Consider the following 57,671-nt stretch of genomic DNA (forward strand, 5'->3'; position numbering starts at 1 on the left):
TAGTTGCTGCGGGACTGCAGCGTACGATTCTCCAGATAGCGTTCCAGCACTCGCCCGAGCGGGCCGCGGTGGAAGCGCTCGGGCGAAGGGTTGACCGGTTTTCGGGTGATTCTGTCCGCTTTGCACATATCCCGTGATGGACCCTTGGTTTCTTATTGGATGGCCTTGCCAATATTGGCTCCAACCAGAGAGTGCCATGAATACAACAATAATCACCAACAGTCCGATACCGATCATCATCGCCATCCTGATTGGCTTCATCGTCCTCGAAATCGCCTGCTCCTGCTTCACTCAGCCTCGTGGACAGCGGCGTGACGCGATCATCGAAATCGTCGGTTCCAGCCTGCTGATGCTGGTCACCCTGCCGCTGGTCACCTTCCTCACCCACCTGTTGCTGGAACACTTCGCGCCGCAATTGAAGGACAGCCTCGCCGGCCTGCACTGGCTGCTCGGCCTCGGCCTGTTTCTGGTGCTGGACGACATGACCCAGTACTGGTGGCATCGGCTCAGCCACAAGGTGCCATTCCTCTATTCGCTGCACCGTGCGCACCACTCCGCGCCCTACATGAGCATCCGCATCGTCTACCGCAACAACAGCTTCTATTACCTGCTGATGCCCGGCCTGTGGTTCAGCGGCGTACTGATCCACATGGGGTTGGCCCAGGTGTATTTCGGCTACCTGATCGTCAAGATGCTGGTGATCTTCTCCGCCCACAGCAGCGTGCCCTGGGATGAAAAGCTCTATCGGATCCCGGTGCTGCGCCCGCTGATGTGGCTGCTGGAGCGGACCATTTCCACCCCCGCCACCCATTCGGCGCATCACGGCCTGAATGCCGATGATGGCGTCACCAACTACAAGGGCAACTTCGGCAACCTGCTGTTCTTCTGGGACGTGCTGTTCGGCTCGGCGAAAATCACCCGCCGGCGCCCGGAGCAATACGGCATCGAAGACATGAAGCCGGTGAGCTGGCAGGAGGAATTGTTCTGGCCCCTGGCGCGCACCAAGCGCCCTCAAACCCAAAACCAAACCCCATCCAACCAGGAGCTGGCCAAATGAGCCTGAACATCGTCCTCATCGCCGGCTCCAGCCAGGCCGATAGCCAATCTGCCAAGGTCGCCGGGTATCTCGGCGGGCGCCTGCAAGAGCTGGATATATGCGCCCGGCCCAAGGTGCTCGATCTTGGCACCGCGCCCCTGCCCTTGTGGCCCGCCGAAGACCACCACGGAATCTGGGCGGACCACAGTGCCCTGCTGCGTGAAGCCGACGCGCTGGTGGTGCTGACCCCGGAATGGCACGGCATGGCGTGCCCGGCCCTGAAGAACCTGTTCGTCCACGCCGGCTACAAGGAGCTGGGCCACAAGCCGGCCTTGCTGGTGGGCATCTCCTCCGGCCAGGGCGGCGCCTATCCGCTTTCCGAGTTGCGTGCGTCGAGCTACAAGAATTGCCGTATCTGTTATCTGCCCGAGCAGTTGATCGTGCGCCAGGTGGAGTCGGTGATGAATGGCTCCGACATTGCCGGTGCCGGGGACATGCGAATCCGGCGCCGGGCCGACTGGTCGCTGCAGGTACTGGCCGAATATGCCAGGGCGCTTCGCGGCTTGAATCAACGGATCAGCCTGGACAATCCCGAGTTCGCCAACGGTATGTAAGGGATCGACGCAATACCTGTGGGAGCGAGCCTGCTCGCGATGGTCGTCAACGATAATGAGGGCTGTCTGTATGCCAGCGGTGACTGGGCCTCCATCGCGAGCAGGCTCGCTCCCACAGGTTGATAACAACTAAGCGCTATTAAGTAATTTATATAGCGGATACAGAAGCTTTGCCGCCGGTCGCCAAACGCACCCTCAATAACCACAGCTTTATTAGGTGAACTAGTCTCTCTGCAAGTTCGGCTGGAGATTGTTCAATGTCATTGGCTGAAGAACAAAAAACACAGCGCCGCAAGGAAACCCTGCTGTTCCTGTTTCTTGTCGTCTGCCTGTTCCCCTTGCTGTCCGTGGCCATCGTCGGTGGCTACGGCTTCATCATCTGGTTTTTCCAATTGCTCTACGGCCCGCCCGGACCGCCTAACTGATCAACTTCGGTAAGCGCCTGATGGAGTCAGTCCATGGATGAAACCCTGCATATAGCCAGCCTTGTCGTACTTGCCCGCCCGGAGTTGTTCGAAGCGGTCAAAGCCAACTTGCGACTTCTCGATGGCGTGGAACTGCATCAGGAAAGTGCCGCCGGAAAACTGGTGGTCGTGCTTGAGACCACCGACGAAAACCAGATCCTGCAACGCATCGAACAGATCAACAACTTGCCCGGCGTACTCAATGCCGCGTTGATCTATCACCAAGTCCTCGACCACGCAGGGGAAACCCAATGAGCATGACCCGTCGGGAATTCGTCAAGGCCCAGGCCGCCGCCATTGCAGCCGCCGCTGCCGGCCTGCCGATCGCCACCTCCGCGAGCAACCTGATCACCGAAGCGGACATGGTCACCCTGGACTGGAACAAGGCGCCCTGCCGTTTCTGCGGTACCGGCTGCAGCGTGATGGTCGCCACCCGGGACAACAAGGTGGTCGCCACCCATGGCGATGTGAAGGCCGAGGTCAACCGTGGGCTGAACTGCGTGAAGGGTTATTTCCTGTCGAAGATCATGTACGGCGTCGACCGCCTGACCCAACCGCTGCTGCGCATGAAGGACGGCAAGTTCGACAAGCAGGGCGAGTTCCAGCCGGTGAGTTGGGACAAGGCCTTCGACATCATGGAAGAAAAATTCAAGCAGGCCCTGAAAAGCAAAGGCCCCGAGTCCATTGGCATGTTCGGCTCCGGGCAATGGACGGTGTGGGAAGGCTACGCCGCCAACAAGCTGATGAAAGCCGGATTTCGTAGCAACAATATCGACCCCAATGCGCGGCATTGCATGGCTTCGGCGGTGATGGGTTTCATGCGCACCTTCGGCATGGATGAACCGATGGGCTGCTACGACGATATCGAAGCCACGGACGCCTTTGTGCTCTGGGGCTCGAACATGGCCGAGATGCACCCGATTCTCTGGAGCCGCGTCACGGACCGGCGCCTGAGCCAACCCCATGTCAAAGTCGCGGTGCTGTCGACCTTCGAACACAGAAGCTTTGAACTGGCCGACATTCCCATGGTGTTCAAGCCGCAAACCGACCTGCTGATCCTCAACTACATCGCCAACCACATCATCGAAAGCGGCGCGGTGAACAAGGACTTCATCAGCAAGCACACGCGCTTCGCCAAGGGCGCCGACGACATCGGCTATGGCCTGCGCCCGGACGATCCACGGGAGAAACAGGCGAAGAATGCCGACAAGGCCAACACCTGGACCGACATGTCCTTCGAGGATTTCGCCGCGTTCGTCAAACCCTACACCCTGGAACGCACGGCAAAGGAAACCGGGGTCACGGCCGATCGCCTCAAGAGCCTGGCCGAGTTGTACGCCGATCCCAAGCGCAAGGTCGTGTCGTTCTGGACCATGGGCTTCAACCAGCACACCCGTGGGGTCTGGGCCAACAACCTGATCTACAACATCCATTTGCTCACCGGCAAAATCAGCGAGCCGGGCAACAGCCCCTTCTCGCTGACCGGCCAGCCCTCGGCCTGCGGCACCGCGCGGGAAGTCGGGACCTTTTCCCACCGGCTACCCGCCGACCTGGTGGTGACCAATCCCCAGCACCGCGCCCACGCGGAGCAGATCTGGAAGCTGCCCGCCGGCACCATCCAGGAGAAAGTCGGCTTCCATGCGGTGCAGCAGAGCCGCATGCTCAAGGACGGCGTGCTCAACGTCTACTGGACCATGGCCAGCAACAACATGCACGCAGGTCCCAACATCATGCAGGAGGTGTTGCCCGGCTGGCGCAACCCGCAAAACTTCGTGATCGTCTCGGACGTCTACCCCACCGTGTCTGCCCAGGCTGCGGACCTTATCCTCCCCACTGCCATGTGGGTGGAAAAGGAAGGCGCCTTCGGCAACGCCGAACGCCGCACACAGTTCTGGCATCAACTGGTGAGCGCGCCGGGTGAGGCCAGGTCGGATCTGTGGCAATTGCTGGAGTTCTCCAAGCGCTTCACCACCGATGAGGTGTGGCCTGCCGAGCTGTTGGCCAAGACCCCGGAATACAAAGGCAAGACGCTGTTTGATGTGCTGTACAAAAACGGCCAGGTCGATCAGTTTCCGGTCGCGCAAATCGAGTCCGGCTTCAAGAACGATGAAGCCAAGGCCTTTGGTTTCTATGTGCAGAAAGGCCTGTTCGAAGAGTACGCACAGTTCGGTCGCGGTCATGGTCATGACCTGGCCGGCTTCGACCGTTACCACAGCGAGCGCGGCCTGCGCTGGCCAGTGGTGGATGGCAAGGAAACCCGCTGGCGTTACCGCGAAGGGCTCGACCCCTACGTCGAGACCGGCAGCGATGTGCAGTTTTATGGCCAGCCGGACAAGAAGGCGATCATCTTCGCCCTGCCCTACGAACCACCGGCCGAAGCCCCGGACGCTGATTACCCGTTCTGGCTGAGCACGGGTCGGGTTCTGGAGCACTGGCACACCGGCAGCATGACCCAGCGGGTCGAGGAGCTGTACAAGGCCGTGCCCGACGCGCTGGTCTACATGCACCCCGAGGACGCCAAGGCCCTGAAGGCGCGGCGCGGCAGCGAGGTGAAACTGATCAGCCGGCGTGGCGAGATCCGCGCGCGCATCGAAACCCGCGGGCGCAACAAGCCACCGCGCGGCCTGGTGTTCGTGCCGTTCTTCGATGCCAACAAGCTGATCAACAAGGTCACGCTCGATGCCACCGATCCGATCTCCAAGCAGACCGACTACAAGAAATGCGCCATCCGCATCGAATTGATCAGCGCGGCTTGAGGAGAACCGTCATGCCCTTTCGAATCCTGCCGTTGGTGTTGCTCGCACTCATAGGGGTGGCGATCGCCGCCGAGGTCGATTACCCGCTCGATGCACCAGGCCCGGACGGTCGGCGCCCCGGCGGCACCATCACCCAGTCCCTGCCCGCCCCGCCACTGGCCGAAGATGAAAACAAGGACATCAAGCGCGAGCGCAACTACCCGGACCAACCGCCGACCATTCCCCACAGCATTCGCGGTTACCAGATCGACAAGAACGGCAACAAGTGCCTGTCCTGTCACAGCCGGGCCAACAGTGCGCGCACCCAGGCGACGATGATCAGCATCACCCACTACATGGACCGCGACGGCCAGGCGCTGGCGGCGGTTTCACCCCGTCGCTACTTCTGCAACCAGTGCCACGTGCCACAAAAAGACGTGCAGCCGCTGGTGGGCAACAGCTTCGAGACCATCGACAAAATCCTGCAAGACGACGCCAACAACGCGAAGAAGCCTTGAGGAGATGCCATGAAAGCACTGTTCGCCCTGCTCAAGGACTACTGGGGCATCCTGCGTCGTCCCAGCGTTTACTTCAGCCTGGGCTTCCTGACGCTGGGCGGTTTTATCGCCGGGATCATTTTCTGGGGTGGTTTCAATACCGCTCTGGAGCTGACCAACACCGAGAAGTTCTGCACCTCTTGCCATGAAATGCGCGACAACGTGTTCGTCGAATTGCAGGAAACCATTCACTACACCAACCGCTCCGGCGTGCGCGCCAGTTGCCCGGACTGCCACGTGCCCCATGAATGGACCCACAAGATCGCGCGCAAGATGCAAGCCTCGAAGGAAGTCTGGGGCAAGATTTTCGGCACCATCGACACCCGCGACAAATTCCTCACCCTGCGTCGTGAACTGGCGGAACACGAATGGGCCAGGCTCAAGGCCAACGACTCGCGCGAATGCCGCAACTGCCACAACTTCGAATTCATGGACTTCACCCGCCAAAGCAAACGCGCGGCGGCCATGCACTCGACGTCGCTGGCCAGCGGCGAGGCAACCTGCATCGACTGCCACAAGGGCATCGCCCACAAACTGCCGGACATGAGTGGGGTCAAGGGCTGGTAGTGCCACATTCCCTGTAGGAGCGAGCTTGCTCGCGATGGTTGCAAGAACGCCACGGGGTGTCAGATGCCCAGCGTCATCGTTGTCGACCATCGCGAGCGTGCTCGCTCCTACAGGGGATTTCGATTCGGCCTTCAGAATGTGTGAAACAGCATCAACCCACCCTCTGCATCCGGGCTCGCATCGGAAAACCCTTTGACCGCGTACAACTGGATTTTCCACTCGTGGTTGAGCCTGTGGGTGAGGAACAGCGTGAGTTCCTGAATCTGTGAGCCGGTGGAGACGACTTTCTCCCGCCAGTCATAGGAAGCGCCCGCCGATGTGCGTGGCGCGACGGGCATGGCGAAGCCGAGGGTGGCAAATATCGGGTCGTCGAAATTGGTATCGGCCGGGTCGCCGAACTTTTTCCAGCCCAGGGTTGCAAAGCCCGTCACCCGGCCAAAGGCCTTGGCGACATCGACCTGGGCGGTGTAGTCGGTTTTGCCGGTGCCCAGGCACTGGTCTTCATCGGCCGTGGGAAACTTGACCTTGCCGATCAGGTCCAGCAACAGCCCCCCTTCACTGCCATCGAGCAATGCATAGTCCGCGCTGGCGACGGTATCGCCCATGCCGCTTTCAACATCCCTGCACCCGCCGGGCAACGGGTCGCCATCGGGACCGACTTCGGGGTTGGTGATGCGCAGCCAGGGCACGGTGACCTTGTAAATCATGGGACCGGTTTCGTACTTTGCCACCACCGGGACGTACCAGATTTCCGAGGTGGTGCCCGTGCCATAGTCGCCGCTTGAATAGTCGACACCGATGGCTGTGCTGAAAGTATCGGCCAGGGCCGGTACGGCAAGACTTGCCAGCAGGCTGGCAAACAGGGGGAGCATGGGTCTCATCTTCACCTCAAAGTCCCGTTGAGAACCGTGATCGGACTTACCCAGCCTAGTTGCTTATTTCGAAGTTGTAGAAATGACTGTGCCGCTGATAGCTAGCGGCCTGATCGATCTGGATGGTCTACCTTTTCGGTTTTCTCGACTTTATCTACCCTTTCAGGCTTTTCGATCTTCTCCACTGTTTCCGGTCGTTCAACCTTCTCTACCCGCTCCGGGAGCTCTACTTTTTCCACCTTCTCGACCTTTTCCGGTCGCTCCACTTTCTCTACTTTTTCAACCTTTTCCGGTCGTTCGACTTTTTCCACTTTCTCAACTTTCTCGACCTTTTCCGGTCGCTCGACCTTCTCGACTTTCTCTACCTTTTCCGGCCGCTCAACTTTTTCGACCTTTTCTACCCTTTCGACTTTCTCTACTTTTTCGACCTTCTCAACTTTCTCTACTTTTTCAACCTTCTCTACTCTCTCGACCCTGTCGGACGGCCCGCTGTTGTCGACCTTTTCCGGTTGCTCGACTTTCTCAACGCGGTCGGACTTGCCGGACTTGTCTACCGATTCAGTCTTGTCTATCGCTTCAGACTTGCCGCTTTCGACACGGTCACGGTCGCCGTGGCCGCTGCCACTGTTGTCATCAAGGCTTTCAATGCGTGGCCTGGAATCACCACTACCGCTACTGCTACCGCGACCGCTGTTGCTATTGCTGCTGCCGGAGCGACCGGAGTCATCACTGCCCTGTTCATTGTCCTGCTCAGTGCGACGCTCCATGCGGCCCCGGCCCGAGTTATCGATGCGTTCGCCATTGAACTCGACGCGGGTTGCCCGAATTTCACGTGTACCGCTGAACACCCCGGTCACCCGGACCCGTTGGTCCACGTTCAAGGTGGAGGACCGCTCGCCGACAAACACGGTATCGCTGCCCAATGTCACGTTGAAGCCACCGACCACCACACGACGATCCTGCCGGCTCTGCACGAGGCCTTCGATCACAGCCTGGTGCACGCGGCCGGCAAACGGCAGGCTCGGATCGGGACGGCTTTGGGCGACCTCCAGCTGGCGACCGGACCACTGGCCACGCACCAGCACTTCCTGCGCCGGCGCCACGCGAGTGCCGAGTTTCAAGCCCTGGAGGGTGCCGGCGCGATCGACCGTGCCGATGGCACTGGCTTCCTTGAGGCCCGGCGCCCGTTCGATTCGGCTGGCCACCACTTCGCCGTGAGCGTCGCGCAGCCCGCTGACCCGGACCGGATCTCCCGGCCGCAGCCCTTCGGCCACCCTTGCTCCCGCAGCCAGACGCACCGGTTGCCCCATGACGCGCAGCGGCGCCTTGGCATTGGGCAGTGCCGTCAGCGGCCCTTCAAAGACGTTGAGGATCGAGATGCGCCCGGCTTGCAGGCCGCGCCTGGTAGGGAATGCTTCCACTGCAACGACCTGGCCGATCGCCAGATGCTCGCTGCTGGCGGCGACGCCGTTTTCGCTGACCGGTACGTCCTTGCCGAAGTGCACTTCCATGCCATTGACGCAGATCGACGCGAAGCCGGTGATGGTGCCGACGATACCGGTGCCGCCGGTGCCTCCCGGACTCCAGATCGGCGCGCCAGTGCCACCCACCCCACCATTTTCATGATGAATGATGGTGCCATCCACGCCCGCCGCCACCGCACCCGTACCGCCGGTGCCGCCAGGACGCTGCTGGGCGGGTGCGCCGGTGCCCCCCATGCCACTGGCGTCACTGCTCACGCCTGTACCGCCCATGCCACCGGCCTTTGCCCCGGTCCCACCGGTGCCGCCAGGGAACTGCAGGCTAGCTGCACCCGCCATGCCCACTTCATCGCGGCTTATACAAGCCGGTGCAGCGTCCACCCACGCCGAAGTCACCGGGTTCAACCCCAGACCCAGGACGAGAGTGACGGCACTGAAGCAGCGCTTGAGGGAAATCATGGGGCAGGATTCACCGACGAATTGGGATCGGTAGGCTCAGTGTAGAAATAAAGTCCGATAGTGATGCGCTGACGTTGCTCGTTACTTGGCAAATCCACGTTTTCCAGATCTGCGGCGAGCCGGCTGAAGCCGAGCAACGCTTGCATCCCCTCGCTTGCCACGGCTTCGCGCAGTTTGTCGACGCTGACGGGCGTCAGGGCATCATAGTGCACGCTACGTTCGAAGAGAGGCTCGCCTTCCCCGCTGAGGTTATGCACCGCGGCACTGGCATGGTCGTGCAGGTTGTGGCCCAGATACGCGGCCTTTTCATCGAAGCCCTTCTGCGGCACGAACGCCTGGGCCTCAAGGTGCACGCAGTCCTGTTCATCGAGCCGCACGATACCCAGGCGTAACCACTCGTCGAGCACGACCCGTGCGCGGATGTCCGTGCTGATCTTCGCCACCAGGGCATCGAAGGAGCAGTCGCCGCCTGCGCTGGCCAGTCGCGGCAATGGCAACGCATGGCCCGCGCGCTTGCAGAAAGGCTGGTTGTTGGTCCATGCATTGACCAACTGCGCGCCCAACGTAATGTTCTCCGGCAAGGTCGAGGCAGACGCGTCGCTATCGTCGCGCAGCCTCCGGACATCCTTGCGATGTACCCCTGTCAGCAGGCTGATGCGACTGTCGCTCGGGACTTTGTCGTCCAGGCGAAATTCCCGATCGGCCACATCGACGAACACCTCTTTGAGCAGGTCGGCGAACACCGTATAGGTGACGCCTTTGCGCAGCATCAAGCGCACCAGCGGGCGCATGACCCGCTGGAGGGCTCTTATCAGTGAGGGAGGGAGAGTGGGCGCTTGCATTCAGAGAGTTCCTGGACAGATAACCCCAGTATAACGACGCGGGAAAAAATCCCATATGAACAATTGCCCACTTTTTTGGGACGGTTATAAGTAGTCACTGCCCCGGTATCGACTCACATCCCATACAAAACCCATCCCCTGGGTCATGTATGAGATCTCATTTGTGCGCGTCAGCTCCTGCTGTTGTCGTCCCCGGCTTCGCCGCCGACGTGAACGCCGCGGTCATCACCCGGTTCGCCACCCAAATGGTTGCCCCGATTATCACCAGGCTCGCCGCCAACATGATTGCCGTGGTCGTCGCCAGGCTCGCCGCCAACATGATTGCCATGATCGTCCCCGGGCTCACCGCCCACATGATTGCCATGATCATCGCCAGGCTCTCCACCAGCGTGATTGCCGTGATCGTCGCCGGCTTCAGCATGGTTGCCGTTGCGCCCGGAATTCGAGTTCCCAGCGTGGTCCTGGCCCGCATCGCCGTGACCGCTACCACTGTTGCCGCCACCGTTGCCAGCATGACCGCCGCCGTTCCCGCCATTTCCGCTACCGCCGCCATTTCCACCATGGCCGCCTCCGTTACCGCCGCCACCGCCACCGCCGCCGTTACCACCGTGACCACCGCCGCCACCACCTCCGTTACCGCCACCACCTCCTCCGCCGTGACCACCGCCGCCACCGCCACCGCCACCGCCTCCACCGCCCCCGCCATGACCGCCACCTTCTTTGGCGTAGGCACTGGAGTCGTGGGAGATCGAATCAGGAATCAAGACGATGGACGCCGACAGCACGCCACCGATCGCCATCGCCAGTAGAGCCTTTTTGAACAGAGTTTGAACCTGCATATTCCGCCTCCTGGTCATTACCGCGAGAAACGTCGAATCAAGTCGGGAATGGTCATAATTTTTTTGGAATTCTGTGTGTGGGATTTTTTCCCACATCTAAAAACTAGACCTCTTTATGCAGACCTTCAAGCGACGCAAGGAAAAGGCGACCGGTGGTTAGCCAGCAAAAAAACTGGTAATGACGTACAGCGAACGTCTTTCGAAGCGATTTCCCACCCGCTATCCGGCTGGCCGCTGCGCCAGCCCTTATATAAAGAGGTGTCCCCATGGCACGCATTGTCAGAATCCACCAATACGGTGACGCCAGCGTCCTCAAGCTGGAAAACCTCGATGTGCCCGCCCCGGCGGCGGACGAGGTACAGATCGAGGTCAAGGCCATCGGCCTGAACCGTGCGGAAGTGATGTTTCGCAGTCACGCCTACTTGCAGGAAGCCGAGTTCCCCAGCCGACTGGGTTACGAGGCCGCAGGCGTCGTAGTGGCAATCGGCAGCGCGGTCACCGAGGTCAAGGTTGGCGATGCCGTCGGCCTGATCCCGCCACTGGATATCGCCCGCTGGGGCACCTACGGCGAGCTGGCCAACGTCCCTGCTCACCTGGTGGTCAAACACCCCGACAACCTGTCCTTCGAAGAGGCCGCCGCCTCCTGGATGCAATACGTCACCTCATGGGGTGCGCTGATCGAACAGGCCAGACTCAAGCAAGGCGACTTCGTGCTGGTCACCGCCGCGTCAAGCAGCGTGGGACTGGCGGCCTTTCAGATGGCCCGCATGGTCGGTGCCACCGCGATTGCAATCACCCGGACCCGCGCGAAGAAACAGGCGCTGCTCGACGCCGGCGCCGCCCATGTCATCGTCAGCGATGAGGAAGACATCGTCGAACGCGTCATGGCTTTGACCGATGGCCTGGGCGCCCGCGTGGTATTCGATCCGGTGGGTGGCCCGTCTTTCGAACTCCTGACCCAGAGCATGGCCCGGGGCGGCATTTTGCTGGAGTACGGCGCACTCAGCCCGGAGCCCACGCCGTTCCCGCTGTTCACAGTCCTGGGCAAGAGCCTGACCCTCAAGGGTTACCTCTACTCGGAAATCGTTTCCGACCCGGCCACGCTGGCCCGCGCCAAGGCCTTCATCCTGCAAGGCCTGGAGTCCGGGGCGTTGCGCCCGATCATCGCCAAAACCTTTGCCCTGGAGGACATTCAGGAAGCACACCGCTACCTGGAAGCCAACCAGCAGATCGGAAAGGTTGTGATCACCGTCTGACCCACTCAGGGACAGGGCTGGCTGGAATGATCCACCCAGCCCCGCTCCCGCCTCCGCCCGCAGTGGCCAGGCATCGCTTGGCAGTCTTCAAAATGATTCCGCACTAATGGCACCTCTCGCTGACAGCCAACGTAGACACGCGCTCGCCCTCAAAACCTTTCTTCAAAAGCACGATAAATAGCCTGCTATTTGTTAATAAAAGTCTGAAGTATTCATTTGAACTTTCAGATTCTTTCAGGTCGTGGTCTGTGCCTAACATCGGCGCAACAGCGAACCAGCATCGGTATCGGTATCGCTCCGCAGGTTCAGATAACGCAGAGAGACGAGTCCTCTGGCATTGCTGACCATTGATCGCTTGGCAGTCTGGCGCCGCGCTCTCGCAGCAGGTCCAGGGTTTTTTGAGGATCACCGATGAAGCTGGAAATTTTCCGCACGCTGTGGGGCTACACCGCCAGCAAGGCCCAGGCCCTCGACGAGCTGCTGCAAGCGGGCTTTGATGGCATGGAAGCACGCCTGCCGCTGGACAGCCGTGAGCGCGCCGAGTTCGGTGCCTTCCTGCGCGCCAACCGCGTGGGCTATATCAGTACCGTCTTTACCGCGTACGACGTCCTGCCGGAGCAGTCGGCGACGCCGGCCATTCACCTCGAAGATCTGGACCGCAAACTCGCCTGGGCTGCCGAACTCGGCCCACGCTTCGTCAACGTACTGGCGGGCAACGATCGCTGGTCCCTTGCGCAACAAGTGGACTTCTTCGGTCAGGCAATGGACTTGGCGCGCAAGCACGGCCAGGTCTGCAGCTTCGAAACCCACCGCTCGCGTTCACTGTTCAATCCCTGGGTCACCCTTGAACTGATCCGGCAATTGCCCGACCTGCTTTTCACCAGTGACATCAGCCATTGGGTCGTGACCTGCGAGCGCCTGTTGAATGACCCGGCCGATGACCTGAGCGCGTTCGTCGAGCGCGTTCACCATATCCAGGCGCGGGTCGGTTATGACCAGGGGCCACAGGTTCCACACCCCGCCGCTCCCGAATATGCAAAGGAACTGGCTTTCCACCAGCAGCACTGGGAAAGCATCTGGCGCTCGCAGCAAGAGCGCGGTTACCAGGTCAGCACCCTGACCCCGGAATTCGGCGCCGACGGCTACTTGCATCATTTGCCCTTCACCAATGTCCCGGTCGCCGACCTGTGGTCATTGAACGTGTGGATGGGCCGCACCGAACGCGAACACTTCGAGCGTTTCCACCACTCAAGCCATCCCTAGGGAGTCGATGCGTCATGCCGGACAACAAAAATAAAAGCGCAGACACACACAAAACCAGTTTCAAGAGCATCCCGGTCATCAGCATCGCCGGCCTGTTCAGCTTCGAGCTGGAACACCGCCTGGCGGTGGCCGAACAATTGGGGCGTGCGGCCAGCGAGGTCGGCTTCCTCTATATCACCGACCACGGTATCGACCCGCAGCTGATCAGCAATCTGCGCAAGGCCGCCAAGGACTTTTTCGACCAGCCCTTCGACACCAAGATGCAGCACTACATCGGCACCTCGCAAACCCACAAGGGTTTCGTGCCCGAAGGTGAAGAGGTCTATTCCAAAGGCAAGCCGGACCACAAGGAAGCCTTCGACGTCGGCTTCGAAGTCCCGGCCGATGACCCGCTGGTGCTGGCCAACACTCCATTGCTGGGGCCGAACGACTGGCCGCAATTGCCAGGTTTCAAGGAGTCGGTACAGGCCTATTATGAAGCGATCTTCGCCCTGGGCCGGCGCCTGTTCGGTGGCTTCGCCCTGACTCTGGGCCTGGAAGAAAACTATTTCGACAGCCTGGTGACTCGTCCACCGTCCAAGCTGCGCCTGATCCACTACCCCTTCGACGGTGCCGCCCATGACGCACCGGGTTTGGGCGCCCATACGGATTACGAGTGCTTCACCATCCTGTTGGCCGACAAACCGGGCCTTGAGGTCATGAACGACCTTGGCCAATGGATCGATGCTCCACCGATGGCCGATGCCTTCGTGGTGAACATCGGCGACATGCTTGAGGTGATGACAGCAGGCGCCTTCGTTGCCACCGCGCACCGGGTACGTAGCGTCAAGGAGGAACGCTATTCCTTTCCACTGTTTTATGCCTGTGACTACCACACTCAGATCAAGCCGCTGCCCGGGTTCGCCCAGACCGGCAAGGATTACGAGGAAATCACTATCGGCGAACACATGTATGGCCAGGCCCTGCAGACCTATCAGTATCTGCGCCAACGGGTGGCCAACGGGGACGTTCAACTGCCAGGCAAGGCACGCAAGCCCGCCAGTTTCGGACATTTGAAAAATCAGGCGCAACCGTCCTGATTGAAGTTTTCAGCTACACCCTACCTACGCCGGAGTCAGTAAAAAATGAAAAACAATAAGAACCTCTTGTGCCTGGCTGTATTGGCAGCCGGAATGTTCGGTGCCTCGATGAGCATGGCGGCGGACAGCTTCAAGGTCGGCATGGAAATCACCTACCCGCCTTTCGAGTCCTATGACAAGGACAAGAACGTGGTGGGTTCGGACCCCGAGTTGGCGACGGCACTGGCCAAGCACATGAACGCCAAGGTGGAGTTCGTCGACACCAAGTTCCCGAGCCTGATCCTGGGCTTGAACTCCGGCAAGTACGACGCCGTCATTTCCGGCATGTACATCACCCCGGAGCGCCAGACCCAGGCCCAGACCATCGCGTACGCCAACACCGGTGCCTCGGTCATGGTGCCCAAGGGCAGCGAGCTCAACGCCAAGAAGCCTGAAGACCTGTGCGGCCTGAAACTGGGCCTGGAACAAGGCACCACCTGGGTCAAGGAATTCCGCAAGCTGTCCGACGAGTACTGCGTGCCGAACAACAAGGGCGCCATCACCGTCAGCGAATACCCTTCGGCCCCTGAAGTGACCCAGGCACTGTTGTCCAAGAACATTCAGGCCCAGGTTGAAATCGCCGGTGCCGCCAAAATGATCGCGGAAAAGACCAACGGCCGGGTGGTGATCACCACCGATCACCCGATCTACCAGCAAACTCTGGGCATCTTCGTCAAGAAAGGCAATGACGCCACTTATCAGGCCGTGCAGAAGGCCTTCGAGGAAACGAAAAAGAGCGGTGAATACGCCGCTATCCTGAAGAAGTACGGCCTGGAAGAACCGACTGCCAACTAAGAAACTGTCCGTCTAGTCTGGTCATCTGCCTCCCCTTCACCGGGGCGGCAGATCGAGGTGCCCTATGCAATTCGATTGGTCGTATTTCCTTTCCCTGTTCTCCCTGCCGGACTTCTGGAATGCCTGTGTCACGGTAGTCCAGCTCAGTGCCCTGGCCTGGTTCATCGGCATGCTGCTGGGTTTCCTCCTGGCCACCGCCAAGCTTTCTCAATCGCCGTTTCTGCGCATCCCCGCAGCGGTCTATATCTGGTTCTTCCGCAGCATCCCGTTGCTGGTGCTGGTGGTTTTCGTCTACAACCTGCCGCAATTGTTTCCCGGCAGCGGATCGATTCTGTCCAACCCCTTCTACTCAGGCCTTCTGGCGCTGGTGGTCACCGAAGCTGCGTACATGGCGGAAATCCACCGTGGTGGCTTGATCTCCGTGGCCAAGGGCCAGAAGGAAGCCGGGCGCGCCCTGGGTGTCGGCCTGTTTGGCATGCAACGCCTGATCGTGATCCCCCAGGCCTTCCGTATTTCGCTGCCCACGCTGATCAATGAATACATCACCGTGGTCAAGCTGACGTCGCTGGTCTCGGTCATCTCCCTGACCGAAATCCTCACCGTCGGCCAACGCCTGTACGCCACCAACTTCCTGGTCCTGGAAACCCTGGCTGCGGTAGGCGTCTATTACGTGTTGATCGTCACCGTGTTCGGCTATTTCCTGCAGCGCCTGGAACGCCACCTGGACCTGAACTTCCGCAAGCCGTACACACTCGACGCAGCCGCCGTGGCCAAGCTCAAGGCCAGCGCCGAAGCCCTGCCCGACACCGCGCGCAAGGCTGCAGGCAGCAGCGCGACGCCCATCCTGCAACTGAAGAACATCCAGAAGAGCTACGGCACCCACAAAGTGCTGCTGGGCATCGACCTGAATGTCGAAAGCGGCCAGGTGGTGTCGATCATCGGGCCATCCGGCTCGGGCAAGACCTCGCTGATCCGCACGATCAACGGTTTGGAAACCATCGATACCGGCGACATCCTGCTGTTCGGCGAAAAATTCATCGAAGCCTCGGACAAACCCAACAGCTCGCGCCTGCGCAAAGGCGTGCGCCAGATCGGCATGGTGTTCCAGAACTTCAACCTGTTCCCCCACCGCACCATTCTGGACAACATCACCCTGGCGCCTCGGTACCATGGCCAGCCGGGCGAACTGAGTGAACATCGCGCTTACGCGCTGCTGGACAAGGTCGGCCTGCTCGCCCATGCCCACAAGTACCCGCAGCAACTCTCCGGCGGCCAACAACAGCGCGTGGCGATCGCCCGGGCCCTGGCAATGGAACCGCAGATCATGCTGTTCGACGAGCCGACCTCGGCCCTCGACCCGGAACTGGTCAACGACGTGCTCAACGTGATCCGTGACCTGGCGAAGGAAGGCATGACCATGCTGATCGTGACCCACGAAATGGACTTCGCCATGTCGATCTCCGACCGTGTCGTGTTCATGGAAAACGGCAAGGTGCAACTCGATGCCGCCCCTGAAACCATCCGTGGCAGTGTCGAAGGTGAACGTGTGCGGCGCTTCATGGGCATCGGCAGTCGCTCGCCTGACTTGTCTGCTACGGTGGATCGGCAGGAGCCGGTTGCTGTCATCAGCCACCACTGACATAGAGCTTCTTTTTTCAGGAAAACACGCATGAATCTTGGAATTGCAGGACGCTGGGCGCTGGTGTGTGCCGCCAGCAAGGGGTTGGGCAAAGCCTGTGCGGAGGCGCTGGTGCGCGAAGGCGTGAACGTGGTGATCACCGCACGCGGCGAACAGACGCTGAATGAAACGGCGCTTCAGCTGCGGGCGATCAATCCTGAAGTGACGGTCATCGCTGTCGCCGGAGATATTTCGACGCCCGAGGGTCGTGCGGCGGCGCTCGAGGCCCATGAGCATTTCGATATCCTGGTCAACAATGCCGGCGGCCCTCCCCCCGGCGACTTCCGCGAATGGGACCGAGAAGTCTGGCTCAAGGCGCTGGATGCCAACATGCTGACGCCGATCGAACTGATCAAGGCCACGGTAGACGGCATGGCAAAGCGTGGATTTGGTCGGATCGTCAACATCACTTCCAGCGCCGTGAAATCGCCCATCGAAAGCCTGGGCCTGTCCAATGGTGCGCGCAGTGGCCTGACGGGGTTCGTCGCAGGGCTTGCCCGCCAGGACAGCATTGCCAGTCGCAATGTCACGATCAACAACCTGCAACCAGGTTCATTCGACACCGATCGACTGCGCGGCAACCTGCTCGACGCTGCCCAGGAAATGGGGCTGACCGGTGAGGAATTCCTTGACGAATGTCGCAGTGAAATTCCTGCCAAGCGCTTCGGTACAGCCGAAGAGTTCGGTGCGCTCTGCGCCTTCGTGTGCAGCAGCCATGCAAGCTACATCACCGGGCAAAACCTGCTGATCGATGGCGGCGCCGTTCGTTCCAGCCAATAACGAACCAACCCCATCACCTGTAGGAGCGAGCCTGCTCGCGATGAACCTGAGAGCCCCGCGGGGTGTCAGGTATCCCACGTCATCGTTGACGACCATCGCGAGCAGGCTCGCTCCTACAGGGTTTCTGCCGCCCATTTACGAGCCACTTCCAGTAACTCGATACGGGCTCTTTCCAGCGCTTTTTCCCGTTCCTCGGCTGCTGCAAATTGCACTGGCTGCGCATTGACGAACGACGGTTCCCGAACACCAATGAAACCGAAGGCCGCATTGAGCGACGGGGTCAGCGCATCCATATGCGCCAATGGCATGCCCTCACGCATGTCCGTGCCTCGGGTGGTGATGAACAGGGTCTTCTGTTTGCCCAGTTGACCGATGTACTGGCCGCCACTGTCGACGACATAGGTCAATTCAGCACGAATGATGTTGTCGATGAACGCCTTGAACACCGACGGATAGGAGAAGTTGTGCATCGGCATGGCGAACAGCAACGCGTCGGCGTCCAGCACGCGCCGGCACAATGCCGTGGACGACGCCAGGGTTTGCTCCATGGCCTCCGTCCGTTGTGCCGAGGGCGTATAGGTGGCGACGGTGAATGACTCGTCGACAGGCTTGGGTGGATGCTGCACCAAGTCCAGATAGTCGATTTCGAGTTCGACATTCTGTTCGCGCAGGCACGCGATGAAGTGACGGGCGAGCGCTCGCGAATTGGATCGCTCGCCTTTCGGACTGGCATCGACGTGCAATAGCTTCATGATGGGTGGCTTCCGAATCAGCTGGCTTGTTCCAAAGCCGAAAACAGGTTCACGAACTCCAGTGAAAGCTTATGCCGTGGCGCCAGATGGATCATCGGCACCGAGGCTTCGTGGGATTCACGCATCTTGACCGTGCTGCTCAGATAGTCGGGCAACACCGGCAAGCCCTCGGCCACCAGTTCGTCGATCAGCGTCTTGTGAAAACTGGCGCGTGCCTCGAACTGATTGACCACCACCCCTTCCACGATCAGCGACTCGTTGTGATCGGCCCGCAACTCGCTCACTTGCGCGATGACGTTGTACAGCGCCTGGCGGGAAAAGCTGTCGCAGTCGAACGGAATCAGTACCCGCTCGGCGGCAATCAGCGCACTGTAGGTATAGAAGTTCAGCGACGGCGGCGTATCGATGTAAATGCGTTCGTAATCCTCGGAAAGCTCGACCAGCAACTTGCGCAGCTTGTTGATCTTGAACTTCGCCTCGAGCTTTGCCTGCAGATCCGCCAGTTCGCGGCTGGCCGTGACCAGATGCAGATTGTTGTAGCGGGTATCGGTGATGGCTACCCGGTTCTTCTTGCTGGCCGGGCCGCTGGACAGGGTCTGCTTGAAGAAATCGGCGATCCCCATGGGAATGTCATCGCCTGTCAGCCCTGTCAGATAGTGGGTCGAGTTGGCCTGTGGATCGAGATCCACCAGCAACGTCCTGTAGCCCTCCGCGGCACTGACCGCCGCGAGATTGCAGGCGATGCTTGATTTGCCAACGCCTCCTTTTTGATTGAAAACCGCTCGACGCATGAGACCGACAACCTTGGTAAGAACCTTTCTCGATCATAAGAATGAAATATTACAAAAATGTTTCCAAATGACATTTATGTTTCATTTTCAAGACACCCTGAGCTTCAGCGGTACTGCCGCCGGAAGTTTCGGCTGTGGAATTGACCCTCAAGTGACAAACAAGTTGCGCGATTGAGCTAACGTCTAGTTGTTCGCCTTGTCAGGTAAAGGACCACAGCGCCATGAGCCAACCGGATTCCTCGCCGCAAGTATCAGAACCAGGTCGCATCGCACACCGGGGCAGCGGCCCCAGCACCGGCTGGAGTCGTTGGCTCCCCGGGCTTAAAACGCTGCGCGAATACCGGCTGGCCTGGTTGCGCCACGACATCATGGCCGGCCTGGTGCTCACCACGATGCTGGTTCCAGTGGGCATCGCCTATGCCGTGGCTTCGGGTGTGCCTGGCATCTATGGCCTCTACGCAACCATCGTTCCCCTGCTCGCCTACGCACTGTTCGGCCCCAGCCGGATCCTGGTGCTGGGGCCGGATTCCTCACTGGCGGCGGTTATCCTCGCCGTCATCCTGCCGCTGTCCGGTGGCGACCCCGCTCGCGCCGTCGCCTTGGCCAGCATGATGGCGATCGTCTCGGGCGTGGTGTGCATCCTGGCGGGCATCGCACGCCTGGGCTTCATTACCGAACTGCTGTCCAAGCCGATCCGTTACGGCTACATGAACGGGATCGCGCTGACGGTGCTGATCAGCCAACTGCCGAAGATCTTCGGTTTTTCCATCGACTCCGCCGGCCCCTTGCGAAACCTGTGGGCCATCGCCACGGCGATCATGGAGGGCAAGGCCAACTGGACCGCCTTCCTGGTGGGCGCGGCCACGCTGGTGGTGATCCTTTCACTCAAGAGCAACAAGCGCATCCCTGGCATCCTGATCGCCGTGGCGGGCGCGACTGTTGTCGTGGGCATGCTGGACCTTGCGGCACGGGCCGGTGTATCGGTGCTCGGGCAACTTCCACAAGGCTTGCCGCTGTTCGCCATCCCGTGGATCACCCGCGAAGATATCGTCCCGGTCGTGATTGGCGGCTGTGCCGTCGCCCTGGTTTCGTTCGCCGACACCAGCGTGCTGTCCCGGGTCTATGCGGCGCGAACCCGCACCTATGTCGACCCGAACCAGGAAATGGCCGGCCTGGGTATTGCCAATCTGGCGGCCGGATTTTTCCAGGGTTTCCCCATCAGCAGCAGTTCTTCACGCACCCCGGTGGCCGAGGCCGCGGGCTCGAAAACCCAGTTGACCGGCGTGGTTGGCGCACTGGCTGTCGCCGTGTTGCTGATGGTCGCGCCGAACCTGCTGGAGAACCTGCCCAGTAGCGCGCTGGCCGCGGTGGTGATTGCCTCGGCCATTGGCCTGATCGAAGTTACCGACCTGCGACGCATCTATCGTATCCAGCGCTGGGAATTCTGGTTGTCGATCGTCTGCACCATTGGCGTGGCCGTGTTTGGTGCAATCGAAGGCATCGGCATCGCCATCCTGATTGCCGTAATCGAATTTCTCTGGGATGGCTGGCGGCCCTACTCCGCCGTGTTGGGCGAGGCCAAGGGGGTCAAGGGTTTCCACGACATCCAGCGCTATCCGGATGCCCGCCTGATTCCCGGCCTGGTGTTGTTTCGCTGGGACGCCTCGCTGTTTTTCGCCAATGCCGAATTGTTCCATGACCGCATCCTCGACGCCCTGGCCGCATCACCAACGCCGGTGCGTTGGCTGATCATTGCGGCAGAACCCATCACCAGCGTGGACGTGACCTCCGCCGACATGCTGGCCGAACTGGACGACACCCTGCACGCGGCGGGTATCAAGCTGTGCCTGGCCGAGATGAAGGACCCGGTCAAGGACAAACTCAAGCGCTTCGGGTTGTTCGAGAAGCTCGGCGAAACGGCGTTCTTCCCGACCGTGGAGGATGCGGTCAGTCGCTACCTGTCGGCCAATCCCGTGGCCCGCCAGGACGGGGAATCCTGGGGGGCATAGCCGGTAAAAACGTCGAGGGAACAACGTCGAGGGAACAACGTCGCGACAATCAGCCCATTGCTTCACGACGCCCGAAAGCCCGCATCGCCAGCCACAAGGCCTCGCTCAACAGCGCCAGAACAGCCGCCGCGCCACCAATGCAGAACAGCAGCACGTGGTTGCCATGGGTGCTGGCAAACAACCACGAGTAGGCGTAACCGGCCAGTGCCTGGAACAAGGCAAAAATGATGGTGGCGCGGCTCCAGACAGCCCCTTGGGCGACCGGATCCCTGGCCAGTTGCTGCACCCGTGCGAGAGTGATGGGCACAATGCCCGGTGGAAAGCTGCCAATGACGAAGATGGCCGGCACCAGCAATATCGTTTGGGTCGATAGCGCCAGAACACTGATGGCGAGCACCTGGCCAATCATCGCCACGCGATTGGTGGCCGCCGGGCCGATACGGTCGACCAATGCACCGTAGGCCACCGGCCCCGCGATGGCTCCGAGGCCATACACGACCCAAAGGTTGGCGGCGGAATGGGTGCCCCACTGCAGCCCCCTGGCCACGTAATCGACCAGAAACAGCATCGCCGGAACCAAAATCACGGCGGTCAAGGCGTAATGCACATAGACCAGCCCCAGCCCCGCAGAAGCAGTACTGGTTTCAGACACCTTTGCTGCGGCAGGCGCAACGGCTTGCGGCCAGCCCGTCCAACTGATCGCGGTAAGCAGCAGCGCAATCAGCCCCAGGCCGATCCAGGTCTCGCGCAACCCCAGCTCCAGCAGCAGCGGAACCACTGTGCCCGAGGCGGCGATCCCCAATCCCAGGCCGAGGAAAATCGCACCGCTGGCCAGCCCCTTGCGCGCCCCCGGCAGATACGGCAACACCGTGCCGGCGGCCAGCACCATGATCACGCCCCCGGCCAGGCCGGAGACAAAACGCCAGGTGAAAAACCACAGGATCGACAACGGCAGCGCGCAGGCAAAGAACGCAAGCGCGACCAGCAGCATCATCCATTGCAGGCTGCGTTTTGCCGTGAACATCCGTGCCAGCGGGCGGCCGCAGAAGGCGCCGGCAAGGTAACCGACCAGATTCGCTGCGCCCAGGTAAATCACTTCGTTGGCGGCGAACCAGTGAGCTTCGATCAACGCCGGGACCAGCGGCGTATAGGCAAAACGCGCCAGGCCTATGCCAACCAGGCTGGCGCAGAGTCCGGCAAGGACTGCATGTAACGGGTGGGGTTGTGTACTGCGCATGGGTACTCCTTCGGTGTTCCGGCATCGAGGTGCAAGGTGCGCCCGTCATCTTTGACAGGCCTGTCATGTTTGGCAGTGTTGACATGTTTGACAGGCATGTCAAGATCTCCTCACAACCTTCACACAGGACGATCGACATGGCGGGAGTACGTCAATTCAACGAAGAACAGACCCTGGACCTGGCCATGGAGCTGTTCTGGCGCCAGGGCTTCGGGGCGACGTCGATGCCGCAACTGGCGGAGGCCACCGGAGTGCTGCGCGGTTCGCTATACAACGCCTACGGTGACAAACAGGCGCTGTTCCTCGAGGTGTTTGCCCGCTACCAGGCGCGTTTCCTGGCCGCCGCGCGCGAAGCCTTGGACGAGCCGCATCTGGACCGCGCACTGAAGGCCTTTTTCGCCTACACCATCGATTCCATGACCCAGGGCACCCCACCAAGAGGTTGCCTGACCACCAAGACCGCCATCGACGAAGCCGCCAACAGCGAGCCGATTCGCCAGGCCTTGCGCGGTTTGCTCGATGGCCTGGAGGCCTTGCTCGTGGAACGGTTTACCACCGAAGACGCACAGCAGCGCCTGGCCCTGGACCCCGTCGCCGCAGCACGACTGGTGGTTAGCCAGACGCGGGGGATTGTCGTGATCGAACGGCTTTACCAGGACCCGCAACGGCTGCAGGAGATTGCCGATTCACTGGTTGCCATTCTGTTGCAGCCGCAGGTGCAGTGATTCGGGCCCGGCAACCCGGCGAATGTTCGCTTGGGCCTGGGCAATTCCCGTAGACTCCCCACCCTTTTGGCGTGAGGGAAAGATGCGGATCACAGGTGAACGTGCCGCCACGGCGTGTGGTTTGGTGGCAATCCTTTTGTGGAGTACCGCTGCGGGGCTGATCAGGAGCGTCAGCGAAATCTTCGGCCCTTTGGGCGGTGCCGCACTGATCTATTCATTGGGCGCGATCATGCTGCTGGCCTTGCTGGGAAGACCGCGCCTGCGCTCGACGCCCAGGATCTATCTGGTCCTGGGCACCGCACTCTTCGTGGCTTACGAGGTGTGCCTGTCGCTGGCCCTGGGTTACGCCAGCAATCGCAACCAGGCCATCGAACTGGGCGTGGTCAATTACCTCTGGCCCTGCCTGACCGTGTTGTTGGCGATCATTATGAACGGGCAAAAGGCGCGCTGGATCATCGTTCCAGGCACGGCCCTGGCGCTGTTCGGCATCTTGTGGGTGGTCAGCGGCGACGGGTTATCGCTGCCCGGCATCGTCGCCAACGTGGCCTCCAACCCCCTGAGTTACAGCCTTGCCCTGGCCTGTGCGATCACCTTCGCGCTGTACTGCAATGTCACTCGCCGCTACGCCGGCGGGCAAAGCCTGGTGGTGCTGTTTTTCATCCTCACCGCCTGCGTCATCTGGTTGAAGCAGGCCCTCAGCAGCGAAGTGCTTCCCGCGTTTACCCTGGGTGCCAGCCTGCAACTGGTGGCCGCCGGTGTCGCCATGGCGGGCGGCTATGCGCTATGGAACATCGGCATTTTGCGCGGCAACCTCACCCTGCTGGCTACCGCGTCCTACTCGGCCCCCGTGCTGTCTTCAGCCTTTGCCGCGCTCTGGCTGGGGGCTCAATTGACGGCGCAATTCTGGCAGGGCGCGGTGCTGGTGACCGTCGGATCGCTCATCTGCTGGCAGGCGACTCGGCACCAGAGTTCCTGAAATCAAGCCTTCTGTCCCTCCCGACATCAAGGGCGATGCTGTCCTTCAAGCCATCGCCCTTGCGCCAGTGCTCTCAACGCCCGAGCGGAGCAGCCGGTTGCCTTGTGCCCAGGCCACCGGCGGCGGGTGATTGTTGCTGGACCGCGCACTGGGGATCTTGCTCAAAGCACGCTGTCGCCGCTTCACCGCCCTGAGGTTCGCAGGCCGGACCACAGATCGCGTCCTGTTCCGCACCGGAAGCGCAATCCAGCGTCGCGCAGCGCTCGATAACCGTGCCATCACCGCAGAAACACCGCACCAGATTCGGCCCGCCCGCAGGGACCTCCTGATAACTCAAGGTTTTCGCGTCGGTCGCGCCAAAGGTCAAATACCAGGGCTCACGCAGCGGTCCGCCCGTCTTGGTCGGCGGGACAAACAACAGGTATTGCTTGCTCACCACGTCGTAGCGCCGGACCTCCCCGGTGTTGGTGATGGGCACGAACAGTTTCTTTTCCGGCCCGAACAACAACGCCTGGGCGAAAACGCGGTCCTTGCCCGGTTCATAGAGATTGATCTTGTCGACGAATTTGCCGGTCTGATCGTAAATGCGGATCGAGTCCGTATCGTTGGAGTTGGCCCTGAAGCTGGTGACGTACAGACGCCCGTCGGGGCCAAAAACCAACCCCTCTGGCCGATTCAACTGCCCCAATCCGCCCTTGTCGGAGATAAAGGCCCCGAGGAATTTGCCGTCAGCTGCAAAACGCATGACTTGCCCGCCCAAACCGTCAGTCTTCAGGCTCTGCACCGAAACGTAGATCAGCCCGTCAGGGCCGAACACAATGCCCCGAGGATGAAACTCACCGTGTGACGACGCACTGCGAAAGGCGGCCAGAAATGTGCCGGTCGAGTTGTAGGTCAAGAGCTTTCCCGGCGAGTTTCCTCGACTGGACACGCTGCTGCCGACATAAAGCACCGGTGCCGGGAACGTCTCGCGGACGATGCCAAAGGGTGCGAACGGGGCATTTTTGTCCGTCGAAGCAACCCAGGCCCCCAGAAAGGCGCCCGTGTCTAGGTTATAGCGCAGGACAGAACCGGCATCCCTGGTATCGACATTCTCGTTCGCGACAACCAATTGCTTGCCGTCCACGAACATGCCCCGGGGGCCGGACAGCCCGCCGCTTTTTGCACGCACAAATGCATCAGGGTTATTTGTTGGATCGAGGTCGCTATCGAGGAAAGCCCCCGATACGGCATCGAATCGCTTGACGGTCTTGTCGGCGGCATCGCCTATATACAGAACGTCGGCGCTGTATGCGCTGCGGATACCGAATGCTCCGGCCAGTGCCAACAACGAACAGAGCACCAGCAATAGAGCGTTGATCATTGAACATGTGTTCACGCGAGCGGCATGCATATTGGCATCGATCCTTGTCAGGTTGATGGTCGAGGACGTCCAAAAGCACAGGCCCGACTCGCGTTGGCGACATCAGCATCAGACGGCCAGCTTCAGACGGCCGGCGACTGCGCTCGAATGCCCACCGGACGTGTCGCGTAAGTAAAGTTCTGCCCCTTGATATGTCAAAACGAAATCACCCCCGGGAGACAGGTGGTCAACCCCTGTTTCGAGGGCGATACAGCTGAATCGGTTGAACGGATTGCCGCGTTGACACAACGCATTCAGGCGCTCATTCAGAGAGCTGACTGTCATCGCTGACCACCTGATTCCGGCCATTCTGCTTGGCCGCGTACAAGCGGCGGTCGGCCTTGGCCACCAGCGCTTCAAGGTCAACGACCTGATCGGCCCCCAGCTCCGCCACGCCGATCGACACCGTCAGCCGAACCTCCCTTGAAGGTGCGGTCGCCAGCATCATCACCGGATCCGGCAGGCACACCGACTGTTCGATCCCGCTGCGCAGCTTCTCGGCAATCCGGCTGGCATCGTGCAGGGTGGTCGCTGGCAGCATCACGCAAAATTCTTCACCACCGAAGCGCGCCACCAGGTCATGAGGGCGGACCAGTGCGCGGCACAGGGTCGCCAGATGTTTGAGCACTTCATCGCCCGTGGAGTGCCCCCAATTGTCATTGATGTCCTTGAACCGGTCGATGTCGATCAACAGCAGGGCTATGGGTTGCTTGCCCTGAAGACGCCTGACCAAACCCTTGAAATCCGCTTGCAGGCGACGTCGGTTGGCCAGCTGCGTTAGCGCATCCACCAGCCCCAGCTCTCTGAGTCGGGCGTTCAACAGCATCTGGTTGAGCAGCAAGTGATCGACGACGTACAGCGTCATGACCAGCAATGCGCCAAGCGATAACCAGACGAAGATGAATATCGAACTGAACTGCGCGATCACCGACCAACGCAGCTCGTTGATCGGCACCTTGTTGAGCAACAGCAACCCGGAATCGTGCAGGACCCGATAGAAAAACACGCTGTCGCCGCCGCGCAGCACACCTTTACCGGTCTGGAGCATGGCCGGCATGGATAAACCGGCCACCGTCTCGGGCAGGGTCTTGAGCCAGTTGCCTTCCTGGTTGCTGAAGGTTTCCTGATTGGAGGCAATCAACGAGCCATGGGGGTCGAGCAGCACATGCAATTCTTCGGGCGGTGTCCCGGCATACAGGTAATCCTGCAGTCTTTGCTGCAATACCTCGAAAACGATGGCGCCCCGTGGCACGCCATTGAAAAGCACCGGCGTGGTGAGCAACAGGCGAGCACCGAGGAAAACCTGCCGGGCCTCAATGGCCACGAAGGCAACATCGGTCGCGTTGGTGCTATCCGCGCGGGGATGCAAGAGTCGCGAGGCGGCAAACGCCTTCAGCACGGCCGGCAGTTTTTCATCGGGAATCCGTGGATAAGCGACCACCAGCCCGGTGGTCGACACATACAGCACATGCTCGATGTAGCGCTTTGCCTCATATTGCGCCGGAAACATCTGGCTCAACGCGCGGGACAGGATCAGGTCCTGGCGTAACGTCCGGGTGTCGCGAAACAGACCGGGAATCGCCGCCAGTTGCTCATCGCCGATGGCACGCACCGGGGCATCGACGGGCGATACAGACACTCCCCAAACCGGGTTCCCGCGTGCTTGCAATGCCTGTTGCAGAGCGGGATCAAGTTCTGCATCACCTGGCGCCTCCTGCTCGTCCTGCAACAGGCGTTCGGCGACGTTGCGCAACAGGCGCAACTGGTTCTTGCCGTTATCGATGGTCATGTCGACGGCAATCGCGTGCAACTGCAGGCGGTGTTCGCGCTGATCGACCTGACGCTCGAAACCCAGGAAATACTGCCGGGCGGCCAGGACCAATGTCACCGCGAACACCACCGCAAAAAACACGAACACGGTCTGCCGCGGGCGCATATTCATACGCGCCTTAAGGGAACGAAGTCTTGAACCTGAACGATATGGTGCCGGCATAGATAGTTCCCGTCAGGACTATCGAAAAAGTGTAGTTCGGCGCCGGAACTGTAGGAGCGAGCCTGCTCGCGATGAACCCGAGATCGCCACGGGGTGTCAGGCCGCCGGCGTAATCGTTGGCGACCATCGCGAGCAAGCTCGCTCCTACAGACTCGGCACATTCATACAATCGCTCTGTTCCAGATAGCCAGGACAATACCCGCTCCGCCATGTACCTGGCTGGCACTGGAATATCTCGCTCATGCCAATTGATCCGCGAGCCACTTACTGGCTGCTTCTACTCATCCCGGCCGCCACCGGGACAACCCTGGCCGACGAACCTGAAGCGCAAGGCTTCATGGAAGGCTCGGCACTCAACGTGCTGAACCGCAACTTCTTCCTGCAAAGTGACTACCGATCCCCTTCCCCTGCGAACAAGAACTACAAACAGGAATGGGCGCAGGGTTTCATCGCTTCGTTTACCTCCGGCTTTACGCCTGGCACCGTTGGCTTCGGTGTCGACGCCCACGGTTTTCTCGGGTTGAAACTCGATGGCGGCAAGGGGCATTCAGGTACCGGTTTGCTGCCGCTGGACTCCCAGGGGCGCAGTGACAGCAACTACTCCAGCGCCGGTGGCGCGTTGAAACTACGTACATCGAAAACCACCCTGGCCTACGGTGAAATGACCGTGGAAACCCCGGTGTTCGACACCGCCGACAAACGCCTGCAACCGGAATACGCCACGGGCTTTCTGCTCGACAGCCGTGAGCTTGACGATGTGCATGTGCAGGCCGGGCATTTCACCGCCTTCAAGAACCAGGACGCCTCGACCGGCAAAGGTGACTTCACCGGCTACGGGGCGAGCACCGACAACGGCGGCATCAGCTTCCTCGGCGCCCAGTTGTTCGAAGACCGGCCAGTGGGCGGTGCGCTGTACGCGTCGCAGCTGAGCGAAACCTGGCGCCAGTACTACGCCAACCTGCATCTGACGCAATCCGGGTTCTTTCTCGACGGCAATGTCTACCACACCCGGGATTACGGCGACGCGGCGGCCGGGGCGATTGATAACACCGCTTATAGCCTGTCGGGCAAATACAAGGTCGGGGCCCAGGGCTTCACCCTGGCTTATCAGAAAATCCACGGTGACACGCCGTTCGACTTTGTCGGTGGCGATTCGATCTACCTTGCCAACTCAATCAAATACGCCGACTTCAACGGCCCCGGCGAACGCTCGTGGCAGGCCCGCTACGACCTCGACCTGGGCGCCTTCGGTTTCCCCGGTTTGACGTTCATGAGCCGTTATGTGACCGGGCGCGGCATTGACGGCACCCATGCGCCGCAAGGGGGAGCGTACAACCCGTTCGATCCGGATACCGGCCAGTTCGTGCCGCAACAGGGGGATGGCGGACGCCATTGGGAGCGGGACATCGATCTGCACTACGTCGTGCAATCGGGCCTGGCCAAGGATTTGTCTGTGAAGTTGTCCCATGTGACCCATCGGGCCAACAGCGCCCAGGCCGGGGATGATATCGACCGGATTTACATCGTGATCGAGTACCCGCTGAATTTCGGGCACCTCTGAATCATCCGTGACCTGAGTCTGTGGGGGAATGCGGTGGAGCGGTCAGGCGAGTTTGATGACGCCGCCCTGGATCTCGTCTCGCGCCATGCGCAAGTCGATGGCGTCCTGGTTGAGGCGATGAATCAGGTTGAGCAGCCTTTGACGCAAAACCTCGTCCTTGAGCTGCTCGCTGGCCCGCATCACGTCCAGCGCCGCCGCTTCATTGTTGCTGGCGACGGAGTCAAGCAGTTTGCGCAAGCTTCTCGATGGCCGATTCATCGTTAGTCCCTTCTGATTTGTTGGTGCGGATGATACGGGCGCTTTGTTTCGTCAATGTTTCAGCCCATTCCCACTGTTTCATTGGTTCACCACAAACCCCATGACCGACACAAATCCCTGTGGGAGCGAGCTTGCTCGCGATGGCGGTGTGTCAGTCAATATCAATGTTGAATGTTAAGCAGCCATCGCGAGCAAGCTCGCTCCCACAGGTTTATTGGTCGACAACAAGAGCTGTGAACGACACGCTCCCACAAGGGTCAGCCCGACTCAGTCTCGCGAATCAGCTTCTTGTTGATCTTGCCAACGCTGGTCTTGGGGATTTCGGTGACGAACTTGAACTGCTTGGGGATCGCCCATTTGTTGATGCGCCCGCCGTCGACGAAGGCTTGCAGGTGCGCTTCCAGCACTTTGCGGTCCAGGTATTGCCCCGCCTCGCACACCACCATGGCCATCGGGCGTTCGCCCCATTGCTCATCGGCAATGCCCACCACCGCGACCGACATCACCGCCGGGTGTTCGCTGATCAGGCTTTCCAGCTCCAGGGAGCTGATCCACTCGCCGCCGGTCTTGATCACGTCCTTGATCCGGTCCTTGATCTCCACGCCGCCCTGCGGGTCGATCGAAGCCATGTCGCCGGTGTGCAGCCAGCCGCCCTCCCAGAGTTCGGCGCCTTTTTCCGCTGATTTCAAATAGCCCTGGGTCAGCCACGGCGCGCGCACCACGATTTCGCCCTGGGACTCTCCGTCATGGGCGACGTCATTGCCATTGGCGTCGATGATTTTCAGGTCGACCAGCGGGATTGGCGTGCCGGTCTTGATCCGGTTTGGCAGCTGCTGCGCCATCGGTTTTGCCAGTTCTTCATCGCGCAGATAGGTCAGGCATAACAGCGGGCAGGTTTCCGACATGCCGTAACCGGCGTGCATCAGCATGCCTCTGGCGCTGGCTTCAGTGGCGAGGCCCAAAGGCAATGCGCTGCCGCCGATGAGGATTTTCCAGCCGTCGAAGCGGCCCTTGGAACCCTCCTCGCAGTTCAGGATCATTTGCAAAATGGTCGGCACGCAATGGGAGAAGCTGACCTTTTCCTCGCGGAACAGGCGCACCAGGCTGTTGGGTTCGTAACGGCCGGGATAAACCTGCTTGAGCCCCATCAAGGTCGCCACATAAGGCACGCCCCAGGCATGCACGTGGAACATCGGGGTGATCGGCATGTAGACGTCGTCGGAGCGCAGCAGCGGCTGGCCCTGATAAACCCCCAGGGTGCCGACGGCGTTGAGGGTGTGCAGCACCAGTTGCCGGTGGCTGAAGTACACCCCTTTCGGGTCGCCCGTGGTGCCGGTGGTGTAGAACAGCGTCGCCACCGAGTTCTCGTCGAAATCGGGGAAGTCGTACTGGTCCGAGGCCTGGGCCAACAGTTGCTCGTACTCCCCAATGACCGGCAGCGAGGTATCGGCGGCGCCGTTGTCGCTAAGCTGGAGGAAGCCCTTGACGGTGGTGAGTCGATCCTTGATCTGCTCGACCAGCGGCAGGAAGTCGTCATGTACCAGCACCAGGTCGTCCTCGGCGTGGTTCATGGTGAACAGCACCTGCTCCGGCGACAGGCGAATGTTCACCGTGTGCAGCACCGCGCCGATCATCGGCACGGCGAAGAAGCATTCCAGGTAGCGATGGCTGTCCCAGTCGAGCAAGGCCACGGTGTCACCGGCCTTGACCCCGGCGGCAGTCAGCGCGTTGGCCAGGCGGCGGATGCGCTGGTTGAGCGTCTGGTAGCTGTAGCGCATTTTGTCGGCGTAGACGATTTCCCTGCCCGGCTCATAGCGCACGCCGGAGAGCAGCAATTGCTTGATCAGCAAGGGATAGGCATAAGCGCCTTCGGCGGGCGGAATTATTTTTGTCGCCATCATTGTTTGGGTCCTTGTTCTATCAGAACTGATCGGCTTGCAAGGCAAAGAGGCAATCGCTGCCTGCCTTGACCGAAGCGCTCAACGAATGGATACGCGGCAGCAGTCGGGCAAAGAAGAAGCGCGCGGTGGCCAGTTTGCTGGTGTAGAAATCGTCCGTGGAATCCGCGCCCAGTGCCGCCTTGGCCATCTGCGCCCACATGTAGGCGTACGCGGTGTAGCCGAACACGTGCAGGTACTCGACCGAGGCCGCGCCGATTTCATTCGGGTTATGTTGGGCGCGGTCGAGCAGCCAGGCGGTCAGCTCGTCGAGCACGTCCACGGCGGCGTTCAGCGGCTTGGTGAACTCGCCCAGGTCGGCGCCGGCATTGGCGCTGAAGTTGCGAATTTCCGAAGCGAACAGTCGGTAAAGCGCCCCGCCGCTGCCGACGATCTTGCGCCCGGCCAGGTCCAGGGACTGGATGCCATTGGTGCCTTCGTAGATCTGGGTGATGCGCACATCACGCACCAGTTGCTCCTGGCCCCACTCGCGAATATAGCCGTGGCCACCGAAGACCATCTGCCCGTGCAAAGTGGTTTCCAGGCCCATGTCGGTCAGGAAGGCCTTGGCCACCGGGGTCAGCAGCGCCACCAGTTCCTGGGCACGATTGCGAGTCACTTCGTCTTCGCCGTACTTGGCGGTGTCCAGTTGCAGCGCAACGTAGCTGGAGAACGCTCGCCCGCCCTCGTTCAAGGCTTTCATGGTCAGCAGCATGCGCCGCACATCCGGGTGCACGATGATCGGGTCGGCAGCCTTGTCCTTGTTTTGCGCGCCGGTTGGCGCACGGCTCTGGATGCGGTCCCGGGCATACGCCAGGGCGTTCTGGTAAGAGCGCTCGCCCTGGGCCAGGCCCTGGATACCCACGCCCAGGCGCTCGTAGTTCATCATGGTGAACATCGCCGCCAGGCCTTTGTTCGGCGCGTCGACGATCCAGCCGGTGGCGCCGTCGAAGTTCATCACGCAGGTGGCGGAAGCCTTGATGCCCATCTTGTGTTCGATGGAGCCGCAGGACAGCGAATTGCGCTCGCCCAGCGAACCGTCGGCATTGACCAGCACCTTGGGCACCAGGAACAGCGAGATGCCCTTGGGCCCCGCCGGTGCATCCGGCAGGCGCGCCAGCACCAGGTGGATGATGTTCTCGGTCAGGTCCTGCTCGCCACCGGTGATGAAAATCTTGCTGCCAGTGACCTTGTAGCTGCCGTCGGCCTGTGGCTCGGCGCGGGTGCGAATCATGCCCAGGTCGGTGCCGGCGTGGGCTTCGGTCAGGCACATGGAACCGGTCCAGGTGCCGGCGTACATGTTCGGCAGGTACGCGGCCTTCAGCTCTTCGCTGGCGTGGGCATTGATCGACAGGCAGGCGCCCGCCGTCAGCATCGGGTACAGGCCGAACGACAGGCTGGCCGCGTTGACCATTTCCTCGACCTGCGCGGAGATGGCCTTGGGCATGCCCATGCCGCCGAAGCGCGGGTCGCCGCCGACACCGACCCAGCCGCCGTCGGCAAAGGCCTGATAAGCCTCGGCAAAACCCTCCGGTGCGTTGACCGTGTCTTTGCTCCAGGTGCAGCCCTGTTCGTCGCTTGGGCGGTTCAACGGCGCGATCACTTCGCTGGTGATCTTGCCGGCCTCTTCGAGGATCGCGGCCGCGGTTTCTTCATCGATCACCTCGGCCAGGCCGGGCATGCTCGCCCACAGCCGGGATACCTGAAAAACCTCGTTGAGTACGAAGCGCATGTCGCGCAGGGGTGCTTTGTAGTCAGACATTGTTGGCTTACTCGGAAGTGGTCAGGGCATGAGGTACGCCCGGACGTTCAGTGGTTTCAATGTGTTCGGCGGTTGCCGCAGTGCCGGGTGCAGGCACCCGTTCGCGCAGCAGGAAATACGACAGGGCCGGGATCAGGATCAGCGCGCCGAGCATGTTCCACAGGAACATGAAGGTCAGCAGGATGCCCATGTCGGCCTGGAACTTGATCGGCGACCAGACCCAGCACACCACGCCGGCCGCGAGGGTGATGCCCACCAGCCCGACCACTCGGCCGGTGAACGACACGGCGTTGCGATAGGCCTGGGACAGCGGCAGCCCCTGGCGCTGGAAGTGCAATTGCACGCTGAGCAGGTACAGGGCGTAGTCGACCCCGATCCCCACGCCGAGGGCGATCACCGGCAAGGTCGCGACCTTCACGCCGATGCCCATGGCCACCATCAGCGCCTCGCACAGGATCGAGGTCAGCACCAGCGGCAACAGCGCCACCAGCGTGGCCCGCCAGCTGCGGAAGGTGATCAGGCAGAACAGGGTCACCGCCGCATACACGTACAGCAGCATGGTGTGATTGGCTTCGCGCACCACGATGTTGGTCGCGGCCTCGATCCCGGCGCTGCCGGCGGCAAGCAGGAACTGCCGATCAGGGGTGCTGTTTTCCCGGGCAAACTTGTCGGCAATCGCCACCACCGCGTCGAGGGTTTCGGCCTTGTGATCCTTGAGGAAGGTAATCACCGGCATCAGCGAGCAATCGGTGTTGAACAGCTCCGGCGAGTTCACCGAGGCCTGCTGCGCGGCGTAGTTCAGCACGTCCTGGTTGCGCTGGATGCTGTTGAGCTTGGGGTTGCCTTCATAGGTGCCCGCAGTGATCTGCCGTACGGCGTTGACCAGCGAGGCCGTGGCCTGCACACCCGGATACTGTTGCAGCTCCCAGGCCAGGCGATCGGCCAGGATCAGGGTCTTGTAGTTCAGGCAGCCTTCCGGCGCAGTCTTGATCATCACCGCGAACAGGTCACTGGACAGCGCGTAGTGGCTGGTGATGTAGGCGTTGTCGCGGTTGTAGCGCGAGTCGGCACGCAGCTCCGGCGCCCCGCTTTCCAGATCGCCGATCTTCAGTTGCTGGCTGACCATGAAGCCGCCGGCGCCCATCAGCGTCGCCACCAGCACCGCTGCGGTCGCCCACCGGGTGCCGGTGAAGCGGTCGAGCAGGTCCCAGAGTTTGCCGAAGCCTTTACTCTTTTCCGCGCGGGTATCGATTTTCAGCGCCCGCTCGGCAGCCTTGGCACCGACGCCGATATAGGACAGCGCCACCGGCATCAACAGCAGCGAGGTGAAGATGAGGACCGCGACACCGATGCTGGCGGTGATCGCCAGGTCCTGGATCACCGGGATGTCGATCAGCATCAGCACCGCGAAGCCCACGGCATCGGCCAGCAGTGCGGTGACCCCGGCAATGAACAGGCGGCGGAAGGTATAGCGCGCGGCGATCAATTTGTGGGTGCCACGGGCGATGTCCTGCATGATGCCGTTCATCTTCTGCGCCGCGTGGGACACGCCGATGGCGAAGATCAGGAAAGGCACCAGTACCGAATACGGATCGATGGCATACCCCAGCCACGCGACGATGCCCAGTTGCCAGACCACCGCGATCAGCGAACAGCCGACCACCAGCAGTGTGCTGCGCACGCAACGGGTGTAGGCATAGATGATGACCAGCGAGGTGACTACGGCCAGGCCGAAGAACATCATCACCTGGATCAGGCCGTCGATCAGGTCGCCCATCAGCTTGGCGAAACCGATGACCCGCACCTTGTACTGGCCCTTGCCCTCCTCCCCGGCCTTGCGCGCCGAAGCGTCACCGGCGAACTCGATCTTGTCGCGCAACTGCTCTTCGAGCACCTGCGAAAAGGCGTGGTAGTTGATGGGCTGGCCACCGGCGGCGGCTTTATCCAGCAGCGGCACCACCAGCATGCTCGACTTGAAGTCGCTGGCCACCAGGCTGCCCACCAGGCCGGCGCGGGAAATGTTCTGGCGCAACTGCTCGATCTGCTCAGGCTTGCCCGAATAGGTGTCGGGCATGACCGGGCCGCCCTGGAAGCCGTCCTCGGTGACTTCGGTCCAGCGTACACCCGGGCTCCACAGCGACTTCATCCAGGCGCGGTCGACGCCTTCGGTGAGGAACAGCTGGTCGTTGACTTGCTTGAGGACGTCCAGATAGCCGGGATCGAAAATATCACCCTGGGTGTTCTCGACCACCACCCGCACCGAGTTGCCCAGGCCACGCAGCGAGGCGCGGTTTTCCAGGAAGTTCTGGATGTAGGGCTGGCTCTGCGGAATCATCTTTTCGAAGCTGGGGCGCAGTTCCAGACGCGTGATCGCCATATAGCCCAGCAGCACCGTGGTCAGCGCCATCAGCAGCATGAACAGCGGGCGGAAGTTGAACACCAGGCGTTCGAGGCGGTTGCCGGAGCGCTGGTCGAAATCACGCAGGTCGCGGATCACCGGCATGGCGTCTTGTTTGATATTGCCCATGTCTGGGTTCTCGCTCTTAGGGTTCGATGGCGGCTGATTTGGCGGGCTCGGCGGCCAGCGTTCGGGCGCCACGGCTGCCCGCCAGCACCAGCTTGCCGTCGACGGACTGGGTGGCGCCGGCGACCGGGGTCGGGGCCGGTTGCCTTACCAGATGCAATTGCGCGCCCGTCCCCTGGCTGACCAGCATCTGCCCGCCCTGGGTGAACAGGCGGTAGTTGCCACTGGCGTCGATCAGGCCGGCGGTGATGCTCACGTGCAGGCCGCTGTCGAGGGCGGTCCAGTTCTGGCCGCCGTCGGTGCTGCGCAGCACATTGCCGCGCAGGCCGTAGACCAGCACTTCGCCGGGCTTGCCGAGTACTCCGAAGAAGCTGCCCTGATAAGGCGTCGGTACGGCATTGAAACGTCGGGCGCTGCCATCCCATTTGAGCAACAGGCCCTGCTCGCCGGCGATGTACAGAGCGTCGCCGGTGGAAGCGATGGCGTTGAGGTGAAAACCCTGCGGGTTATCGGTGCGGTCCTGGAACGGGGTCCAGGTCTGGCCGCCGTCGTCGGTGCGCAGGATCAGGTTGAACACGCCGACCACATAGCCGGTTTTTTCATTGGCGAACCAGACATCCAGCAGCGGTTTATCCGCGCCTTGATCGGTTAAACGTTGGCCTTCCGTGGCCAACTGGGGCCATTGCTCGTTGTTTGGCTCGGCACTAGCCAAAGCCGAGTAATGCTTGACCAGCAAGCTGCCGATCTGGCGACCGTCGAGTTGCTTTTGCCAGGTCGCACCGGCATCGCTGCTGTGCAGCACCACGCCGTCATTGCCCACCGCCCAGCCCTGGGTCGCGGTCGGGAAATTCACGGCGGTGAGGTCGGCACTGACCGGCACGGAGGCCTGCTGCCAGTGCTGGCCGTTATCATCGGAAAACAGAATGTGGCCGCGCTGGCCGACGGTAATCACGCGCCCGCCGGCACGGGTCATGCCGGACAACGGGCTGTTGATGGACAAGGCACTGACCGTGGCGGGCAGGTCCAGTACATCGACGTAATCGGCCGCAAGGCTGACGCCCTGCAACAGGCTGAACACGACACCACAGGCCAGCTGCAAATAATTATTTTTATACGAACACATACCGCGTCCTCTTCGGAAAACCACTCGGTTCCACCACTTTTATGTGGGCGCGAGCTTGCTCGCGATGGACCTGAGGACGACGCGGGCATCCAGAAAGCACGCGTAATCGTTAACGTCCATCGCGAGCATGCTCGCTCCTACAGTCCGGGGTTTAGCGAATGCCGGCACCGGCAAGGGATTCCGAAGACCACTGGGCCTTGGAGAGCGGATCGATGTACTTGATGCCGCCGTAAGGGCCGACCACACCGTTGATGTTGTACGAGCCGCCGACCAGGTCATAGATCATGAACGGGGTCGAATCCGGCACCTGCTTGTCGTAGCTCTGGCTCAGGAAGGCGAAGGAACCACGGTACAGCTGGCCGCGAGCGTCATACTGGTCCGAAGCCAGAGCTGTCCAGCTGTCTTCGTCGAGGTAGAAGCGACGCTTGGCGTAGATGTGACGGGCGCCGGCCTTGAGCGTGCCTTCGACGACCCAGACGCGGTGTTTTTCCCAGCGCACGAAGTCCGGTGACAGGTGGTTGGCGGTGGTCAGCAACTTCGGATCCTGAACGTAGGTCAGCTTGTAGGTGTTGTAGGGCACGATCATTTCTTGCTTGCCCACCAGCTTCCAGTCGTAGCGGTCCAGCGCACCGTTGAACACGAACACGTCGTCATAGGTGCCCGCGCCCGCGGTACCCGGGTTAGGCGTGTCGTAGGCCAGGTTCGGTGCCAGTTTCACCCGACGCTGACCAGGCAGGTATTGCCAGGCGCGACGCGGTTGCTGCAGCGGGTTGGCGGCGTCCTTGAGCATCACCGCTTCACCGGCGCGGCGCGCAGGGCCGGTGTAGGCCAGTTTCATCTGGTAGTAGACGTCGGCGCTGCTGATTGGCTGCGTGAGGTTCTCGTAGATCGGGTAGGAAATGAACGCCTGCCCGGTAATCGCCAGGCTCGGCACGCCGGCGGAGTCGACGTTCCACGAGTCGTACTTGGAGCTGATGCTGACCCCCTGGTAACGCAGCAGGAAGTTCCACATCGCTTCGTTGCCCGATTGTGGAATCGGGAACGGCACGCCCGGCAGCACGTTGTCGATGGCCAGGCCATCTTCCAGGGACTTGGCGCCGCTGGCGTTCTTCACGCCGTTATCGAGAATCGCCTGGGGCAGCGAAACGGTGCGGTGAGTCGGGTAGACGTCGACACGGAAAGTCGGGAAGCGCTTGGCGAGTTCCACCGTGGTGGCGGTGAGCATGCCCTTGTACTTGTCAACGTTCTTGCCGTCGATCACCACCAGCGGCTTTTCACTGGCAAAGGGGTCCGGTCGCATGCTGTCGCCGGACTTGAAGCTGGCCGGCGGCGTGGTCAAGCCACCGTTGTAGGCCGGAATGGAGCCATCGGCGTTGCCGGCTTTTTCGGCGCCCACCAGGGTCAGGCTGGTGCCCAGCTTTGCGGCGTCCTGGGGAGAAACGGCGGCCTGTGCCTGGGCGGCGAGGATGAGGGCCAGAGACGCAGCCAATACGGTTTGAGCAAATTTCATCTTGATATTCTCCTGCTTGCGTTGAGCAAATCAGTGGTGAATCAAAAAGTGGTTTTCATCGTCAGGTACAGGGCGCCGCGATCCTCAGTCGTGGCACCGCCACCGGAGAAGGACGAGTAGCCGCCGGCGTAGCAGGCATAGTTTTCGTTGCCGCTGAAGGCGTTCGGGGTGGAGCCGTCACCGCCGGTCGGGCCGGTGCTTACACCGCTGACGTTGCATTTGTCGGCCTTGCCGAAGGAGTCCACGTACTTCAGGTCGACGAAGTATTTGTTGTAAACAACGGCTCCCAGGCCAACGGCGTAGTTGCCGGTGTCCTTGGCACCGCCACCGGAGACCGGGGACACGCCATCGAGGCCGACGTTGACCGACATCGGTGCGTTGAGATCGATACCGGGGAACACCTGGTACCAGGTGGGTGTGAAGTTGATCGCCAGGCCCCAGTTGTCACGGGTCGGCGCGTCGATGCCGCGGTAGGAATCCTTGCCCTTGTAGAGCGCCTCATTCTTGCTGTCGAGCTTGAGCAGGTTGCTGTAGTACAGCTCGGCGAGCAGGTTCGCCTGATCGAAAACCGGGGTTTTCGGCAGGGTGATCAGGCCGTTGATCGTCCAGTGCAGCGTGTCGCCGGTGGCGGCCATGCTGTCGCCCTTGTGCGGGGTGTCATACACCACGCCGGTCGCCGCGGTACGCGCCGGCAACAGGCCCAGGCCCTGGCCCAGACCCAGCGGGCTGTTGGTGCTGACGATCGCCGGAATACTGGCCAACGGCATGTTGTGGCGAACGTTCAGGTCCGACCCCACGCTCACACCGCCCACGTCCTTGGACAGGCTCAGGCCGAAGATCTTGATGTTGTCGGCATAGGCCATCTGGTAGGTGGCGGTGCTCAGCGAGTTGAGCGTGTTGACCACCGCCGGCACCTGGCCTGCCGGGCGGGTGCCGTTGGCGTTGGCCGAGCTGATGCCCCGGGCGTCCAGCCACGCCTGCGGCAGGATCTCCGAGGTTTCGCGGTAGTAAACGCCGAGGGTGCCGTCCAGCCAGGCTGGCGACCATTTGGCCATGATGCCCCAGTCGCCGCTCTTGTCCGGCGTCAGGTCATGGCCGCGACGGACGTTGGTCAACGCATTGCACGGCGCCAGGCCGCAGCCCAGAGGACTGCCAGGCACGACAGCATTAGTGTTACCCAGCAGGAACGACTGCGCGCCGAAACCGACCAGGTCGGAGCCGCCATAGTAGGTGCCGGCTTCGGGTAGCCGAGCGGCGTCCCAGTCGAGAAAGTACTGGGCCCCCAGGGTCAACTCGGGGTTGACGGTGAACGACATCGACAACTGGTTGCGCGGAACAAACAGCTCCTTGGCTTCGGTGCCCGGCGATGCTGCCAGCTTGGCCAGATCGAGGCCGGACTGGCCGTAGCTCATCGAATGCACCGGGTTGAGGATGGTCTCGCCCCAGAACACGTTGTGCTGGCCGGCCTTGACGCTGAGCATCGACTCCTCGCCCACTTCGGTGCTGTAGAACACGAAGGCATCGAGGATTTCCCCCGAAGGGCCGGTGTAGTAACGCTGGGCGTAGTTGCTCAGGTGCGGGCTGCCGTTGCCGACGTTGTCACGGGTGACGGGTGCCAGGCGCGGGTCGTTGGCTACCAGGCCGGAAGTCGAGCCATTGCCGTTGACGAACGGGTTGGAATTGGAACCGGTGTTCTCGTAGGCCTTGTCGTACCAGCTGGCGGCGCTGACGCGAAAGCCCATGGCGTTCTGGTAGACCACGTCCATTTCGGTCAACAGGTCGATACGGTTGGTGATGTTGGTACCGGACTTGCGGAAGTTGTAATCGCCGTCGTTGTTGTTCGGCGTTCCCAACATGCGCTTGTCGGCACTTTCAGTGCGCACGCCATAGTTGTACTTGATGGTGTTGTCCACACGCATGGTCCAGTCCGGATTCCCCGTATCGATCTCTACCCCATGGGCAGCCGGCACAATGGCGGCCAGGATGGCCGATGCCAGCAAGCTGTAGCGTGGAGCGGTGAAGCCGTGACTCTTTGTGTTGTGCATTGCGTTGTCTCCGCCTTTTTCTATTTGTTTTTAGCGCAGCCGCCCTCTCGCAAACCTCTTCGGGCCTGCGTTTTCAGGAATGAGGGCAAATGCCGGTTGCGTGTTGCCGGACCGGCTCCTGTATTAGCGATCCAGCTCCAGGATGAGTGCCTCGGCTTGCTGCCATGGGCCAAATCCTGCGGCCGGATTGAGATGGCCGACATCGCCCAGATCGAGCAATTCGGCGCCCCAGTTCTGCGCCATGCGGGACACGGCGGAAAAACTGGCAAGGTGATCGTTGGTGCTGCCGGCCACGATGCTGGGGAACGGCAACGGACCTTGGGGAAGAGGATTCCAGCCCTGGGCTTTCAGGGTTTCGGACGAGGGATAGTTTGCCGGCCAGACGGCATCGAGATCCGGCGGCGCGGCCAGCAAGGCGCCCTTGATCGGGTGGCTGTAGTGCGCCGCCCAATGGGCGACCATCAACACGCCGGCGCTATGGGCAACGAGAATCACCGGCCCGTCGATCTGCTCCAGTTCGTGCTGGATCGCACGCACGCGGGCCATGCAGTCGAGTTTGTCGGTTTCCAGCGGCGGCACACTGCGTACTTTGCACAGCCTTGCTTCAAGCAGCGTTTGCCAATGTTCGGCAACGTGCTCACGCAGGCCCGGTACGATCAGAACGGTTGCGGCAGTTTGCAGTTTGTCCACGTCAACACCTTCGCTATCTCGGTGATTCGGCTGACTCTGTGGTCAGCGCTTTCTTGTAGGTGTGACATTAAAGAGCACCCACCCCGGGCGCTTTTCATTGGACGTCAGGCACTTTTCTTTTGATGACAAATGGGTACTGGCCATCGCTGTGCTACCGTTGGTCATGAAAACCCACGGATGCCTTGCAGACCGCTGTAATCAATGGGTGCGTGTCGGTCGAGGCGTCAGGGAGCGGTGATGTGCGGCCTCTGGGAACGACCGTTGCAGAGCAACTCGCAACTGTTCAACCGATGATGTGCTGGCTATAGTCGCCACGCTCGTTACCACCGCAACCGGCCCAGGAAAGACCTTCGCATGACCAAGCTTGTACGCGCCGCTGTCTTGACCAACTACCTGGAGGTCACCCAGTACCTGTCGTTCAACCCGCGCGATGTATTGGCCAGCGCAGGCCTGAGCAGGACCCAGCTGCAAGCGCCTGAACAGCGCATTTCCATCGATGCCGCCGTGCGTTTGCTGGAAGACACGGCCGCCGCCACCGGCTGCCAGAACTTCGGCCTGAGCATGGCCGAGTCGCGCCAGCTTTCGGACTTCGGCGTGGTCAGCCTGCTGCTCAGCCACCAGCGCACGCTGCGCGAGGCGTTGCAGGTGGTGGTCAATTACCGGCACCTGATGAACGACTCGCTGGCGATCTTCATCGAAGAGGCCGGCAAGATGGTGATCATTCGCGAAGAGGTGGTGACCGAATCGCCGATGCCCAGCCGCCAGGCGACGGAGCTGGCCCTGGGTGTGATGTTCCGCCTGTGCTCGGCCCTCCTCGGCTCTCACTGGCACCCCTACAGCGTCAACTTCACCCACCAGGCCCCCGAGAACCTGCACCTGCACCGGCGCCTGTTCGGCTGCACCCTGGAGTTTGGCAGCGAGTTCAACGGCATCGTCTGCTCCGACGCCAGCCTCGACATGACCAACCCCAACGCCGACCCGGCCATGGCGCGCTATGCCCAGAGCTATCTCGACTCACTGCAGAACAACGAAGGCGCCTCGATGCTGTTCGAGGTACGCAAGGCCATCTACCTGCTGCTGCCCATGGGCCGCGCCACCATCGAGCAGGTCGCCCAGAGCCAGGGCATGAACGTGCGCACCCTGCAACGTCGCCTCAAGGACGATGGCTGCGCCTTCAACGACGTGATCAACGATGTGCGCCGCGACCTGGTGCTGCGTTACCTGGACAACCCGAACTACGCCCTCAGCCGCATCGCCGACATGCTCGGCTACTCCATGGCCAGCTCATTCACCCGCTGGTTCATCAGCCAGTTCGGCATGCCCCCGGCTGCGTGGCGCGCTTCGCACAAACAGCCCAAGGGTTCCTCTGCTCCGCCTGAGTCCTGAAGCCTGTCCGATGCTCTTTCTATTGGGGGCATACCCATTGCTGCGGTAACGGCCGCCTATGGTTCCGCCTGACGGCGGGTTACTTTGAAAAGCGCAAAGTAACCAAACGCTCTATCCCCTGACGTACGGCCCTTCGCTTGGGCTCAGGGTTCCTTCGCTCCGGCATCCATCCGAGGGCATCGCCTCCGGTTTGCTTCGCTGCACCTCCTCTCGATGTGTGCGGCTGCGCCGCACGGCGCTGCGCGCCTGCCCCCGGATAAATGCCTCCACTCAGCCTTCCGACGGGGCAGATCAAGATCAAAAGCTTTCAGGCGAGCTAACGCTCGGCCTGATTTGACGCGGTCCCGTGTAGGAGCTGCCGTAGGCTGCGATCTTTTGATCTTGCTTTTGAAAATCAAAAGATCGCAGCCTCGTTGCACTCGACAGCTCCTACAGGTCTCCAGGTGGGCACATGCCTGTGGGAGCTGGCTTGCCCGCGAAGGCGGCCTGACAGCCGACCAGTCTCTTCCAGATTTACCTCCCCCCCCTGTGGGAGCGAGCCTGCTCGCGATGGTCGTCAACGATAACGCTGGCAGCCTGACACCCCGAGGCGTTCTGTCGTCCATCGCGAGCAGGCTCGCTCCTACACGGGCCCAGCGCAATCAGGCCGGCCGGTCGGCCGCCTCGCTTTTGATTTTGACCTGCCCCGTCGGAAGGCCGAGTGGAGGTGTTCATCCGGGGGGAAGGCGCGCAGCGCCGTGCGGCGAAGCCGCACACATCGAGAGGAGGTGCAGCGAAGCAAACCGGAGGCGATGCCCCCGGATGAATACCGGAGCGAGGGAATGCCGAGCCTAGGCGAGGCACCGTACGTCAGGGGATAAAGCGCTTTGGTTACTTTCGCGCTTTTCGAAAGTGACCCGCCGTAAGGGCGGAACCATAAGCGGCCGTTACCGCAGCAATGGATATGCACACAGTCAAAAACCACCAAGCAACATAAACCGCAGGCAAAAAAAACGGCAACTGCTGGTACAGTCGCCGCGAAAAGCCGGTGTTTCTGGCACCGGCCGTCAGCCCCATCACGTCAGGAGTCACCGTAATGCGGCCCTGCCACCTGGCATTTGCGATAGCGGCCTCAAGCCCCCCAGTGCAGCAACAACAGCACCAGCACGACCAGGAACACCGTCTCCCCCACCATCAGCAAAATCGGCTTGATGCCCACTGACGCCAGCTCCTTGAGCCGGGTCTTCATCCCCAGGGCACTGATGGAAATCACCAGGCACCAGCGCGACAGATCATTGACCGCGCCCTGCACCGCCGGGACCACCCAGCCGGTGCTGTTGATGCACGCCAGCACCAGAAAGCCCACGGCAAACCAGGGCAGCAACGGCGGCCGCTTGCCCGTCGGGTCGGCACCCTGCATACGGGTGATCATGGCGGCGGTGACGATCACCGGCAGCAACATGGCGACCCGCATCAGCTTGACCACCGTGGCCGTGTCGCCGGTCTCGGTCGACATGCTGTAGCCCGCGCCCACCACCTGGGCCACGTCGTGGATGGTCGCGCCAAGAAACACCCCCGCCAGTTGCGGTGACAGGTGCAACCAGTTGGCGATCATCGGGTACACAATCATCGCCATCGTCGACAGTGCCGAGACGCCAATCACGGTGAACAGGGTCGCACGTTCTTTCTGCGGATGATTCGGCAGCGCCGCCGCCAGCGCCAACGCCGCCGAGGCGCCGCAGATGGCCGTCGCGCCTCCAGTGAGCATGCCGAACAGGCGCTGGAAACCCAGGGCCTTGGCGGCGATCACCGACACGCCGATGGTCACCACCACCAGAATCACCACCAGCGCAATCGGCTTCCAGCCCAACGCGGCCATCTGCTCCAGGGTGATGCGCATGCCCAGCAGCGCCACGCCAATGCGCAGCACCGTACGGGCAGTGAACTCGACACCGGCCTTGCACGGGCCGTCATCGGCGAGAAAATTCAGGGCCATGCCCAGCAACAGGGCGAACAGCATGACCGGCGCACCGTAGTGCTCGGACAAAAAAGACGCGGCGGCGGCCACGATCAGGCTGACGATAAAGCCCGGCGCCAGTTCGCGCGTGCGACTGTGGATACGGGTGAGAGCAATGGCGCTCATGGCGCGGACTCCTCTGAAGCGATGACGATAAACGCCTGGTCGTCGATGATCTCGACCGGGTAGTTGTTGACTTTCACCAGGTTGGAATTGAGCAGGTAACCGCTACGCAGGTCGAAACGCAGACCGTGGGCGCAACACTGGATCACCCTGCCGTCCAGGCGCCCGCCACACAGCGAGGCGCCCTGATGCGGACAGCTGTCGTCGATGACGAACAGCTCGCCGTCGACGTTGAACAACGCCAGGCTCTTGTCTTCGAATTCGAACAGCGCCCGGCCACCGGCCTGCGGATGTTTGCCGGCCGGCACGGGTATGCGCCGGGTCATGCCGGTTCCCGCTCGCGATCACGTTCCTTGAGGGCTTCGTTCATGGCACCGAGCAGCGCCTGGGCGGGCTGGGCGCCAATCACCGTCATGCGGCGGTCGAACTGGAAGCTCGGCACGCCACTGGTCGCGTCGGGCGACCCCTCAAAGGGCGTGGCATCGCCTTTCAGGCAATCGAGCACCCCATCCGTATCGACACCACAGGAGCGGGCGATTGCGAGCAAGGTCTCACGACAACCGAGGTTTTCGCGCCTGAGGAAATACGCGGAGAACAATCGTTCGAGCAACATTTCACGTTGACTGGCATTGCCCGTCTCACTGACTCGTTCGAACAGGCGATGAGCGTCCGCAGTGTTTGGCATCGTCTCGATGCGGCTGAGGTCGATGGTCAGTCCAACTGCCCTGGCAGCCTCCTGTACCTGCGCCTGACGCATGGTCATTGCATCAGCATTGCCCAGGCGCTTGCGGTAGAAATCGGCGAAGGGTTCACCCTGGACCGGTATCTGCGGCAGCAACTGCACGCCATGCCACACCGTGGTGATCTGCACATCCGGGTAACGACTGCGAAACTGCACCTGGGCATGTTCCAGTTGACGCTTGCCGATCAGGCACCAGGGGCAAATGAAATCGAAAAACACATCAATACGTAAACGACGACTCACAACTTCACCTCTAACCCGCCATCGTTGACGGGGTCAGGCACGCTCTGACCCTGAAGACGGGCAATATCTTTGTGGTAGTGACACTTGGCATAAAAGAACACCGCCGCCGCCGCGATGCTGACCAGCGGCACCATCTGGAACGCCGCGTGCAAACCGATCAGGTCGGATACCTTGCCAGTCAGGAACGGACCGGGCGCAAGCCCCAGCATGTTGTTGGCCAGGGTCAGCGTGGCGAACGCCGTGCCGTGGACCGAGTAATGGGTCAGGTTGGCAACCATTGCCCCGGCAGGTCCGGTGGTGCCGGCGGCGATCAGCATGCCCATACAAATCAACAGCAGTTGCACAGGCCCCGCCGGCAAGGCGAAGGCGGCCGACAACAACAGGCAGCTGCCCAGGCAATAGGCGATGGCCAGGGCGACCTTGCGCTCCGGCGAATGCCGGCACAGCCGGTCGCTGAGCATGCCGCACAGGATCATCCCCGCGCCGCTGCACAGCACGATGATCGCGGCGACACCGCCGGCCTTGTCCGTGGCCATGTCGTAATAACGATTGAGGTAGCTGGGCATCCACACGATGACCGTGCCGCCGACGAACAGCTGCAGGCCGCTGCCGATGTAGGTGGCAATCACCGACGGGCTCGACCACAGGGTGCGCAACGGGCGACTGACCGCGGCAGTTGCCTTGTCCATCACGCGTTTGGGCGCGATGCGTGCTTCCTTGACGATGATCGGGTACAGCACCGCCAGCACCAGGCCGAACAACGACATGCCGGCAAACGACCAGCGCCAGCCGAGCTTGGCGGCAATCGCCCCGCCCAACGCCATGCCCAGCACCGAACCGAACATCCCGCCAGCCATGAAGGCACTGGCCAGGGTCGCGCGCATGTGTTTCGGAAACACCGAAATCACCACGGCGATGCCCACGCTGCCATAGGCGGCTTCACCGACGCCGACCATGAACCGGGCAATGAACATCTGCGGGTAGTCCTGGGCCAGCGCACAACCCAGGGTCGCCAGGCTCCAGAGCATGGCCATCAGCGCCAGGCTCTTGACCCGGCCGAAACGGTCGGCCAGCAACGACAGCGGGAAGGTCAGCAGCCCGACCATCAGCGCGACGATGCCGCTGAGCAAGCCAAGCTGGCCGTCGCTCAGGGCCCACTCGCCCTTCAGCAGCGGGAACACGGCGTTGAGCACCTGACGCGACATGTAATCGGAAATCAACAGGCCGAACGTCAGTGCAAAGACGATCCAGGCATACGGACGCGCAACAGCGACGGCACCGTCGTCATCGTCTGCGGCGATTGGGTGAAAGGCCATTGGGCCTCCTCGAAACTTGGTTTTATTGTTGTTATCGAGCGTTTTTCGGGTGCAACGAGAGGTCACGGCCTCTCGTTGCGACCCTTGGCAGTCGCGATCAGCCGCGCTGCGGCACACCTTTTTGCCCAGCCTTGCGGTTGGGGGCCATGCCGTTGGCCAACAGGGTTTCCTCGATGCTGTTGTACTTCACACCGATGCGATAGATCTCACGGGCTTCTTTGCCAGTGGCCACTTCGCGACCCAGTTCGTGGGCGATGCGCACGGTTTGCTTGATCTGGTCAACCGAACCGAAGCGGTCGCCCTTGTGATCAATGATAGTGTCTTCGTTGCCCACTCGCGCGTGCATGCCCATGGCCATCGACATGGTGTTGAACGGCATGACGTTCTTGAGCAGCGACTCGGAAGTCAGGGTGCAACCGTCCGGCGCGCGGTGGATGAAGTTGAAGAAGTTGAACGGGTTAGGGCCGTCGAAACCGCCGCCGATACCGATCCAGGTCAGGTTCAGCGGGCCCATGTAGACGCCACGGCGCACCAGGCGCTCCAGGGTTTCCAGGGCGTGCATGCCGGTCAGCTGGAAATGCGGCTGGATGTTGTTGTCCATCAGGCGCTTGAGGTGCTCGGCGACCCAGGCAGGACCGGCCGGCACGGTCATTTCGCTGTAGGCGGCATGGACCAGCGGGTTATCCAGGGAAGTGCCCTTGAGGTACTCCGGATACAGCAACTCCATGATGTTCATCTGGGTGGTGTTGATCGCCACCGTGACCTGGTCCGGCTTCGGCGTCAGCTCGGCGAGCATGTGACGGGTATCGTCCGACAGCCATTTGGCCGCTTCACCTTCGCTTTCCGGGGCGAAGGAAATCGAACCGCCGACCTGGATGATCATGTCCGGCACGGCTTCGCGCACACCGGCGATCAGTTCGTTGAACTTGGACAGGCGCTTGGAACCCTTGCCGTCCAGCTCACGTACGTGCAAATGCAGGACAGTGGCGCCCGCTTCATAGCAATCGACCGCTTTCTGCACCTGCTCGTCCATGGTCAGCGGGATGTCTTCGGGAAAATCTTCCGGCATCCACTCCGGGCCGTACGGGGCCACGGTGATGACCACCTTTTCCATGTTTTCCGGGTGCAGGGAATCGTCAAAAAATTGCATGGTGTACTCCAGTTCTTATGATTGTCCCGTCCACCCGGGGTCGAGCCGGGCGGACGTTTTTGAGTGCGAATGCTATGAGTGCGGATGCCGAAAGTGTCTGATCAGAACGTCTTGTCACCGATGATCCCGGCGCGCTCCATCTTGCGATGGCACGGCGGGTAATCCATGACGGCGTAATGCTGGGTACTGCGGTTGTCCCAGATGGCGATGCTGTTGGGTTTCCAGCGCCAGCGCACCTGATACTCGGGGATGTAGGCCTGGCTGATCAGGTAGCGCAGCAATTCGCTGGCGCCCGGATTGGCGTCCTGGCCGAAGCGCACCCGGTCAGGGGTGTGGTAGTTGCTGAAATGGGTGGTGAAGGCGTTGACGAACAGCACCTTCTCGCCGGTTTCCGGGTGGGTGCGCACCACCGGGTGCTCGGCATCCGGGTACATCGCCTTGAGTGCCAGGCGTTTTTCGATCGGCATCGCGGCGCCGAAACTGGCTTCGATGCTGTGACGGGCGCGCAAGTCGGCGATCTTCACCTTGACGTCTTCAGGCAGGCGCGCGTACGCCTCGACCATGTTGGCCCACATGGTGTCGCCGCCCACCGGCGGGCACTCCACGCAGCGCAGCACACAACCCAAGGGCGGTGCCTCGCGCCAGGTGGCGTCGGTGTGCCAGGCATTCTCGTAGCGGTCCATCGGCTGGTCCGGGTTCTTGTAGATGCGCACCAGGCCCGGGTGATCCGGATCGCTGCCGGCCACCGGATGATCTTCCAGTTCACCGAAACGCCGGGCGAAGGCCACGTGCTCGGCACGGCTGATGTCCTGGTCGCGCAGGAACACCACCCGGTGCTTGAGCAACTGAGCACGAATCTCGGCGAAAAGACCGTCGTCATGGATCGCATCGGCGAGGTTCACGCCGATCAGTTCCGCGCCGATGCTGCAGGTCAATTGTTCGACTTTCATGGCAGGCAACTCCCTTAAATGACGAAAATCGACGAGCCGGTGGTCTTGCGCGATTCCAGGTCACGATGGGCCTGGACGGCATCCTGCAAGGCGTAGTGCTGGTTGATCTCGATCTTGATCCGGCCGCTGCCGACGTGATCGAACAGCTCACCGGCCAGCGCGGCCTTTTCCGCAGGGTCGGCGATGTAGTCGGCCAGTGCCGGACGGGTCAGGAACAGCGAACCCTTCATGGCCAGCAGCACCGGATCGAAAGCCGGGATCGGACCGGACGCGGTGCCGACGCACACCATCAGGCCGCGACGCTTGAGCGAATCGAGCGAGCCCATGAAAGTGTTTTTGCCGACACTGTCGAACACCACGTTCACGCCCACGCCGTCAGTCAGCTCGCGCACGCGCTGGGCGACATCTTCGTGGCTGTAGTTGATGACGTGATCGCAGCCATGGGCGCTAGCGATTTCGGCCTTGGCTTCGCTGGAAACCGTGCCGATGACGTTCAGGCCGAGCAACTTGGCCCATTGCGAAACGATCAGGCCGACACCGCCGGCAGCGGCATGCAGCAGGATGCTGTCGCCAGCCTTGAAGTCATAGATGCGGCGCATCAGGTACGACGAAGTCAGGCCGCGCATGGTCATGGCCGCGGCGGTTTCGAAGCTGATGGTCTCCGGCAGTTTGATCAGCGGCGCGGCCGGGATCAGGCGCTCGGTGCTGTAGGCCCCCAGGGTATTGAGGAAACCGGTGTACGTGACACGATCGCCCACTTGAACGTTGGTCACGCCCTCTCCGATGGCCTGGACCACGCCGGACGCTTCGACGCCCATGCCGTTGGGCATCGGGATCGGGTAGGTGCCGTTGCGAAAGTAGGTGTCGGCATAATTCAGGCCAACGGCTACATGGCGAAGACGGACCTGGCCCGGACCGGGTTCGCCGACTTCGACATCTTCATAGCGAAGCACTTCGGGACCACCGGTTTCGTAAAAGCGTATGGCTTTGGCCATTATTTTGTTCCCCAGTCAGCATTATTGTCGGGTGCGTCGAATTGCGCTGATTGGACTGTAGGTCGGCGCCTGTCGAGTCGCTTCTCATCAGACGACAATGGCTTTTCATTTCATGACAGTGACTCTTGCGAGGCCACCCGGAACCTGTGGGAGCGTGGCTTGCCCGCGATGGCGTCAGGTCAGCCAACATCAATGCCTAATGGGCCGGCCTCATCGCGGGCAAGCCCGCTCCCACAGGGACTGCGTTTCCCCTGAAAAACAGGCTCCATCGCGGTTCGCGCTGTGTAAGGTTTGTGACTACGCTTCTGATCGGGAGACCTTAGGGAGCATGGGGATGGGTGTGAAATCATTCGTTGTCGGGCAGCGCTTGAGCTTGCCTGCTATTGCCCTGATAGGGCTTTCATCCCTCATGGCGGGGTGCGGAAAAGAGCCGGTTTCACCGGCCCGCCAGCCTCCCGAAGTGACCGTCATGACGGTCGCCGCGCGGGATACGCCGGTGACTTTCGAATTCGTCGCCCAGACCGAGAGCTCGCGGGAAGTGGAAATCCGCGCCCGTGTCGCCGGCTTCCTGGACAAGCGCCAGTACACCGAAGGTGACCTGGTGAAAACCGGGCAAGTGCTGTTCCAGATGGACCGCAAGCCGTTCGAGGCCGCACTGGCCTCGGCCCAGGGGCAAATGGCCCAGCAACAGGCGCGCTGGGAAGTGGCCAAGGCCACCCTCGCCCGCGTCCGGCCGCTGGCAGCGCAGAACGCCGTGAGCAAGATGGACCTGGACAATGCCGTGGGCGCTGAGCGTGAGACCAAGGCCGCAGTGCTCGCCGCCGAAGGCCAGGTACGCACCGCGCAACTGAACCTGAGCTACACCACCATCAACTCGCCTCTCAACGGCCTTTCCGGTGACGCGAAAAAACAGGAAGGCAGTTACGTCACGCCGGGTGAATCGGGGCTGCTGACCTCGGTTTTTCAAATGGACCCGATGTACGTCAACTTCAGCCTCTCGGAAAACGAAACCCTCAAATACCGTGACGAGATTGCCGCCGGACGCCTGAAATTTCCCGCCCGCAGTGACTTTGTCGTGGAAGTGGTACTGGCTGACGGCACCGTGGTGCCCGAACACGGCAAGGTGAACTTCACCGCGCCTTCCTACAGTCAGGACACCGGCACCTTCCTGGTACGTGCGGTGCTCGCCAACCCCAACGGCCTGCTGCGTCCCGGCCAGTTCGTCCGCGCCCTGGCCAAGGGCGCGAGCCGGCCGAACGCCATACTGGTGCCGCAAAAAGCCGTGCTCGAGGGGGCGAAAAGCCACTTCGTCTGGGTGATCAATGGCGAAGGCAAGCCCGAACAGCGGGTGGTCGAGGTCGGCGAATGGCAAGGTGATAACTGGTTCATCAGCAAAGGCCTGCAAGCCGGCGAACGCATCGTGGTCGATGGCGCGCTCAGGGTTTCACCCGGAGCAACGCTGAAAATCAACGAGTCGACCGTCAAGGCCCCAGTTGCCCCGGATAGCGGGCAAACCATCAAGGCCGGTCCGCAAACTGCGCCTGCCAGTGGGAACAGCCCATGAGCATTTCTCACTATTGCATCGACCGGCCGATCTTCGCGTCGGTCATCTCGATCGTCATCACCCTGGCCGGTGCGGTGGCCATGCTCTCGCTGCCGGTTGCCCAGTATCCGGACATCACGCCGCCGCAAATCACGGTGGCGGCCACCTACCCCGGCGCCGATGCGCAGGTGGTGGCCAATAACGTCGCCGCGCCCATCGAACAGCAGGTCAACGGCGCCGACAACATGATCTACATGAACTCGTCGAGCTCGGCGACGGGCAACATGACCCTCAACGTGTTCTTCGAGATCGGTACCGACCCGTCCCTGGCCCAGGTGGATGTGCAGAACCGGGTCAACCTGGCCTTGCCGCAACTGCCGTCGGCGGTGCAAAGCCAGGGCATCCAGGTGCAGAAGAAATCCTCGGCCTTCATGATGGTGCTGGCCGTGTACTCCGTGGGCGACCGGTATGACAGCACCTACGTCGCCAACTACGCCAACCTCTATGTGCTCGATGCGCTCAAGCGCATTCCCGGTGCCAACCAGGCCAGTATCTTCGGCACGCCGGACTATGCGATGCGCATCTGGCTCAAGCCCGACCGCATGGCCCAGCTGGGCATTACCGCGGCCGATGTGCAGAAGGCCGTGGCCAACCAGAACCAGCAATTCGCCGTGGGCCGGGTCGGCCAGTCGCCGACCGGGGCGCCGGTGGAGCAGTCGTTTGCCGTGACCACCAAGGGGCGCCTGACCGAGCCTGCCGAATTCGAGAACATCATCCTGCGCGCCAGCAACGAAGGCGCGGCCATCGTGCGGCTCAAGGACGTCGGTCGCGCGGAACTGGGGCAGAAGGACTACTCGCTGCGCAGCACCTATCAGGGCAAACCGGCGACGCTGATCGCGGTCTATCAACAACCCGGCGCCAACGCCCTCGACGTCTCGGCGGCGGTGACCAAGACCCTGGCCGACATGAAGGCCACCTTCCCCGAGGGCATCGAATACAAGATCGTGATGGACACCACCGCCTTCACCCGTGCGTCGATTTCCGAGGTGATCCACACCTTCTTCGAAGCCCTGGTGCTGGTGGTCATCGTGGTGTTCCTCTTCCTGCAGAGCCTGCGCGCCACCCTGATTCCGGTGATTGCCGTGCCGGTGTCGATCGTCGGCACCTTCATCGGCATGACGGCCATGGGCTTTTCCGTGAACATGCTGACGCTGTTCGGCATGGTGCTGGCCATCGGGATTGTGGTGGACGACGCGATCGTGGTGATCGAGAACGTCGAACGCAACATGCATGTGCACAAGATGAACCCCAAGGACGCCGCCAAACGGGCGATGGACGAAGTGGCGGGCCCCGTGGTGGCCATCGTGCTGGTGCTGTGCGCCGTATTCGTCCCGGTGGCATTCATGGGCGGGATCACCGGCCAGCTCTATAAACAGTTCGCCATCACCATTGCCATTTCCGTGGTGATCTCCGGCCTGGTCGCCCTGACCCTGTCACCGGCGCTGGCGGCCCTGCTGCTCAAGCCGCAGCACGGCGAAAAGAACGCGTTCTTCCGCTGGTTCGAACGCAGCTTCGAGCGCATGACCGAGGGTTATTCGCGCTCGGTGGCCTTCATGATCAAGCGTTTCGCCCTGGCTCTGCTGGTATTTGCCGGGATGATCGTGCTGATCGTGCTGATGGCCGGCCGCATCCCCAGCGCCTTCCTGCCGCCGGAGGACCAGGGCTACCTGTTGGGCGCCGTGATCATGCCCGATGCCGCGAGCCTGGATCGCACCGGCGCGGTGGGCCAGGTGGCCAGTGATTTTTTCATGAACGATCCGTCGGTCGAAGGGGTGGCCATCGTCAACGGCTACAGCCTGCTGGACGGCCAGAACAAGAACAACGCCGGCGCGTTTTTCGTCGGCTTCAAGGATTTCGAAGGGCGCTACAAGGACTCCGAAACCATCGCAGAGCAAAGCGCCCCGGCGGTGATCCGGAAAGCGGCCCATGCCTTTTCCACCGTGCAGGAAGGCATCATTCTGCCGGTCAACCCGCCGTCCATTCCGGGCCTGGGCACCACCGGCGGCATGGAGGTGTGGGTGCAGAGCAAGGGCGACGGCAACGTCGACCAACTGGCGGAAATGGTCGGCACCCTGTTGGCCAAGGCCAAGGAGCGCCCGGAACTGGGCGCCGTCACCTCGACCTTCAACGTGCATTCGCGCCAGTTGATGGTCGATGTCGACCGGGAAAAGGCCGAATCACTGGGTGTACCGGTGGAAGACGTCTATAGCGCGATGCAGACCATGTTCGGCTCGCTGTACGTTTCGCAGTTCAACAAGTTCAGCCGGCTGTGGCAGGTGATCCTGCAGGCCGAGCCGTCCTACCGCCTCAAGGCCGAGGACCTGCAACAGATCTACGTGCGCAGCAAAAACCTCGGCATGGTGCCGCTCAAGGCCGTGCTGACCACCCGCTACGTCACCGGGCCCGACCTGCTGACCCGTTTCAACAACTTCCCGGCGGTCAAGCTCACCGCCAACGCCGCCCCCGGCTACAGCTCCGGCCAGGCACTGGCGGCGCTGGAGGAAATCAGCGCCGAGATCATGACCAACGACTATGCACTGGCCCTGAGCGGTGAGGCGTTCGAGGAGAAAAAGAGCGGTGGCGCGTCTTCCCAGGTGTTCATCTTCGGCCTGGTGATGGTGTTCCTGATCCTCGCGGCGCAGTACGAGAAATGGTCGCTGCCGGTCGGCGTGTTGATGGCTGTACCGTTCGCTCTGTTTGGCGCCCTGCTCGCCGTGCTGCTGCGCGGCCTGAGCAATGACGTGTACTTCCAGATCGGCCTGACCATGCTGGTGGCCCTGGCGGCGAAGAACGCCATTCTGATTTTCGAGTTCGCGGTACTGAACCGGGAAACCGGCATGTCCGCCTACGATGCCGCCATGACCGCCGCGAAAGAGCGTTTGCGGCCGATCGTGATGACCTCGCTGGCATTCATCCTTGGTTGCGTGCCGCTGGCGATTGCCGTGGGTGCGTCCGAGAACAGCCGGCACTCCATCGGTACCGGGGTGATCGGCGGGATGCTGGCGGCGACGGTGATCGCGGTGTTCTTCATTCCGGTGTTCTACTTCCTGATCGAGCGAATGACCGGGAAGAAGGAAGACCAGCAACCGGTGGTCCAGACGCCTTCCGCGCAGATCCCCGATGGGGCGGCGCAACACAGACATGAGGGGGATTGAGATGCGCAAGAACTCTTTCCCGTTGTGGCTGGGCCTGGGTCTGGGTCTGAGCCTGGCTGGATGCATGGTCGGCCCTGATTATGAAGCGCCGAAGATCGATACCCCGACGGCCTACCGTTATGCCGAGAAGGAAGCCAAGGACCTCTCGAACACCCTGTGGTGGGAGCAGTTTCAGGACCCGGTTCTCAACGAGCTGATCCGCAGTGCCCTGCTCGAGAACAAGGACATCAAGATCGCGGCCGCCCGGGTCGAGGAGTTCCAGGGGCGTTACGTCGAAACCCGCTCCCTGTACTACCCCCAGGTCGGGCTGAACTCCCAGGGCCAGCGCACCCGCTCGCCACGGGATAACGGCCCGGTGCCCCTGGATTCGACGGTCGATCCGGTGTTCAACAACTACCAGGCCCTGCTCAGTGTGAACTGGGAGCTGGACATCTGGGGCCGGTTGCGGCGCCTGAACGAGTCGGCCCGCGCCGACCTGCTGGCGTCCGAGGAAGGACGCCGCAGCGTGATCCTGAGCCTGGTCTCGTCGGTGGCGACCAGTTACATCACCCTGCGCGATCTGGATCGGGAACTGGAAATCGCCCGCACCACGGCCAAGGTGCGGGGCGATTCCTATGAAATATTCAAACTGCGCTTTGGCGCCGGGGTCATTTCGGAAATGGAGCTGGCGCAGAACCTCTCCGAGTACCAGCGGACTTTGGCTTCGGTGGCGCAATTCGAACCCTTGGTGGCGCAACAGGAAAACCTGCTGGCGATTCTGCTCGGACGCAACCCGAGTCCTATCCTGCGCGGGCGCAGCCTGGCACAACTGGCGCTGCCGGCGGTGCCTGCCGGGTTGCCTTCGGACTTGTTGGAGCGCCGGCCCGATCTGCGCCAGGCCGAGCTGAACCTGATCTCGGCCAATGCCCAGATCGGCGCGGCCAAGGCCCAGTATTTCCCGACCATTTCCCTGACCGGGCTGCTCGGTTCAGTGAGCAACCAGCTATCGGACCTGTTCACAGGCCCCGCCGCCACCTGGTCCTATGGCGTCGCGGGCAGCATGCCGATCTTTACCGGCGGCGCGATTGCCGGGCAGGTCAAACAGGCCGAAGCCTTCCAGCAACAAGCGCTGCTGACCTACCAGAAAGCGATTCAATCGGCGTTTGGCGATGTGGAAAACGCCCTGGTCGCCTCCACCAAGACCCGCGAACAGATGGCCTATCAGGCCGGTCAGGTCGAAGCGCTGCGCTCCTACGCCCACTTTGCGCGGCTGCGTTATGACAACGGCTACACCAGCTATATCGAAGTGCTCGACGCCGAACGCAGCCTGTTCGACGCCGAAATCAACTACACCCGCACCCGGGGCCAGGTGTTCACCTCGATGGTGGATCTGTACAAGGCCACGGGCGGGGGTTGGGTGGGCAAGGCTGACGAGCTGACTGCGTCGGGGTCCTGACTATTTCCCTGTGGGAGCGAGCCTGCTCGCGATGGTCGTCAACGATAACGCGTGCTTTCAGGATAACCGCGGTGTTCGGTGATCCATCGCGAGCAGGCTCGCTCCCACAATTGATCACCGAAACCTGAGATTCAGAACTTCTCGGGAATGTGCCGGTAAGGATAATCCGGCTCACGATACGACCCCGGTTTCTGCCGTTTGGGCAGTATCACTTTCTCCCGTGGGACTTTCTTGTAGGGGATGCGGCTGAGCAGGTCGGTGATGATGTTCAGCCGTGCACGTCGCTTGTCGTTCGAGTTGGCTACCAGCCACGGCCCGTACTCGGTATCGGTGGCCTTGAACATCTCATCGCGGGCGCGGGAATAGTCGTACCAGCGGCCGTAGGACTTCAGATCCATGGGCGACAGTTTCCAGATCTTGCGCCCGTCCTCGATCCGCGCTTCGAGCCTGCGGGTCTGTTCCTCCTCGCTGACTTCCAGCCAGTACTTGAGCAGGATGACCCCGGAATCAACGATGGCACGCTCCACCGACGGTACTGTATGGAGGAATTTTTTCGCCTGCTCCTCGGTACAAAACCCCATCACTCGCTCGACGCCCGCGCGGTTGTACCAACTGCGGTCGAAGATCACCACTTCACCGGCCGCGGGCAGGTGCGGCAGGTAGCGCTGCAAGTACATCTGGCTCTTTTCCCGCTCGGTGGGCGCAGGCAGCGCCAACACCCGAAATACCCGAGGGCTCACGCGCTCGGTCAGCGCCTTGATCGTCCCGCCCTTCCCCGCACCGTCACGACCCTCGAAGATCACACAGATCTTGATGCCCTCCTGCTTGACCCATTCCTGCATCTTGACCAGCTCGACGTGCAGCAGGCGAAGCTCAGCCAGATAGTCCTTGTTGCTCAGTTTCGACTCTTGTGCAGGCTGCTTCTTCGCGTCTTTCTTGCCCTTTGCCATGTTCAATACCTCACGAATGCGGACGACTGACAGGTGATGGAAGGAGGTGGTGGGTTAGCCGCCGAGTGCGATGATCGCCGATACCAGCAAAGTACCGGCGATGGCCAGGGCGAACGCACCCAGCCAGGGTTTGAGGCCCGCATACCGCGCCAGAACCCACCCGGCCACGAACAGCATCCCGACGCCAACCAGATTGGACACGCGCACGGCAAGGGCCGTCTGGGCCACCAGCAGGAACGGGACTACAACGGGAAATGTCGAGAGCACCACCAGCAGGAAAACCCCGAACGCGCCCCTGAAGTCGTTCAGGCCCAGGCGTGGCGACAGGCTCTTGTTGGGTGCCAGGAGCAAACGCTGACGCAGCATTTCCAACCCTTCTGTGCCGGCCGCCGTGGCGATCCGCGGTGGCAGCGCATCGGCCACCAACGCCTGCCCGGTGGCCGCATCGGGGTCGCGGTGCAGGCTGGCGAGCAATGTGCGATTGCGACTGCGCTCGATCAGCACACGCAACAAGTACATTGCCGCGTCGGCCAGACCCCAGGCCAGGTTGCAGCCCAGCGCGGCGATCATCATTACTCGCTCGGCTTCCTGGTCGGTGGTCACCACGCTGATGGTTGAAGTGAAGGTCATGGCCATGAGCAGGCCGAAAATCACTTCCGTGGCTCGCTCGATCGGATCGAGCACGGGGGCCCGCTTTTTATCGCCACTGCTGTGCATGGGTCCGACCTCGCTGGACGCGGGCTTCTTTCAGCCCCGTTTCAGTGTAGTTTGAAACGCCCGTGACGCTTACAACGACAGCACACCGCTGTACAGCCCGTAGGCTGCCAACCCCGCACCAATGACGACGCAGGCGAAGATGCCCTTCTCGATGGCCGTGAACAGCGGTTGACCCTGCTCGCGCTTGGCCTTGGCGAACAGGATCACGCCGGGTGCATAGAGCAATGCCGAGAGCAGCAGATACTTCACCCCGCCGGCA

Annotated in this window: 49 protein-coding genes (2 of these 49 only partly in view); 21 read left to right on the forward strand and 28 right to left on the reverse strand. The window is 61.5% G+C overall.

Annotated features, from left to right (window positions below; genetic code table 11):
- Window positions 1-128: the 5' portion of an AraC family transcriptional regulator ligand-binding domain-containing protein gene (locus tag ABTV29_RS16075; protein WP_433765367.1), read on the reverse strand. Its footprint begins 865 nt before the window's first position; the window shows 128 of its 993 coding nt (coding positions 1-128); its start codon is at window positions 126-128; its stop codon lies beyond the left edge, outside the window.
- A 68-nt stretch (window positions 129-196) separates the two neighbouring features.
- Between ABTV29_RS16075 and ABTV29_RS16080 the strand changes: the two genes are divergently transcribed.
- The 7 genes from ABTV29_RS16080 (at window position 197) to ABTV29_RS16110 (ending at window position 5,973) form a co-directional block, all read left to right on the forward strand.
- Complete coding sequence (locus ABTV29_RS16080; protein WP_433765368.1) at window positions 197-1,057, forward strand: sterol desaturase family protein; 861 nt, start codon at window positions 197-199, stop codon at window positions 1,055-1,057.
- A complete protein-coding gene (locus ABTV29_RS16085; RefSeq protein WP_433765369.1) occupies window positions 1,054-1,650 on the forward strand; it encodes an NADPH-dependent FMN reductase in 597 nt (198 codons plus the stop codon). The genes ABTV29_RS16080 and ABTV29_RS16085 overlap by 4 nt, the downstream gene beginning before the upstream one ends.
- A gap of 257 nt (window positions 1,651-1,907) precedes the next feature.
- Window positions 1,908-2,075: a periplasmic nitrate reductase, NapE protein gene (gene napE, locus ABTV29_RS16090; RefSeq protein ID WP_433765370.1), complete on the forward strand. Its 168-nt coding sequence runs from the start codon at window positions 1,908-1,910 to the stop codon at window positions 2,073-2,075.
- Between the two features lie 33 nt (window positions 2,076-2,108).
- Window positions 2,109-2,369, forward strand: coding sequence for a chaperone NapD (locus ABTV29_RS16095; RefSeq protein ID WP_433765371.1), 261 nt, complete (start codon window positions 2,109-2,111; stop codon window positions 2,367-2,369).
- Window positions 2,366-4,870 (forward strand): nitrate reductase catalytic subunit NapA, encoded by a 2,505-nt coding sequence (napA, locus tag ABTV29_RS16100; protein ID WP_433765373.1) that lies wholly within the window; start codon window positions 2,366-2,368, stop codon window positions 4,868-4,870. Before ABTV29_RS16095 ends, napA begins: the two co-directional genes overlap by 4 nt.
- 11 nt (window positions 4,871-4,881) lie before the next feature.
- Window positions 4,882-5,367, forward strand: coding sequence for a nitrate reductase cytochrome c-type subunit (locus ABTV29_RS16105; protein ID WP_433765375.1), 486 nt, complete (start codon window positions 4,882-4,884; stop codon window positions 5,365-5,367).
- A 9-nt stretch (window positions 5,368-5,376) separates the two neighbouring features.
- A complete protein-coding gene (locus tag ABTV29_RS16110; RefSeq protein WP_433765377.1) occupies window positions 5,377-5,973 on the forward strand; it encodes a cytochrome c3 family protein in 597 nt (198 codons plus the stop codon).
- 131 nt (window positions 5,974-6,104) lie between these two features.
- Here ABTV29_RS16110 and ABTV29_RS16115 read toward each other — a convergent pair whose 3' ends face one another.
- The 4 genes from ABTV29_RS16115 to ABTV29_RS16130 form a co-directional block, all read right to left on the reverse strand.
- Window positions 6,105-6,854 (reverse strand): hypothetical protein, encoded by a 750-nt coding sequence (locus ABTV29_RS16115; RefSeq protein WP_433765378.1) that lies wholly within the window; start codon window positions 6,852-6,854, stop codon window positions 6,105-6,107.
- 92 nt (window positions 6,855-6,946) lie between these two features.
- On the reverse strand, window positions 6,947-8,785 hold the full coding sequence (locus tag ABTV29_RS16120; RefSeq protein WP_433765379.1) for a DUF5666 domain-containing protein: 1,839 nt from the start codon (window positions 8,783-8,785) through the stop codon (window positions 6,947-6,949).
- Window positions 8,782-9,627, reverse strand: a complete 846-nt coding sequence (locus ABTV29_RS16125; RefSeq protein ID WP_433765380.1) for a DUF6502 family protein — start codon at window positions 9,625-9,627, stop codon at window positions 8,782-8,784. The genes ABTV29_RS16120 and ABTV29_RS16125 overlap by 4 nt, the downstream gene beginning before the upstream one ends.
- A gap of 170 nt (window positions 9,628-9,797) precedes the next feature.
- On the reverse strand, window positions 9,798-10,466 hold the full coding sequence (locus tag ABTV29_RS16130) for a hypothetical protein (protein WP_433765381.1): 669 nt from the start codon (window positions 10,464-10,466) through the stop codon (window positions 9,798-9,800).
- A 266-nt stretch (window positions 10,467-10,732) separates the two neighbouring features.
- Here ABTV29_RS16130 and ABTV29_RS16135 point away from each other — a divergent pair, with 266 nt between their 5' ends.
- The 6 genes from ABTV29_RS16135 to ABTV29_RS16160 all read left to right on the forward strand — a co-directional run bounded on the left by ABTV29_RS16135 (window position 10,733) and on the right by ABTV29_RS16160 (window position 17,356).
- Window positions 10,733-11,722 (forward strand): zinc-dependent alcohol dehydrogenase family protein, encoded by a 990-nt coding sequence (locus ABTV29_RS16135; RefSeq protein WP_433765382.1) that lies wholly within the window; start codon window positions 10,733-10,735, stop codon window positions 11,720-11,722.
- A 411-nt stretch (window positions 11,723-12,133) separates the two neighbouring features.
- On the forward strand, window positions 12,134-12,985 hold the full coding sequence (locus ABTV29_RS16140) for a sugar phosphate isomerase/epimerase family protein (RefSeq protein ID WP_433765384.1): 852 nt from the start codon (window positions 12,134-12,136) through the stop codon (window positions 12,983-12,985).
- Between the two features lie 14 nt (window positions 12,986-12,999).
- A complete protein-coding gene (locus ABTV29_RS16145; RefSeq protein WP_433765385.1) occupies window positions 13,000-14,064 on the forward strand; it encodes an isopenicillin N synthase family dioxygenase in 1,065 nt (354 codons plus the stop codon).
- Window positions 14,065-14,109: 45 nt separating this feature from the next.
- A complete protein-coding gene (locus ABTV29_RS16150) occupies window positions 14,110-14,898 on the forward strand; it encodes an ABC transporter substrate-binding protein (protein ID WP_433765387.1) in 789 nt (262 codons plus the stop codon).
- Between the two features lie 64 nt (window positions 14,899-14,962).
- Window positions 14,963-16,537, forward strand: a complete 1,575-nt coding sequence (locus tag ABTV29_RS16155) for an amino acid ABC transporter permease/ATP-binding protein (RefSeq protein ID WP_433765389.1) — start codon at window positions 14,963-14,965, stop codon at window positions 16,535-16,537.
- 30 nt (window positions 16,538-16,567) lie between these two features.
- A complete protein-coding gene (locus ABTV29_RS16160) occupies window positions 16,568-17,356 on the forward strand; it encodes an SDR family oxidoreductase (protein ID WP_433765390.1) in 789 nt (262 codons plus the stop codon).
- 113 nt (window positions 17,357-17,469) lie between these two features.
- Here ABTV29_RS16160 and ABTV29_RS16165 read toward each other — a convergent pair whose 3' ends face one another.
- Together ABTV29_RS16165 and ABTV29_RS16170 are read right to left on the reverse strand one after the other, a co-directional pair.
- Window positions 17,470-18,108 (reverse strand): FMN-dependent NADH-azoreductase, encoded by a 639-nt coding sequence (locus ABTV29_RS16165; protein ID WP_433765392.1) that lies wholly within the window; start codon window positions 18,106-18,108, stop codon window positions 17,470-17,472.
- A 17-nt stretch (window positions 18,109-18,125) separates the two neighbouring features.
- Complete coding sequence (locus ABTV29_RS16170; protein WP_433765394.1) at window positions 18,126-18,899, reverse strand: ParA family protein; 774 nt, start codon at window positions 18,897-18,899, stop codon at window positions 18,126-18,128.
- Between the two features lie 221 nt (window positions 18,900-19,120).
- Between ABTV29_RS16170 and ABTV29_RS16175 the strand changes: the two genes are divergently transcribed.
- Window positions 19,121-20,908, forward strand: a complete 1,788-nt coding sequence (locus ABTV29_RS16175; protein ID WP_433765396.1) for a SulP family inorganic anion transporter — start codon at window positions 19,121-19,123, stop codon at window positions 20,906-20,908.
- Between the two features lie 49 nt (window positions 20,909-20,957).
- On the opposite strand, the gene ABTV29_RS16180 is transcribed toward ABTV29_RS16175, so the two are convergent.
- Window positions 20,958-22,145, reverse strand: a complete 1,188-nt coding sequence (locus ABTV29_RS16180) for a YbfB/YjiJ family MFS transporter (protein ID WP_433765397.1) — start codon at window positions 22,143-22,145, stop codon at window positions 20,958-20,960.
- 137 nt (window positions 22,146-22,282) lie between these two features.
- On the opposite strand from ABTV29_RS16180, the gene ABTV29_RS16185 reads away from it, so the two are divergent.
- Both ABTV29_RS16185 and yddG read left to right on the forward strand, forming a co-directional pair.
- Window positions 22,283-22,870: a TetR/AcrR family transcriptional regulator gene (locus ABTV29_RS16185; RefSeq protein ID WP_433765399.1), complete on the forward strand. Its 588-nt coding sequence runs from the start codon at window positions 22,283-22,285 to the stop codon at window positions 22,868-22,870.
- An 82-nt stretch (window positions 22,871-22,952) separates the two neighbouring features.
- Window positions 22,953-23,846, forward strand: coding sequence for an aromatic amino acid DMT transporter YddG (yddG, locus tag ABTV29_RS16190; RefSeq protein ID WP_433765401.1), 894 nt, complete (start codon window positions 22,953-22,955; stop codon window positions 23,844-23,846).
- Window positions 23,847-23,919: 73 nt separating this feature from the next.
- Here yddG and ABTV29_RS16195 read toward each other — a convergent pair whose 3' ends face one another.
- A complete protein-coding gene (locus tag ABTV29_RS16195) occupies window positions 23,920-25,239 on the reverse strand; it encodes a hypothetical protein (RefSeq protein WP_433765403.1) in 1,320 nt (439 codons plus the stop codon).
- Between the two features lie 271 nt (window positions 25,240-25,510).
- Window positions 25,511-27,190: a diguanylate cyclase gene (locus ABTV29_RS16200; protein ID WP_433765405.1), complete on the reverse strand. Its 1,680-nt coding sequence runs from the start codon at window positions 27,188-27,190 to the stop codon at window positions 25,511-25,513.
- A 292-nt stretch (window positions 27,191-27,482) separates the two neighbouring features.
- Between ABTV29_RS16200 and ABTV29_RS16205 the strand changes: the two genes are divergently transcribed.
- Entirely contained in the window at window positions 27,483-28,802 is a 1,320-nt protein-coding gene (locus ABTV29_RS16205; RefSeq protein WP_433765407.1) for an OprD family porin, read from the forward strand.
- 42 nt (window positions 28,803-28,844) lie between these two features.
- Here the strand turns inward: ABTV29_RS16205 and ABTV29_RS16210 are convergent, their stop codons facing one another.
- The 8 genes from ABTV29_RS16210 to ABTV29_RS16245 all read right to left on the reverse strand — a co-directional run bounded on the left by ABTV29_RS16210 (window position 28,845) and on the right by ABTV29_RS16245 (window position 40,651).
- Window positions 28,845-29,060 (reverse strand): hypothetical protein, encoded by a 216-nt coding sequence (locus tag ABTV29_RS16210; protein WP_110962759.1) that lies wholly within the window; start codon window positions 29,058-29,060, stop codon window positions 28,845-28,847.
- 257 nt (window positions 29,061-29,317) lie between these two features.
- Window positions 29,318-30,961: a fatty acid--CoA ligase gene (locus ABTV29_RS16215; RefSeq protein ID WP_433765409.1), complete on the reverse strand. Its 1,644-nt coding sequence runs from the start codon at window positions 30,959-30,961 to the stop codon at window positions 29,318-29,320.
- A gap of 19 nt (window positions 30,962-30,980) precedes the next feature.
- The gene (locus tag ABTV29_RS16220; protein WP_433765410.1) at window positions 30,981-32,759 is read right to left on the reverse strand and encodes an acyl-CoA dehydrogenase C-terminal domain-containing protein; all 1,779 of its coding nucleotides are present in this window, start codon (window positions 32,757-32,759) and stop codon (window positions 30,981-30,983) included.
- A 7-nt stretch (window positions 32,760-32,766) separates the two neighbouring features.
- Entirely contained in the window at window positions 32,767-35,286 is a 2,520-nt protein-coding gene (locus tag ABTV29_RS16225) for an efflux RND transporter permease subunit (protein WP_433765411.1), read from the reverse strand.
- A gap of 16 nt (window positions 35,287-35,302) precedes the next feature.
- On the reverse strand, window positions 35,303-36,406 hold the full coding sequence (locus ABTV29_RS16230) for a WD40/YVTN/BNR-like repeat-containing protein (RefSeq protein WP_433765412.1): 1,104 nt from the start codon (window positions 36,404-36,406) through the stop codon (window positions 35,303-35,305).
- A gap of 151 nt (window positions 36,407-36,557) precedes the next feature.
- Window positions 36,558-37,916, reverse strand: a complete 1,359-nt coding sequence (locus ABTV29_RS16235) for a DUF1329 domain-containing protein (protein ID WP_433765413.1) — start codon at window positions 37,914-37,916, stop codon at window positions 36,558-36,560.
- A gap of 41 nt (window positions 37,917-37,957) precedes the next feature.
- Window positions 37,958-39,961, reverse strand: coding sequence for a DUF1302 domain-containing protein (locus ABTV29_RS16240; protein WP_433765414.1), 2,004 nt, complete (start codon window positions 39,959-39,961; stop codon window positions 37,958-37,960).
- 123 nt (window positions 39,962-40,084) lie between these two features.
- The gene (locus ABTV29_RS16245) at window positions 40,085-40,651 is read right to left on the reverse strand and encodes an RBBP9/YdeN family alpha/beta hydrolase (protein WP_433765415.1); all 567 of its coding nucleotides are present in this window, start codon (window positions 40,649-40,651) and stop codon (window positions 40,085-40,087) included.
- Between the two features lie 354 nt (window positions 40,652-41,005).
- Between ABTV29_RS16245 and ABTV29_RS16250 the strand changes: the two genes are divergently transcribed.
- Entirely contained in the window at window positions 41,006-42,037 is a 1,032-nt protein-coding gene (locus ABTV29_RS16250) for an AraC family transcriptional regulator (RefSeq protein ID WP_433765416.1), read from the forward strand.
- Window positions 42,038-43,148: 1,111 nt separating this feature from the next.
- Here the strand turns inward: ABTV29_RS16250 and ABTV29_RS16255 are convergent.
- The 7 genes from ABTV29_RS16255 to ABTV29_RS16285 form a co-directional block, all read right to left on the reverse strand.
- On the reverse strand, window positions 43,149-44,159 hold the full coding sequence (locus tag ABTV29_RS16255; protein WP_433765417.1) for a YeiH family protein: 1,011 nt from the start codon (window positions 44,157-44,159) through the stop codon (window positions 43,149-43,151).
- A complete protein-coding gene (locus tag ABTV29_RS16260; protein WP_433765418.1) occupies window positions 44,156-44,482 on the reverse strand; it encodes a Rieske (2Fe-2S) protein in 327 nt (108 codons plus the stop codon). The genes ABTV29_RS16255 and ABTV29_RS16260 overlap by 4 nt, the downstream gene beginning before the upstream one ends.
- Window positions 44,479-45,141: a DsbA family oxidoreductase gene (locus ABTV29_RS16265; protein WP_433765419.1), complete on the reverse strand. Its 663-nt coding sequence runs from the start codon at window positions 45,139-45,141 to the stop codon at window positions 44,479-44,481. The genes ABTV29_RS16260 and ABTV29_RS16265 overlap by 4 nt, the downstream gene beginning before the upstream one ends.
- The gene (locus ABTV29_RS16270) at window positions 45,138-46,457 is read right to left on the reverse strand and encodes an MFS transporter (RefSeq protein WP_433765421.1); all 1,320 of its coding nucleotides are present in this window, start codon (window positions 46,455-46,457) and stop codon (window positions 45,138-45,140) included. Before ABTV29_RS16270 ends, ABTV29_RS16265 begins: the two co-directional genes overlap by 4 nt.
- Window positions 46,458-46,554: 97 nt before the next feature.
- On the reverse strand, window positions 46,555-47,607 hold the full coding sequence (locus tag ABTV29_RS16275) for a 3-keto-5-aminohexanoate cleavage protein (RefSeq protein WP_433765422.1): 1,053 nt from the start codon (window positions 47,605-47,607) through the stop codon (window positions 46,555-46,557).
- A 101-nt stretch (window positions 47,608-47,708) separates the two neighbouring features.
- Window positions 47,709-48,557 carry a TauD/TfdA dioxygenase family protein gene (locus tag ABTV29_RS16280; protein WP_433765423.1) on the reverse strand — a complete coding sequence of 283 codons (849 nt, stop codon included), beginning with the start codon at window positions 48,555-48,557 and terminating at the stop codon, window positions 47,709-47,711.
- A 14-nt stretch (window positions 48,558-48,571) separates the two neighbouring features.
- Window positions 48,572-49,552 (reverse strand): quinone oxidoreductase family protein, encoded by a 981-nt coding sequence (locus tag ABTV29_RS16285; protein WP_433765425.1) that lies wholly within the window; start codon window positions 49,550-49,552, stop codon window positions 48,572-48,574.
- A gap of 334 nt (window positions 49,553-49,886) precedes the next feature.
- Between ABTV29_RS16285 and ABTV29_RS16290 the strand changes: the two genes are divergently transcribed.
- The 3 genes from ABTV29_RS16290 to ABTV29_RS16300 are packed head-to-tail and all read left to right on the forward strand — an operon-like array spanning window position 49,887 to window position 55,745.
- Window positions 49,887-51,116 (forward strand): efflux RND transporter periplasmic adaptor subunit, encoded by a 1,230-nt coding sequence (locus ABTV29_RS16290; RefSeq protein ID WP_433765427.1) that lies wholly within the window; start codon window positions 49,887-49,889, stop codon window positions 51,114-51,116.
- A complete protein-coding gene (locus tag ABTV29_RS16295) occupies window positions 51,113-54,310 on the forward strand; it encodes an efflux RND transporter permease subunit (RefSeq protein WP_433765429.1) in 3,198 nt (1,065 codons plus the stop codon). Before ABTV29_RS16290 ends, ABTV29_RS16295 begins: the two co-directional genes overlap by 4 nt.
- A 1-nt stretch (window position 54,311) precedes the next feature.
- Entirely contained in the window at window positions 54,312-55,745 is a 1,434-nt protein-coding gene (locus ABTV29_RS16300; RefSeq protein WP_433765431.1) for an efflux transporter outer membrane subunit, read from the forward strand.
- A gap of 131 nt (window positions 55,746-55,876) precedes the next feature.
- Here ABTV29_RS16300 and ppk2 read toward each other — a convergent pair whose 3' ends face one another.
- The 3 genes from ppk2 to arcD all read right to left on the reverse strand — a co-directional run.
- Window positions 55,877-56,695 carry a polyphosphate kinase 2 gene (ppk2, locus tag ABTV29_RS16305; RefSeq protein ID WP_433765432.1) on the reverse strand — a complete coding sequence of 273 codons (819 nt, stop codon included), beginning with the start codon at window positions 56,693-56,695 and terminating at the stop codon, window positions 55,877-55,879.
- 54 nt (window positions 56,696-56,749) lie between these two features.
- Window positions 56,750-57,412, reverse strand: a complete 663-nt coding sequence (locus ABTV29_RS16310) for a hypothetical protein (RefSeq protein ID WP_433765434.1) — start codon at window positions 57,410-57,412, stop codon at window positions 56,750-56,752.
- A gap of 69 nt (window positions 57,413-57,481) precedes the next feature.
- Window positions 57,482-57,671, reverse strand: partial view of an arginine-ornithine antiporter gene (gene arcD / locus ABTV29_RS16315; RefSeq protein ID WP_433765436.1) — the end only. 1,238 nt of this gene lie beyond the right edge of the window; the window shows 190 of its 1,428 coding nt (coding positions 1,239-1,428); its start codon lies off the right edge, out of view; the stop codon is at window positions 57,482-57,484.

The organism is Pseudomonas putida (assembly GCF_050989985.1).
Classification (GTDB): Bacteria; Pseudomonadota; Gammaproteobacteria; order Pseudomonadales; family Pseudomonadaceae; genus Aquipseudomonas; species Aquipseudomonas putida_AI.

Bases quoted from the DNA above. Each gene is read 5' to 3' on its own strand.
- ABTV29_RS16120 (WP_433765379.1), bottom strand. From the start codon at position 8,785: ATGATTTCCCTCAAGCGCTGCTTCAGTGCCGTCACTCTCGTCCTGGGT.
- ABTV29_RS16080 (WP_433765368.1), top strand. From the start codon at position 197: ATGAATACAACAATAATCACCAACAGTCCGATACCGATCATCATCGCC.
- ABTV29_RS16250 (WP_433765416.1), top strand. From the start codon at position 41,006: ATGACCAAGCTTGTACGCGCCGCTGTCTTGACCAACTACCTGGAGGTC.
- ABTV29_RS16180 (WP_433765397.1), bottom strand. From the start codon at position 22,145: ATGCGCAGTACACAACCCCACCCGTTACATGCAGTCCTTGCCGGACTC.
- ABTV29_RS16150 (WP_433765387.1), top strand. From the start codon at position 14,110: ATGAAAAACAATAAGAACCTCTTGTGCCTGGCTGTATTGGCAGCCGGA.
- ABTV29_RS16205 (WP_433765407.1), top strand. From the start codon at position 27,483: ATGCCAATTGATCCGCGAGCCACTTACTGGCTGCTTCTACTCATCCCG.
- ABTV29_RS16270 (WP_433765421.1), bottom strand. From the start codon at position 46,457: ATGGCCTTTCACCCAATCGCCGCAGACGATGACGACGGTGCCGTCGCT.
- ABTV29_RS16195 (WP_433765403.1), bottom strand. From the start codon at position 25,239: ATGCATGCCGCTCGCGTGAACACATGTTCAATGATCAACGCTCTATTG.
- ABTV29_RS16260 (WP_433765418.1), bottom strand. From the start codon at position 44,482: ATGACCCGGCGCATACCCGTGCCGGCCGGCAAACATCCGCAGGCCGGT.
- ABTV29_RS16105 (WP_433765375.1), top strand. From the start codon at position 4,882: ATGCCCTTTCGAATCCTGCCGTTGGTGTTGCTCGCACTCATAGGGGTG.
- ABTV29_RS16220 (WP_433765410.1), bottom strand. From the start codon at position 32,759: ATGTCTGACTACAAAGCACCCCTGCGCGACATGCGCTTCGTACTCAAC.
- ABTV29_RS16215 (WP_433765409.1), bottom strand. From the start codon at position 30,961: ATGATGGCGACAAAAATAATTCCGCCCGCCGAAGGCGCTTATGCCTAT.
- ABTV29_RS16115 (WP_433765378.1), bottom strand. From the start codon at position 6,854: ATGAGACCCATGCTCCCCCTGTTTGCCAGCCTGCTGGCAAGTCTTGCC.
- ABTV29_RS16240 (WP_433765414.1), bottom strand. From the start codon at position 39,961: ATGCACAACACAAAGAGTCACGGCTTCACCGCTCCACGCTACAGCTTG.
- ABTV29_RS16130 (WP_433765381.1), bottom strand. From the start codon at position 10,466: ATGCAGGTTCAAACTCTGTTCAAAAAGGCTCTACTGGCGATGGCGATC.
- ABTV29_RS16140 (WP_433765384.1), top strand. From the start codon at position 12,134: ATGAAGCTGGAAATTTTCCGCACGCTGTGGGGCTACACCGCCAGCAAG.
- ABTV29_RS16145 (WP_433765385.1), top strand. From the start codon at position 13,000: ATGCCGGACAACAAAAATAAAAGCGCAGACACACACAAAACCAGTTTC.
- ABTV29_RS16280 (WP_433765423.1), bottom strand. From the start codon at position 48,557: ATGAAAGTCGAACAATTGACCTGCAGCATCGGCGCGGAACTGATCGGC.
- napE (WP_433765370.1), top strand. From the start codon at position 1,908: ATGTCATTGGCTGAAGAACAAAAAACACAGCGCCGCAAGGAAACCCTG.
- ABTV29_RS16155 (WP_433765389.1), top strand. From the start codon at position 14,963: ATGCAATTCGATTGGTCGTATTTCCTTTCCCTGTTCTCCCTGCCGGAC.
- ABTV29_RS16230 (WP_433765412.1), bottom strand. From the start codon at position 36,406: ATGTGTTCGTATAAAAATAATTATTTGCAGCTGGCCTGTGGTGTCGTG.
- ABTV29_RS16300 (WP_433765431.1), top strand. From the start codon at position 54,312: ATGCGCAAGAACTCTTTCCCGTTGTGGCTGGGCCTGGGTCTGGGTCTG.
- ABTV29_RS16210 (WP_110962759.1), bottom strand. From the start codon at position 29,060: ATGAATCGGCCATCGAGAAGCTTGCGCAAACTGCTTGACTCCGTCGCC.
- ABTV29_RS16275 (WP_433765422.1), bottom strand. From the start codon at position 47,607: ATGCAATTTTTTGACGATTCCCTGCACCCGGAAAACATGGAAAAGGTG.
- ABTV29_RS16110 (WP_433765377.1), top strand. From the start codon at position 5,377: ATGAAAGCACTGTTCGCCCTGCTCAAGGACTACTGGGGCATCCTGCGT.
- ppk2 (WP_433765432.1), bottom strand. From the start codon at position 56,695: ATGGCAAAGGGCAAGAAAGACGCGAAGAAGCAGCCTGCACAAGAGTCG.
- napA (WP_433765373.1), top strand. From the start codon at position 2,366: ATGAGCATGACCCGTCGGGAATTCGTCAAGGCCCAGGCCGCCGCCATT.
- ABTV29_RS16170 (WP_433765394.1), bottom strand. From the start codon at position 18,899: ATGCGTCGAGCGGTTTTCAATCAAAAAGGAGGCGTTGGCAAATCAAGC.
- ABTV29_RS16125 (WP_433765380.1), bottom strand. From the start codon at position 9,627: ATGCAAGCGCCCACTCTCCCTCCCTCACTGATAAGAGCCCTCCAGCGG.
- ABTV29_RS16135 (WP_433765382.1), top strand. From the start codon at position 10,733: ATGGCACGCATTGTCAGAATCCACCAATACGGTGACGCCAGCGTCCTC.
- ABTV29_RS16175 (WP_433765396.1), top strand. From the start codon at position 19,121: ATGAGCCAACCGGATTCCTCGCCGCAAGTATCAGAACCAGGTCGCATC.
- ABTV29_RS16225 (WP_433765411.1), bottom strand. From the start codon at position 35,286: ATGGGCAATATCAAACAAGACGCCATGCCGGTGATCCGCGACCTGCGT.
- ABTV29_RS16310 (WP_433765434.1), bottom strand. From the start codon at position 57,412: ATGCACAGCAGTGGCGATAAAAAGCGGGCCCCCGTGCTCGATCCGATC.
- ABTV29_RS16085 (WP_433765369.1), top strand. From the start codon at position 1,054: ATGAGCCTGAACATCGTCCTCATCGCCGGCTCCAGCCAGGCCGATAGC.
- ABTV29_RS16235 (WP_433765413.1), bottom strand. From the start codon at position 37,916: ATGAAATTTGCTCAAACCGTATTGGCTGCGTCTCTGGCCCTCATCCTC.
- ABTV29_RS16185 (WP_433765399.1), top strand. From the start codon at position 22,283: ATGGCGGGAGTACGTCAATTCAACGAAGAACAGACCCTGGACCTGGCC.
- ABTV29_RS16290 (WP_433765427.1), top strand. From the start codon at position 49,887: ATGGGTGTGAAATCATTCGTTGTCGGGCAGCGCTTGAGCTTGCCTGCT.
- ABTV29_RS16255 (WP_433765417.1), bottom strand. From the start codon at position 44,159: ATGAGCGCCATTGCTCTCACCCGTATCCACAGTCGCACGCGCGAACTG.
- ABTV29_RS16200 (WP_433765405.1), bottom strand. From the start codon at position 27,190: ATGAATATGCGCCCGCGGCAGACCGTGTTCGTGTTTTTTGCGGTGGTG.
- ABTV29_RS16295 (WP_433765429.1), top strand. From the start codon at position 51,113: ATGAGCATTTCTCACTATTGCATCGACCGGCCGATCTTCGCGTCGGTC.
- ABTV29_RS16095 (WP_433765371.1), top strand. From the start codon at position 2,109: ATGGATGAAACCCTGCATATAGCCAGCCTTGTCGTACTTGCCCGCCCG.
- yddG (WP_433765401.1), top strand. From the start codon at position 22,953: ATGCGGATCACAGGTGAACGTGCCGCCACGGCGTGTGGTTTGGTGGCA.
- ABTV29_RS16165 (WP_433765392.1), bottom strand. From the start codon at position 18,108: ATGAAGCTATTGCACGTCGATGCCAGTCCGAAAGGCGAGCGATCCAAT.
- ABTV29_RS16160 (WP_433765390.1), top strand. From the start codon at position 16,568: ATGAATCTTGGAATTGCAGGACGCTGGGCGCTGGTGTGTGCCGCCAGC.
- ABTV29_RS16285 (WP_433765425.1), bottom strand. From the start codon at position 49,552: ATGGCCAAAGCCATACGCTTTTACGAAACCGGTGGTCCCGAAGTGCTT.